Raw genomic sequence first — 56,141 nt, forward strand, 5'->3', positions numbered from 1 at the left:
GGCCCGCGCGCAGTGCGCCGACGGGCAGTTGGCCATGGCGGAGGCCCAGCCGTCCGGCGTGCGGCTGGTGTTCCGTACCCGGGCGACGACCGTCGAACTGGACGCGCTCCGCACCAAGAACGCCTACCAGGGCGCCCCGCCCCGCCCCGACGGGGTGTACGACCTGCTGGTGGACGGCCGCCTGGCGGCGCGGTCCAGCGTGACCGGCGGCAACGTCCGGACGATGGACATGACCACCGGGGCGGTGGAAACCGCGCCGGGCCCGGCCGGCACCGTACGGTTCTCCGGGCTGCCCGACCGCATGAAGGACGTCGAGATCTGGCTGCCGTACAACGAGATCACCGAGCTGATCGCCCTGCGCACGGACGCCGCCGTCGAGACCGTGCCGGAAGGGGGCCGCAGGGTGTGGCTGCACCACGGCAGTTCGCTCAGCCATGGGTCCGACGCCGAGAGCCCCAGCACGACCTGGCCCGCGCTGGCCGCCTCGCGCGGCGGCGTGGAGCTGATCAACCTGGGCCTGGGCGGCGGCGCGCTGCTCGATCCGTTCACCGCCCGCGCGATGCGGGACACTCCGGCGGATCTGATCAGCGTCAAGATCGGCATCAATCTGGTCAACGCCGATCTGATGCGGCTGCGCGCGTTCGGCCCGGCGGTGCACGGCTTCCTCGACACCCTCCGCGAGGGGCACCCCACCGCGCCGCTGCTGGTCGTCTCCGCCGTCTACTGCCCCATCCACGAGGACACCCCCGGCCCGTGCGCCCCGGACTTCTCCCGCCTCAGCGAGGGGAGGCTCCAGTTCCGGGCCACGGGCGACCCCGCGGAGCGCGCCGCCGGGAAGCTCACGCTCGCCGTCATACGGGACGAACTGGCCCGCATCGTGGGGCAGCGGGCGGCCGACGACCCTCATCTGCACTACCTCGACGGTCGCGACCTCTACGGCGAGGCCGACTTCGCCGAGCTGCCGCTGCCCGACCAGCTGCACCCGGACGCGGCCACCCACCGCCGCATCGGCGAACGCTTCGCCGACGCGGCGTTCGGCGACAAGGGACCGTTCAGGGAGTAGTGACGCCCGTCGGAGACGGTGATCCGGTCGCGGGCGCGCTCGGGCGTGCGGGCGGGGGCGGTACGGGTGCTGGAACCGCTGGGGCGCCGAGCGTCAGTCCACCGTCACGGCGAACAGGCCGCGGCTCTCGCCACCGTCCGACAGCCGCCAGGTGGCGGTGACATGTCCCCGCGCCTCGGGCGCCTGCCGGGCCGGGTCGAGGACGCGTGTCACGTCGAAGGTCAGCTGCCCCACGGCGAGGCGGGTGCCGTCCGGCCCGTTGGTGACGGACGCGGCGCCGACCGCGTCCGGGACGTCGGCCGCCCGGACCGTGACGGAGGGATCGGGGGTGTCGGACTCGCTCTGCATCTGCGGCTCGGCGCGGCCCTGGAGGAGGGCGGCCAACTGGGCGACGAGGACCGGGTCATGGGTGCCGTCGTACACCCACCGCTGCCCCAGCACCCCGTGCTCCGAGGTGCCGATGAGGGCCTGTTCGGCGCCGTCGAGCGGCGCGCCGCGGTAGCTGAGCGGCAGGTGGTACCAGACGGGCCGCTCCCCGGAGTCGTCCCGGACCACCATGAACTCGATCCCCACCTCGCCCTGCGGGTCGTCGAGCCGGAAGCCCCCGACCCTGGAAAGCTCCGGCGCGCGGCCCGCGCCGACGTACCACGGCTGGTCCGGAAGCCAGGGCGCCAGCAGCTCCAGCTTGGTGGGGCTCATGGTGGTCTTGTGGATGAAAGCCATGCCTCGTGAACTTCCGCCGTCGGCAGGGGGTTCCCCGAAGCGCCCTCAGCCGGGGTCCGGCATCTCGATACCCTGCGGCGGCGGACATGGCCACGGCGGCCCGCCAGAAGGCGCGGTGGAGCAGGGCCAGCAGCACGGCGAAGGCGAGGCAGAGGATCACCCCGGCCGAGAGGGGGACCGCCTCCACGCCCACGGCCAGATAGGCGACCCAGGTGGTGCCGCGGTCAGGACAGCCACTGGTCGTAGCCCAGCTTGACCACCAGCGAGACCACGACCACCACCAGCACCCCGCGCACGAAGCCGCTCCCCCGCTTCAGGGCCATGCGCGCGCCCACCATGCCGCCCGCCAGGTTGAAGCAGGCCAGGAGCGCGGCCAGGCGCCACAGCACGGTGCCCTGGGAGCCGAAGGTGAGCAGGGCGCCCAGGTTGGTGCAGACGTTGACGACCTTGGCGGTGGCCGAGGAGGTGACCAGGTCCATGCCCAGCGTCGCGGCCAGCGCGATGACCAGGAAGGTGCCGGTGCCCGGGCCGATCAGGCCGTCGTAGAAGCCAATGCCGAGGCCCGCGCCCAGCACCGCGGCGAGGACGCGGTGGCGGGAGAGCGGGCCGGTCAGGGCGGGGCCGGTGCCGAAGGCGGGGCGGAGCAGGACGAACGCGAGGACCGCCAGCAGGACGACCATGATGAGGGGGCGCAGCACGGCGCCGTCGATGCCGGAGGCGAGGGACGCACCGGCGAGGGAGCCGATGGCGGCCGCGATGCCGATGCGTACGGCGATCCGGACGTCCACCGGGGCCTTGCGGGCGTACGTGACTGCGGCGCCCGTCGTACCGCAGATGGCGATCGCCTTGTTGGTGCCGAGGATGTACGTGGGCGGGAAGCCCGGCAGCCCGACCAGCAGGGCGGGGAGCAGCAGCAGTCCGCCGCCGCCCACCACGGCGTCGATCCAGCCCGCCGCCCCGGCGGCCAGACAGAGCAGGAGCAACGTCATCAGCGGTATGTCAGGCATGACCAGGAGCCTATGGGGCGGGTTCGGCCGGGCCCGGAGGCGGGCGCGCCTACCGCATGTTCGGGCCGCTGTGAAGGCGTGATCCGTCACGGGTGAGAGTTTGGCAACTACCAGACGCAACTGATCAGTTGATGAGTAGTATCTGCCCGGTTCATGGCCGTGTCCCGGATGGAGGTGTCAAAGGTGCTGTCGGGGACGGTGGCCGTCATCGTGGCCTTGTCCATCACTGTGGTGCTGGTGTTGTTCCTGGGGCTGCTGTGGGTCTCCAGACTGCGCAGATCCCTCACCGGGGTCCGGGCGGCGGCGGAGCGGGAACGGGCCGTCGCCGATCAGGAGCGCGCCACCGCCGAGCGGGAGCGGGCGCGTGCCGCCGAGCGCGCCGAGGAGATCGCCCGGCTGGCGGTCGTACGGGCCGAGCTGGACGAGGCGGCCCGCCGGGAGCGGATGCTGCGCGACTCCGTGCAGGCGTCGTTCGAATCCGTCGCCCGGAACATGCACGCCATGTCGACCGTCCAGCAGCAGGTGCTCGACGGTCTGGAGCAGCATGTGGCGGACGCCCGGCTGATGGCCGAGGTGATGAAGGCCGACCACGCCGCCGCCCAGATGACCCGCAAGGCGCAGACCCTGCTGGTGATGTGCGGGATCTGGCCCGCGCGGCGGGAGACCCGGCCGGTGACGCTCTTCGACTGCGTGCGCGGCGCCCAGTCGCGGATCGTGGAGTTCGGGCGGGTGGAGGTGCACGGCGGGCAGACGCTGTACGCGGTGGCACCGGCCGTCGAGGGGCTGATGCACGCGGTGGCCGAGCTGCTGGAGAACGCGACGGTGTTCTCCCCGTCCCGCACGCAGGTGGCCGTCTCCGTCCGGGAGGTGGCGGCGGGCGCGGTCATCGAGATCGACGACGCGGGGCTCGGGATGCCGCCGGATGTCCTGGAACAGGCCACCGGGCAGCTCCGCGAGGGGCTGGATCTGGCCCAGTTGGGAGCGGTCCCACGACTGGGGCTCGCCTGTGTGGGGCGCTGGTCGCGGGAGCTGGGCTTCGGCGTCGAACTGTCGACCGCCTCGGCGTACGGCGGGACCCGGGTCGTGGTCTTCGTACCGCACCGGCTGCTGACCGAGCCGCTGGACAGCGCCCCGGAGGCGGACGCCGAGCCGGTGGTCATCGAGCCGGGGCCGGTGACCGCGGAGCCTGCCGGCGGGGACCCGGCCACGGCCGGGGGCACCCCCGCTCCGGCGGCCGGCGGCCTCCCGCAGCGCCGCAGCCGGCGGCGTACGACCCCGCGCACGGCCGCCCCGAGCAGCGCCGACGTACGTGTCGACGTAGGTGTCGACGTAGGTGTCGACGCCCCGCCCATGGAGGGTGACACCGCGGCGGACGCCGATCCGTGGACGCCCGAAGCCGCCCGGGCCTCCATCGCGAGCGTGGTGTCCGGCACCCGCCGCGGGCGGGCCGAGGCCATGGACGCGGACACCGGGGCCACGGACACCGAGGGCGGAGGCCATGGCCGGGTACGCGTTCCTCATCACGACCGGAACCGGGACCGGAACCCGGACCGGAACCCGGAAGAGCACGAGGACCGAGAAGAGGACCGAGAAGGAGGCCGCTGATGGCCGGAACCATATCCAGGCTGCCCGACGTTGGATGGATGCTGCGTCCTTTGACCCAGATTCCGGGGGTGCGGCACGCCGTCGTCGTCTCGGAGGACGGTCTGCGCATGGGGCACGGCTCCGCCGAGGGACTGACGGGAGAGGTCCCCGAACTGGGCGTAGCCGAGGCCGAATCGCTGGCCGCGGCCTGCGCGGCGCTGACGGTGACCAGCCAGTCCACGGTGTCGCTGCTGTTCGGCGAGGAGGCGGGGGTGAGACAGCTGATGATCGAGTCGGACGGCGGATTCGTGCTGTTCACCTCGGCCGGGCAGGGCGCCTCGCTGGGGGTGGCCACCGGCACGGAGGCGGATGTCGGCCTGGTGGCCCAGCAGATGCAGGTGCTGGTGGCGAGAATCGGCGCCCATCTGAACAGCCTGCCGCGGGAGCAGATCAGCACACCATGACCGAGCCCGGGGAGGAACGGACCACGGCCGCGGTGCGCCCATACGTGATCACGCGGGGGCGCGCGGGTTCCTCAACGGATGCTCTGCCGCTGGAGACGCTGGTGAAGACCTCCGAGAGCGCGCTGCCGCCGACTCTCCAGCCCGAGTACCGGCGGATCGTCCGCTGCTGTCAGGGGCTGCTGTCGGTGGCGGAGGTCGCCGCTCACCTCGGCCAGCCACCGGCCGTGGTGCAGGTGCTGCTCGCCGATCTCATCGACTGGGGGCACATCGTGGCGCGCCCGCCCATCCGGGTGGCCGAGCGCGCCGATATGGACTTGCTGAGGAAGGTGCTCGATGGGCTTGAAAGCAAGCTCTGAGATCTCGATGCCCGACACGGGCCGCACGGACGGCGCGAACGGCGTGGACGACGACATGGATGACACCCACGGCATGAACGGCACGGACACCACGGACGACCTGGACGACGCGCCGGTCATGTACGTGCAGCCCAGCGTGTCCGGCGCGGCGAAGATCCTGGTCGTCGGGCCGATGGGGGTCGGCAAGACCACGCTGATCGGCACGGTCTCGGAGATCAAGCCACTGTCCACCGAGGCGACCATGAGCCAGGCGGGGGCCCGGCTGGACATACCGGTGCGGCCGACGAAGTCCACCACCACCGTGGCGCTGGACTTCGGGCGGATCACGCTGGGCGGCGAGTTGGTCCTGTACCTCTTCGGCACCCCCGGCCAGCAGCGTTTCCTCCCCGCGTGGAAGGACCTGGCGCGGGGCGCCCTGGGCGCGCTCGCGCTGGTCGACACCCGCGATCTGGAGGCGTCCTTCGACGCCATCGGCCATCTGGAGGACCTGGACGTTCCGTTCTCGGTGGCCGTCAACTCTTTTCCGGACAGCGCGCTGCACAACGAGGACGATCTGCGGTCGGCGCTCGATCTGCTCCCGCACACCCCGCTGGTCATCTGTGACGCGCGCGAGCACCGGTCGTCCGTCAAGGCGCTGATCTCGCTGGTGAGCCATCTCATCGAGACCGTCACGGAGGCGACATGACGGCGGCGCGCGCGGCGGGTACCGCGGTGGGCCCGGCGACGCGGCGGGTGCCGCTGCACGGGACGGCGCTGGACGGGCCGCTGACCGAGCTGTACGAACGGATGCGCCGCGACCACGGCAACGTGGTGCCGGTCGAGATCGCGCCCGGGGTCGAGGCGTGGCTCGTCATCGGCCACCGTGAGCTGCTCCATCTCACCCGCGACGAGCAGTACTTCTCGCACGATCCGCGCCGCTGGACACCGCTGCGCGACGGCCGGGTACCGGCCGATTCGCCGCTGATGCCGCTGGTGGGCTGGCGGCCCGCGCTGCTGTTCGCGGACGGCACGCAGCACCGCCGGATGCGCTCGGCGGTGGCCGACGCACTGGGCCGGGTGAACGGGCACGAGCTGATCCGTACGGTGCGGGCGACCGCCGAGCGGCTGGTCGCCGGGTTCGCCGATCAGCACCGGGCCGATCTGGTGACGCAGTACGCGCGCGTCCTGCCGTTGCAGGTGGTCACCGAGCTGCTGGGGCTGGACGAGGAGAGCGGGCCGCGGCTGGTCGAGACGCTCACCACGATCGTCGCCCCCACCGTGGCCGCCACCGGCGCCAACAAGCGGATGGGCCGCATCCTGCTGGACCTGATCGCCTGGAAGAAGCAGCGGCCGGGCGCGGATCTGACGTCCTGGCTGCTGGAGCACCCGGTCGGGCTGAGCGACGAGGAGGTGCTGCACAACCTGGTGGTGATCATCGTCGCGGGAAACAACACCACCGTGAACTGGATCGCCTCCACCACGCAGATCCTGCTCACCGACCCCGCGTTCCGCTCCTCGCTGGCCCATGGCCACCTCACCGTGGACGACGCGCTCGATCTGGTGCTGTGGCGCCAGCCGCCGACCCAGAACTTCCCCGGCCGCTACGCCACCCGCGATCTGCGCCTCGGCGGCCAGGACATCCGCGCCGGGGACATGCTGATCCTCGGGCTGGCCGGGGCGAACGCCGACCCGGAGGTGCTTCCGGAGGACGGCCGGCCGGTGGTCGGCAACCGCTCGCACCTGGCGTTCGGCGCGGGCCCGCACACCTGCCCGGCGCAGGATCCGGCCCGGCTGATCACCCGTACCGCCGTGGACACGCTCCGCCACCGGCTGCCCGATCTGGAGATCGCGGTGCCGGAGGAGCAGCTTCCGTGGATCACCTCGCCCTGGTCCAAGGGGCTGGCCGGGCTGCCCGTGCGATTCTCCGCACCGCAGCTCGCCGCCGACGCCCCGGCCCCCTCCCCGGCACCTCACGCGCCCGACTCGCCTCCAGGAGACCGCAGATGACCGACGGCCGCTGCCCCGTAGCGCACGACGACCCCGTACCGCACGACGGCGTACGGCACGACGGCGTACGAAACGACGCCCCCGCGCCGCACCGGCTGGAACCCGACGACCAGCACGCGGTCAACGCCGGGTTACGGGCGCGCGGGGCCGCGGTACCGGTCCTGCTGCCCGGTGACGTACCGGCGTACGCCGTCACCCGGCACGAGGAGCTGAAGGGCTTCCTCACCCACCCCGACGTGGCCAAGAACGCCTGCCACTTCGCCGCCCTGCGCGACGGCGAGATCCCGGCCGGCTGGCCGATGCTGACGTTCGCCACCGTGCCGGGCATGACCACCGCCGACGGCGACGACCACAAGCGGCTGCGGTCCCTGGTGACCCGCGCGTTCACCCCGCGCCGGATGGAGGCGCTGCGCCCGGTCGTGCGCGACCTGACCGGCTCGCTGCTGGACCGGCTGGCCGAGGCCGCCGCCGCGGACCCGGACGGAGTGGCGGATCTGCGCCGCCACTTCGCACTGCCGCTGCCGATGAGCGTGATCTCCCGGCTGCTGGGCGTCGACGAGGCGTACCAGGACCGGCTGCACGAGCTGTCCAACGAGATCGTCTCCACCGCCACCGCCCCCGAGCGGGTCCCGCAGGCCAACCGCGAGATGGTGGCGATTCTCGGCCAGGTGGCCGCGTCCCGGCTGAAGGACCCGGGAGACGACCTGACCAGCGCGCTCATCGCGACGCGGGCGGAGGACGGGGACCGGCTCGGCGAGGAGGAGCTGATCGGCACCCTGATGCTGACGATCATCGCCGGGCACGAGACCACGCTCAACCTGATCACCAATGCCGTGCGGGCGCTGTGCAACCACCGCGACCAGCTGGAGCTGGTCCGCTCCGGGGCCGCCACCTGGGACGACGTGGTCGAGGAGACGCTGCGGTACGACAGCCCGGTGAGCTACTTCCCGTTCCGCTACCCCACCCGGGACCTCCCCGTAGGCGACTCGGTGATCCCCAAGGGCGCGCCCGTGCTCGTCTCGTACACCGCCGCCGGGCGCGACGAGCGCGAGTACGGGCCGGACGCGGACCGCTTCGTCGTGACCCGGGCGGCGCGCCATCTGTCCTTCGGCCACGGCGCGCACTTCTGCCTGGGCGCCCCGCTGGCCCGGATGGAGGCCGTGATCGCCCTCGAAGCGCTCTTCACCCGCTTCCCCGGCCTCGACCTCGCCGTCCCGGACGATCAGCTCGTGCCGCACCGGAGCTTCGTCGGCAACAGCCCGCAGAAGCTGCCGATCACCCTTCGGTAGGGCTCCTCCGGGGCTCACAGCCACCCGCGCGGCACGCTGAGGGCAGCGTTGCGTCCGGGAAACGATGGTGATGCGGTCGGGAAACAGCGCTCCCGCACGCTTCCTGGCATGACGATGAGCGCACCGAAGACCAAGACTGCCGGCCCCACGATCGTGCTCGTCGGGCACGGCATGGTCGGCCAGCGCTTCCTGGAGGCGCTGGCCGACCGGGGCGTGACGACACGCGCCCGGGTCGTGGTGCTGTGCGAGGAGCCCCGGCCCGCGTACGACCGGGTGCAGCTGACCTCGTACTTCTCCGGCCGGACCGCGGACGATCTGTCCATGGTCGAAGACGGCTTCATGGAGCGGCACGGCATCGAGCTGCACCTCGGCGACCCGGCCGAGACCATCGACCGGGCGGCGCGCACAATCACCGCGCGCTCCGGGCTCACCGTCACGTACGACACGCTCGTGCTGGCCACCGGCTCGTACCCGTTCGTACCGCCCGTGCCCGGCAAGGACAGCGAGGGCTGCTTCGTCTACCGCACGGTCGAGGACCTCCTCGCCATCGAGGAGTACGCCAAGGACCGGGCGACCGGCACCGTGGTCGGCGGCGGGCTGCTCGGGCTGGAGGCGGCGGGCGCCCTGAAGGGGCTCGGGCTGACCACGCACATCGTGGAGTTCAACGCGCGGCTGATGGCGCTCCAGGTGGACGAGGGCGGCGGCAGCGCGCTGCGCCGCACCGTCGAGGACATGGGGCTGATCGTGCACACCGGCGTCGGCGGCAAGGAGATCACCGCCGATTCCAACGGCGCGGTGACCGCCATGGCGCTCTCGGACGGCTCGTCCATCGACACCGACCTGGTGATCTTCTCGGCCGGGGTGCGCCCCCGTGACCAGCTGGCCCGGGACTGCGGCCTCACCGTCGGCGAGCGCGGCGGCATCGCGGTCGACGAGCAGTGTCGCACCAGCGACCCGGCGGTGTACGCGATCGGCGAATGCGCGCTGGCCGCCGACGGGAAGGTGTACGGGCTGGTCGCGCCCGGGTACGAGATGGCGCAGACCGTCGCCGACGGCCTCGCCGCGCTCGACCGCGAGGGCTTCACCGGCGCCGACACCTCCACCAAGCTCAAGCTGCTCGGCGTGGACGTGGCGTCCTTCGGCGACGCCCACGGCACCGCCGACGGCTGTCTCGACGTCGTCTACTCCGACTCCCGCGCGGGCGTCTACAAGAAGCTGGTGGTCGGCGCCGGGGGCGAACTGCTCGGCGGGGTGCTGGTCGGCGACGCCGACTCGTACGGCATGCTGCGGCCGCTGACCGGTTCGGTGCCGCCCGTCGCGCCCGAGCAGCTGGTGCTGCCCGCGGGGCTCGGCGCACCCGCCGCGCTCGGGCCGTCCGCGCTGCCCGACGAGGCGGTCATCTGCAGCTGCCACAACGTCACCAAGGGCTCGATCCGTTCGGCGGTCACCGAGCACGAGTGCGCCACCGTGCCCGAGGTGAAGAAGTGCACCAAGGCGGGCACCGGCTGCGGCAGCTGCGTCAAGACGCTCACCACGCTCGTCAACGACGAGCTGGAGGCGAGCGGGATCAGCGTCGACAAGGGGCTGTGCGGCTGCTTCGGATACACCCGCGCCGAGCTGTACGAGATCGTCCGCACCCTGCGCATCACCACGTACGCGCAGCTGCTGGAGGGCCACGGCCGCGAGGAGGCGCGCGGCGGCGACGGCTGCGAGGTGTGCAAACCGGCCGTCGGCTCGATCATCGCCTCGCTCGCCCCGACGCTGGGCGCCAGCGGCTATGTGCTGGACGGCGAACAGGCCGCCCTCCAGGACACCAACGACCACTTCCTGGCCAACCTCCAGCGCAACGGGTCGTACTCGATCGTGCCCCGGATCCCCGGCGGCGAGATCACCCCCGAGAAGCTGATCGTGATCGGCGAGGTCGCCCGCGACTTCGGCCTCTACACGAAGATCACCGGCGGTCAGCGGATCGACCTGTTCGGCGCCCGGGTGGACCAGCTCCCGGTGATCTGGGCCAAGCTGGTGGACGCCGGGTTCGAATCGGGGCACGCGTACGGCAAGGCGCTGCGCACCGTGAAGTCCTGCGTGGGCCAGACCTGGTGCCGCTACGGCGTCCAGGACTCGGTGCGCATGGCCATCGACCTGGAGCTGCGCTACCGCGGCCTGCGCTCCCCGCACAAGCTGAAGTCGGCCGTCTCCGGCTGCGCCCGCGAATGCGCGGAGGCGCGCGGCAAGGACTTCGGCATCATCGCCACGGTGGGCGGCTGGAACCTGTACGTCGGCGGCAACGGCGGCGCCGAGCCGCGCCACGCCGATCTGCTCGCCCAGGACCTGAACGACGAGGAGCTGGTCCGGCTCATCGACCGCTTCCTGATGTTCTACATCCGCACCGCCGACCGGCTGGAGCGCACCTCGGCCTGGCTGGAGCGGATCGAGGGCGGTCTCGACCACGTACGGGACGTGGTGGTCCACGACTCGCTGGGGCTGTGCGCCGAGCTGGAGGCGCTGATGGCCGACCACGTGGCGGGCTACCGCGACGAATGGGCCGAGACCATCAACGACCCCGAGCGGCTGCGGCGCTTCGTCTCCTTCGTCAACGCGCCCGAATCGCCCGACCCGACGGTCGCCTTCGTCCCCGAGCGCGACCAGGTCAAGCCGGACCTGACGCTGCTGTCCGGCCCCAACATCCCCGTCCGTACCGCACGCACTCTCGAAGGGACTTCGAGCCGATGACCATGGCGCCCGAGCGGATCGACCTCCGCGTAGAACTCCTCGTCGACCAGCGGTGGTTCGCGATCTGCGACCTCACCGACCTCATCCCGGGCCGCGGAGTGGCCGCCCTGCTGCCGGACGGCACGCAGGTGGCGGTCTTCCTGGACCGCGCGGGCTGCCCGTACGCGATCGACAACCGCGACCCGTTCACCGGGGCGTACGTCCTCTCCCGCGGGCTGCTGGGCTCGGCGGACGGACGGCCGTTCGTGGCCTCGCCGCTGCTCAAGCAGCGTTTCGACCTGGAGACCGGGCGGTGCCTGGACGATGAGACGGTCACCGTCCAGACCTACGCCACGCGTACCGGTGAGGCGGCCTCAGCGCAGGTCGCGTGAGACGACGATCCCGCACTGGACGGGATCGCTCGCGCAACCGGCCATCCCCGCGGCCAGCACGCCCTTCGTCCCGGGGACGCCGGTGATGCCGACCACCGTGGACATCTCGCTGTGCCCGGTGACGTCGGCGGGCAGCTCCTCGGTCGCCCACGCCGTACCCGTCCAGCGGGACAGCACGGTGTGGGGGCTGCCCGGCCGCCACCCGGCGATCCACGGCCGCCCGGCGCCGTCCGCGCCCGCGGCGTTCGCCTCCTCGACGGGGAGCGCGGGCAGCGACTGCCAGCGGCCGCCGGTCCAGCGGACGGCCATGGTCGCCGCGGGCGCGTCCTCGTTGGTCTTGCCGACCAGGTAGACCGAGTCGCGGCCGGTGGCCACGGCGTGTGCGGCCGTCCAGCCGGTCGGGGACTCGGCGGGGGTGGGCACCTCGCGGACCGTCCAGGCGCGGCCGTCCCAGTGGTAGAGCAGCGGCTTCGCCATCCGGCCGGTGACGGCGTCGGCGGTGAGCCAGACATCGTCCGGGCCGGTGCCGGTGATGTCCGTGGGACGCACCTCCCCGCCACCGGGTGCGGCGGGAAGGGACACCCGCTGCCACCCGGAGCCGGTCCAGCGCTCCAGATAGGAGACATCGGCGCCGGTCTCCGGATTCCAGTCGAAACCGGTCAGCCACGCGGACTTCGCACCGAAGGCGGCGAGGCCGGAGACGAAGCTCAGCGAGCCCTCGGGGGCGGCGGGGTGGCCGGACTCACGCCACTTCCTCCCGTCCCAGTGCTGCAGTACGACGGAGGTGTTGTCGCCGAGGGTGCCCGCCGCCCAGGCGTCGTCCGGCGCGGAAGCGGCGACCAGTTGCAGCCACGCGGGCCTGCCTCCAGTGGCGGCCGCGGGCACGTCCTTCCACGTGGTGCCGTTCCAGTGCCTGATCAGGGGCGTGTCCCCGGCGTCGCCGTCCGTCTTCCGGCCCACCGTCCAGATGTCCTCGGCGCCGGTCGAGGCCACGTCCCAGTACTCCCGCGAGGCGGTCTCGCTCATCGGGGTCCGCAGCTTCCACGGGGTGGCGGTGGCGGCGTTCGCCTGTGTGCTCACGGTGGCGAGTACGACCGCGCCCAGCGCGATCGTCGTGCGCAGCCAACTCCGGCGCGCTCCGCGGCGGTCCTGGCCGGTCATTCGGGCCTCCTCAGCTGCCGGTCGGTCCACTCGGCCGTGACGGTGGCGTTGTAGTTGACCACCGTGCCCGCCGTCAGCCCCGCCTCGGCGGCCTTCGCGTTCGGCTTGGTCAGCGTCTGACGGTCGGCCAGCAGCGCGCCGGTCGCCGGGTCGACGATCAGCTCCGAGCGCGCCGTCCCGTAGTCGGTCCCCTCGGTCGCGGGCAGGGCGAAACCGATCCCCTTACGGCCCGTCGGGTCGGTCACCTCGCCGAGCGAGGCGATGCCGGGCAGCCCCGCGATGACGCGGTACGCGGCGGCCCGGACGGCGGGCTTGACCGGCAGCCGGATCAGCCCGGCCGCCTGCTGCCACATCCACTCGGTGCGGCCCTTGATCTCGCTCCCCCGGTCCTCCTGGTACAGGCCGGCCAGCGTCGCCTTCAGCTTGTCGCTGTCCCCGGGGAGTTTCCGCAGGTCGTCGTAGGTGACATTGCGCGCGCCCAGCGAGGCGATCCGGTCGCCCTGGTTGGTCCGGGTCACCGTCGGCCGCTTCTTCTCGGACCCGGTGTCCATCCGCAGGCCCAGCTTGCCGCCCGCCTGTGCGGCGAGCGTCACGTCCTTCGGCCGCCCGGCGGCCCGCCAGCGCGCCGCGTCGCGGTCGGTGCGGGGTACGACGCGGGCGTCGAGCCCCGAGATCCACAGGCTCTCCGTACCGGGCCGTACGCCGATGGACTGCTGGTCGCTCCCGGAGGCGACGACCGCGAAGGCCGTTCCGGCGTGGTCGACGACGCCGGTCCAGGCCGAGCGCGTGGCCGTCTGCCAGTACGTGCCCTCCTGCGCGGCGCGATCCGCCCGGGCGGCCACGTTCAGCAGCGCGAGGCGGCCGTTCTCGGGGGTGTGCCGGGGGCCGTTCGTGGCGGGCCCCGCGGTGGCCCGGGCGCCGTCGGCACCCGGGGTGCCCTGGGGCAGGGCCGCCACCACCACCCCGGCCACGGCCGCCGCCGCCACGGCGGGCAGCGTCCAGCGCCAGCTGAACGGCCGCGCGGACCGGGTCGCTTGAGGCCCCTCCTGCGCACCGGCCAGGATGGTGGCCAGGTCGTGCCGGGCGCGTGCGGAACCGGCCAGCCGCTCCGGATCCAGCTCCGGGGGCCGCGCGTCCGCCAAGGTCTTCATGACGTCGGGTCGTTTACGTGCCATGTCAGTGCTCCTTCACTGCCACCTGCGGGCGGGGGTCACGAGAGAGCCCGACCGCGTCCACGGCCCGCTCCAGCCGCCGTCTGGCCCGGTGCAGCCGCACCGAGAACGTGGCGGTGGAACAGCCGAGGACCCGCGCCGCCTGTCTCGGGCCCAGCCCGTGCCAGGCGACCAGCGTCAGCAGCTCGCGGTCGGCCTCGGACAGCCCCGCCAGCGCCTGCAGCGCCGCCGCGCGTTCGGCCACGTCGGCGGCCACATCGCCGACCTGGGCGCCCGAGGTGACCAGGCGCTGTGCCTCCTCGGCGGCCAGGGCGTACTGCCTGCCGTCGCGGCGCCGCAGCTCACGGGTCAGATTGCGGGCCACGCCGAGCAGCCACGGCAGCGGCGGCGTGGGCACGTCCCGCATCCGGCGCCAGGCGACGGTGAAGGTCTCGCTGGTGATGTCCTCACCGACCTGTCGGCCGACCAGGCCGGAGGCGTAGGCCAGCACACGGGGATGGCACTCCTCGTACAGGTCCCGGAAGCGTTGGGCGTCGGTCACGCGCCGTCTCCTCATCTTGGCTCTCTCACCTGGGAATGGCGGGGAACCGCGACTTCTTACAGCGGAGGAGAGGGAATTTCCGGGGGACGTGGTGCCGAGGTGCCTGGACGGCGGGGCGGTCACGCCGTCCAGGCGGGCTTGCCTAGGACCCGGCGAGTCCGTCACGGAAGGCGTTGTAGGCGGGCTTGGGCTGGTAGTTGGTGTCGTACAGATTGGCCGCGCCCTGGCCCGGGAAGGTGCCCGGCACCCAGGAGTCCCGGTCGCCGAAGCCCCACACCGTGATGCCGCCGCAGCGGGCGACCGCCACACAGGTCCTGGCCACCGTCTTGTAGTCGGCTGCCTGCTGCTGGAGCTTGGTGGCGTCCGCGGGGGTGGTCATCCGGATGTCCAGCTCGCTGATCACGACGTCCACGCCGAGGTCGGCGAAGCGCTGCAGGTTGGCCTTCATCGTCGACGGGACCTGGCCCACGATGAGATGGCTCTGGAAGCCGACGCCGTCGATGGGCACGCCCTGCTGTTTCAGCGTCTTGACCAGGTTGTACAGGCCGTTGCTCTTCGCGTTCGTTCCCTCGGTGTTGTAGTCGTTGATGAAGAGCTTGGCGCTCGGGTCGGCGGCGCGCGCGGCCCGGAAGGCGTCGGCTATGTACGACTGGCCGAGCTGGCTGTAGAACTTGGACGCGCGGAGACTGCCGTCCTCGTTGAACGCCTCGTTGACCACGTCCCAGCGCTGGACCTTGCCCTTGTAGCGGGCGACCTGGGTGGTGACGTGGTTGGTCATGATGGTGCGCAGCTCGGTGTTGGAGAACGAGCCGTTGGCCAGCCAGCCCGGCATCTGGCTGTGCCAGACCAGGGTGTGGCCGTACACCTTCTGGCTGTTGGCCTGGGCGAACGAGACGAGGCGGTCGGCGGCGGCCCAGTTGAACTGGCCGCGGTTCGGCTCGACCGAGCCCCACTTCATGGCGTTCTCGGCGGTGACGCTGGAGAACTCGCTCTTGGCGATGTTCGCGTAGGTGCCGTCGCCGAGACGGCCGTCGTTGACGGCGGTGCCGACGAAACGGCCGGTGCGGGCGGCGACTTCGCGCAGCGTGGGGTTGGCGGCGACTTCGCGCAGCGTGGGGTTCGCGGCGGCGGTGTCCTTCGTCGTCTCCTCGGCGTGGCCGGGCGCCGCGAGGCCGAAGGTGAGCGCCGCGGCCGAGGCGGCCAGCGCGGCGCTGCGTAAGCTCAGGAACTGGAGCTTCATGGGAGTGTCCCTCTCTTCTCTTCACGTCTGATCCGGTTTTCCGGAAGACTTCTGCAAGGTTCCGAGGGTGCGACCGGAAAGTTAGAGGCGGGCGTGATGCCCGTCAACGGAGGAGGCGGAAATGGCTACGGAGAGCGCGAGCCCCGACGGCGGTACCAGGCCGAAGGTGACGATCACCGCCATCGCCCAGGAGGCCGGGGTGTCCGTCCCCACGGTCTCGCGGGTCGTCAACGGACGGTCGGACGTCTCCCCCGAGACCCGGGCCCGGGTCGAGGACCTGCTACGCCTCCATGGCTACCGCCGCCGCCAGACCGCCCCCGGCGACCGCGCCGCCCTCCTCGACCTGGTCTTCAACGACCTCGACAGCCCCTGGGCCGTGGAGATCATCCGCGGGGTGGAGGAGATCGCGCACCAGGACGGAGTCGGTACGGTCGTCTCCGCCATCCACGGGCGGGCGGGCTCGGCCCGGCAGTGGATGAAGAACCTGCGCGCCCGCGCCTCGGACGGGGTGATCCTGGTGACGTCCGTCCTGGAGCCGGTGGTCCACGCCGAGCTGCGGCGGCTGAACGTCCCCATCGTGGTCGTCGACCCGGCGGGTTCCCCCGCCCTCGACGCCCCGGCGGCGCCCACGGTCGGCGCCACCAACTGGGCGGGCGGCCTGGCCGCCACCGAACACCTGCTGAGCCTGGGGCACCGCCAGATCGGTTTCATCGCGGGCCCGCCCCGGCTGCTGTGCAGCCGGGCGCGGCTGGACGGACACCGGGCGGCGCTGGAGGCGGCGGGTGTTCCGTTCGATCAAGCTCTCGTCGCACAGGGGGACTTCTACCACGAATCCGGTTTCCACGGCTGCGAGCAGCTCATGGCCTCCCCCACCCCGCCGACCGCCGTCTTCGCCTCCAGCGACCAGATGGCCCTGGGCGCCATCGAGGCCCTGCGGAGGCGGGGGCTGCGGGTGCCGGAGGACGTGAGCGTGATCGGCTTCGACGACCTCCCCGAGGTCCGCTGGTCGGCCCCGCCCCTGACGACGGTGCGTCAGCCCCTGGCCGACATGGGCAAACTGGCGGCCCGCACGGTGCTGCGGCAGGCCCGCGGCGAGGAGATCGACTCGCCCCGCGTGGAGCTGGCGACCCAGCTGATGGTCCGCGCCAGCACCGCCCCACCGACCGGGGGCTGACTCCCCGCACCGGCCGCAGGGCGGCGCCCAGTCGGGTGGGCACAGTCGGGCGGGCACAGTCGGGCGGGCACATGGCGGCGGGCGCCGCCGGTGGCCTGTTGGCCTGCCGACGGCGCCCGCTGGTGGTGTCAGGCGCAGGGCTTGTAGTACTGCTTCCAGCCGTCGCTGGGCATGGCGGGCGGGTCGGACAGCGCCCCGGCTTCGCCGTACTTCTCGAACGCCTCGTAGTCGAAGTCCGCCAGGCCGCCGCCCGGCTTCGACAGGCGTACGTCCCGGTCCAGCTGGCCGTCGCCCCCGTTGTTGAGGATGGCGAGGTCCGGGTACGCGTCGTCGTTGTAGTGGGCGACGCGGAGCTGCTTGGCCTCGCCGTGCTCGCCGATGTCGGAGTGCTGGGCGTCGGCGGACCGCAGGTTCGTCCGGTCGAGCGGGCCGGGGCGGTATTCCGCGACGCGGGCCGTGTTGGGGTCGTCCCCGCTGGCGGGCTCGACGATGTTGACGACCATGTCCAGCGTGCCGTCGTTGTCGAAGTCGGCGACCGCGGCGGTCGCGACCTCACCCTTCTTCGCGCCGAGCAGGTCCTTGACGGCGGTCTTCTGCCCGAACGAGCCGTCCTTGGCGCCCCACTGGATCGTCATCGCAGTGCCGGTGTGCCCGGGGTTGGCGATCTTGTCCGGGTAGGTGTCGCCGTCGAGATCACCGATCAGGGTGGTCGCGTCGGTCAGGCACGCGGCCGAGGCGTTGGCGGCGCGGTCGGCCCGGGGGGTCGGCTCGGCCGCCCCGGCCTGGTAACCGGCGACGGTCAGGGTCAGGGCGACGGCCCCGAGCGGCACGGCTATCCAACGTGAGCGCTTCTTCGGCATGGATGACTCCTTTCATTCAGGTGACGGGAAACCACCCTGCTCGCTGCCGCTGTCGATCGGCTAACTCATGACTAACGAGCCGCTGGTGCGGGCGAGTTGGGGGAACAGCACCCCGCCCGGTGCCGGAAGTCTTGACACCGCATCAGGCCCCTCATACCGTCCACGCAACCGCTTCCGAGAATTATCGGGCAACTTCCGGAAGGCACGTGATGCGCATACCTCGGTCAAGGTCATCCCTCCGTGCGACGGGCATCGCGGCGGCAGCCGCGCTCGTGTTGGGGGGAACGCTCAGCGGCTGCGGAAGCAGCGGGCCCGGAGGGTCGGGCGACGGGGAGATCAGCGTCTGGGTCTACCAGGACCCCTCGACCAAGGTGCAGCGCCAGGTCGTCGAGCGGTTCAACAAGACCTCGAAGATCAAGGTCAAGCTCACCCAGGTGCCGGGCGACGGCTACTCGGACAAGCTGCGCACCTCCATGGGCACGCCCAACGCCCCCGACGTGTTCTTCAACTGGGGCGGCGGCAGCATCAGCGAGTTCGTCAAGAAGGACATGCTGCTCGACCTCGACCCCGCGATGCAGAAGGACCCGTCGCTGAAGAAGGGGTTCATCCCCTCGATCCTCGACGCGGGCGGCATCGACGGAAAGCACTACGGCATCCCGATGCGCGGCATGCAGCCGGTGATCCTCTTCTACAACAAGGACGTGTTCAAGCAGGCGGGCGCCCAGCCGCCCACGTCGTGGAACGACATCATCAAGCTCATCGGCACCTTCAAGGGCAAGGGCGTCACCCCGTTCGTCCTGGCCGGTACCGACCCGTGGACCGAGCTGATGTGGGTGGAGTACCTGGTGGACCGCTACGGCGGGGCCGGGGTGTTCAAGAAGATCCAGAGCGAGGGCAAGGACGCCTGGGGCGATCCGGCGGTGCTGAAGACGGCGGAGACCATCAAGGACCTGGTGGACCGCGGCGCGTTCGGCAAGAACTACAAGTCGGTCAACTACACGGCGGACGGCGCGTCCACGTACTTCGCCAAGGGCAAGGCCGCGATGCATCTGATGGGCAGCTGGGAGTACGCCAACCAGAAGACCAACCAGCCCGCGTTCGCCAAGTCGGGCCTCGGCTGGACCACCTTCCCGTCCGTCCCCGGCGGCACCGGCGACCCCAAGAACGTGGTCGGCAACCCCACCAACTACTGGTCGATCAGCGGAAAGCTGAAGGGCAAGAAGCAGCAGGCGGCGATCGACTTCGTGAAGTTCGCGGCCAAACAGGACTACGCCAAGGCGCTGATCGCCAACGGCGACGTTCCCACGACGTCCGACGCGTCCTCGCTGCTGAACGGCCACGAGAACCCCACGTACGCGAAGTTCCAGTACGACATGGTGCGGGACGCCCCGGACTTCACGCTCTCCTGGGATCAGGCGCTGCCCGCCAAGTACACCCCACCGCTGCACACCAACATCCAGAAGCTGTTCAACGGCCAGCTGAGCCCGACGGAGTTCGTCGACGCCCTGAAGGGCATGTGATGGCGAACGCCGCCACGAGACATACGAACGTGGGGCGGCCGAGCGCCGCCTGGGCCCTGCCCGGCGCCCTGTTCTTCGTGTTCTTCGCCGTCGCCCCCATGATCCTCGTCGGCGCGCTGGCCTTCACCGACTGGGACGGCATCGGCACCCCGCAGTGGACCGGGCTCAGCAACTGGACCCGGCTGTGGGACGACCCCGACACCCATCAGGCCATCCGGCTCAGCCTCGTCCTCACCGTACTGACCTGGCTGGTCCAGACCCCGCTGGCGCTGCTGCTCGGGGTCTGGGCGGCCGGGCGGCAGCGCAACCGGGCCGTGCTGTCGGCGATCTTCTTCCTGCCGCTGCTGGGGTCGTCCGTCGCGCTCGCGCTGGTCTGGAAGTCGCTGCTGGACCCGAACTTCGGCCTGATCGCCGACATCGGCCCGGCCCTCGGGTTCGAGGACGGCGACCTGCTGGGCAGCCCCACGGGCGCGTTCGGCGCGATCCTCTTCGTCACCGCATGGCAGTTCATCCCGCTGCACACGCTGATCTACCAGGGCGGGGCCCGGGCCGTCCCGCGCTCGCTCTACGACGCGGCGGCGATCGACGGCGCCGGGACCGTACGGCAGTTCTTCTCGATCACCCTGCCGCAGCTGCGGAACACCGTCGTCACCTCGTCGGTGATCATGGTGGTGGGCGCGCTGACCTTCTTCGACACCGTGCTGATCCTCACCAAGGGCGGCCCCGGCACCGACACCACGATCATGCCGTACCTGATGTACAAGAACGGCTTCCAGGCGTTCGACCTCGGCTACGCGAGCGCCGTCGCGACCATCCTGGTGGCCGTCGCCACCACCGTCTCCCTGCTGCTGGTGCGGCTCACCGGCTTCACCGCGATGCGCAGCACCCGGGAGGGCATGTGACCGACGTCCTGCACGGCCACCCCCGAGACGGCGTCCATACGCCGAAAAGGACCCCGGCGGCGTCCCGCCCCCGCCGACGCCGCCGGGGTCCGTCCCGCCGCAACTACCCGGCCGGGGTCGGCGCGCTCATCTGGCTGGCCGTCGTCGGGCTGCCGCTGTACGTGCTGGTCGCGGCCACCTTCCAGACCCGTAACGGCTACATCGACGACGGGCCGCTCGCCCTGCCCGACCATCCCACCTTCGCCAACTACCGCCGGGTGCTGGGCTCCGGCTTCCTGCACTACCTCCTCAACACCGCGCTGGTCACGGCCGTCTGCGCGGCGCTGGTGATCGTGCTGTCGGTGACCGTCGGCTACAGCATCGTCCGCACCCGCAGCCGCGTCTCCCGCCGGATCTTCCAGATCTTCCTGCTCGGGCTCGCGATCCCCTCCCAAGCGGTGATCATCCCGATCTATCTGGTCATCACCAAGCTGCATCTGTACGACACCCTCCTCGCCGTCATCCTGCCGACGGCCGCCTTCTCCCTCCCGGTCAGCGTGCTGATCCTGGTCGGCACGGTGCGCGACATCGACGAGGAGATGTACGAGTCGATGGCGCTGGACGGCGCGAGCCCGACCCGGGTGCTGCTCCAGCTGGTCGTACCGCTGTCCCGCTCCGGGATCTCCACCGTCGGGGTGATGTCCGCGCTGCACGCCTGGAACGGGTTCCTCTTCCCGCTGATCCTCACCCAGTCCAAGAGCAACCGGCTGCTGACGCTGGGCCTGTACGACTACGTCGGCGAGTTCCGGGTGGACACCCCGGCGCTGCTCACTGCGGTCGTGCTGTCCATCGTCCCGATCTTCCTCGTGTATCTGTTCGCGCGGCGCCAGCTGATCAACGGTCTGATGGGCATGGGCGGCAAATAACAGCCTCCGGTACGCCGCCCACCAGTACGCCGCTCACCACAAGGAGCTTCATGCCTCACCCCTGGCAGGACACCTCCCTCCCCGCCGAGGACCGCGCGGACGATCTGCTCGCCCTCATGACGCTGGAGGAGAAGCTCGCCCAGCTGTACAGCGTGTGGCCGGGTTCGGAGGCCGAGGAGGGCGAGGACGTCGCCCCGCTCCAGCACGAGGTGGCGGAGGACGTGGACCTCGACGGCCTCCTCCCGCACGGCCTCGGACAGCTGACCCGCCCCTTCGGCACCGCCCCCGTCGACCCCGCCGAGGGCGCCGCCGCGCTCGCCCGCACCCAGGCCCGTATCACCGCCGCGAACCGCTTCGGGATCCCGGCGCTCGTCCATGAGGAGTGCCTGACCGGCTTCACCGCCTGGCGCGCCACCGTCTTCCCCACCCCGCTCGCCTGGGGCGCCTCCTTCGACCCGGCGCTGGTGGAGTGGGCCGCCGGGCAGATCGGCGGCTCGATGCGGTCGGTCGGCATCCACCAGGGGCTCTCGCCCGTACTGGACGTGGTGCGGGACGCGCGCTGGGGGCGTACGGAGGAGTCGATCGGCGAGGACCCGTATCTGGTCGCGACCGTCGGCACCGCGTACGTCCGCGGCCTGGAGTCCGCCGGGCTCATCGCCACGCTCAAGCACTTCGCGGGCTACTCGGCCTCGCGGGGCGCCCGCAACCACGCGCCGGTCTCGATCGGCCCGCGGGAGCTGGCCGAGATGATCCTGCCGCCGTTCGAGATGGCGCTGCGGGACGGCGGTGCCCGCTCCGTGATGCACTCCTACAACGACCTCGACGGCGTCCCCTCCGCCGCCAACCCCTGGCTGCTGACCGAACTGCTGCGGGAGCGGTGGGGCTTCACCGGCACCGTCGTCGCCGACTACTTCGGCATCTCCTTCCTGGAGCTGGCCCACCGCGTCGCCGACTCCCCCGCGCGCGCCGCCGCCCTCGCCCTCGCGGCGGGCGTGGACGTCGAGCTTCCGGCCGCGCGCTGCTACAGCACCCCGCTGCGGGACGCCGTACGGGCCGGGGAGGTGCCGGAGCGGCTGGTCGACCGGGCGGTACGCCGGGTGCTCACCCAGAAATGCGAACTGGGGCTGCTGGACCCGGACTGGTCGCCGGAGCCGCCCGCGCTCGCGACCTCGCCAGTGGATCTCGATCCGCCCGCGATGCGGGCCGTCGCGCGGCAGCTGGCCGAGGAGTCCGTGGTGCTGCTCTCCAACGACGGGGATGTGCTGCCGCTGGCGCCCGACGCCCGTATCGCCGTCGTCGGACCGCTCGCCGACGACCCCGCCGCCATGCTCGGCTGCTACACCTTCCCCCGCCATGTCGGCATCGAACACCCCGATCTGCCCATGGGTGTCGAGGTGCCGACGCTGCTCGCCGCGCTGCGCGCCGAGCTGCCCGGCGCCCGGATCAGCCACGCCGAGGGGTGCGCCGCGCCCGGCCCGGCGCCCGCCTCCCCGGCCGGTCCCGGCTCGGCGGGCTCGGCGGCGCTCACCGCCGAGAGCCGGTTGGCGCAGGCGGCCCGGATGGCGGCGGACGCCGAGGTGTGCGTGGCGGTGCTCGGCGACCGCTCCGGGCTCTTCGGGCGCGGCACCTCGGGCGAGGGATGCGACGCCGCCGACCTCGAACTCCCCGGTGACCAGGGCGCGTTGCTGGACACCCTGCTGGCCACCGGGACGCCCGTGGTGCTGGTGCTCCTCACCGGCCGCCCCTACGCCCTCGGCCGCTGGTCGGGGCTGCTGGCCGCCGCGGTGCAGGCGTTCTTCCCCGGCGAGGAGGGCGGCCCGGCGGTGGCCGGGGTGCTGGGCGGGCGCGTCAGTCCGTCCGGGCGGCTGCCGGTGAGCGTGCCGTACGCGCCGGGCGGCCAGCCCTGGACGTATCTGCAGCCCCCGCTCGGCCGCCTCGGCGACGCCAGCACCGTCGACCCGACCCCGCTGTTCCCCTTCGGCCACGGGCTGACGTACACCTCGTTCGCCTGGGAGCGGCCGGAGGCCGACGCCGCCGAGGTGGCGACGGACGGCGAGACGACGGTACGGCTGACCGTGCGCAACACCGGCGACCGGGCCGGTACCGAGGTCGTGCAGCTGTATCTGCACGACCCGGTGGCCCGCACCGCCCGCCCGGTGGCGCGGCTGGTCGGCTACACCCGGGTGCCGCTCGGGCCGGGCGAGTCGGCCGAGGTGCACTTCACCTTCCACGCCGACCTCGCCTCATACCCGGTGGACCGGGACGGCGGCCGGATCGTGGAACCGGGCGCGCTGGAGCTGCGGTTGGCGTCCTCCAGCGCCGACGCCGACGTACGCCACACCGTCCCGCTGACGCTGACCGGGCCCGAGCGCCGGGTGGACCACCGGCGGCGGCTGGTGTGCGAGGCACGGGTGAAGTAGATGTGCGGCGGGGCGGGGCCGTCAGCGCGGGCCCTCCCCCGCCTCCACCCGCGCCCAGGCTTCCTCGAACAGCTCGGGCAGCGTGCGGGCGGGCAGCGGGAGCTTGTCCTCCACGCGTCCGCCGTAGCGCAGCCGCAGACCGAGGAGGTCCGCCTTCCACACCTCGATCGGCCGGTAGAACTTCTTCGGCGCGGGCGCCCAGTCGCCGGGCAGGAAGACCCCGCGCCCGGCCCGGGCCCGCTTGTCCTCGACCGCCAGCCCGCGGGCGACGAGCGCGGCGGCGGCCTCCTGGTGGCGGGCGGCCGTCCAGCCGTTCCAGAGGCGGACGCCGCGGTCGGTCGGCCGGGGCAGGACCAGGAGCTGCAGATAGAGGGCCGCCGGGTCCTGGTCGAGGCCCAGCGCCTCGGCCACCGATGCCACCACGCCGGGGGCCGAGGCCGCCGGATCCGCCTCGTACCGCCCGGCGGGCAGCGCCCCGGAGGCGATCCGGTCGACGATGCGGGCGCAGACCGGACCGCGCAGCCACTCCACGATCTCCAGCTCCCGGCGGCCGACCCCGGGCGCGGACGCCGCCGACAGCCGCTTGGAGCGCTCGTCGTCCCCATAGAGCGCCGGGCGGAAGTACAGATGGGTGTTGCCCCGGTAGCCACGCCGGTCGATGGTGCCCTCGGCGCCCACGGTGAGCCCGTCGTCCACCGTGGCGACGTCCAGCCGCTCCGGCCCGGCGTACGGGCAGCCGCCGAACACCTCGCGCAGCTCCGTGATCGGCTCGTCCCCGGTGTGGCGGAAATACCCGGCGTCCAGCAGCAGCCCCGGGTGGTTCAGCCGGTCCTTCATCAGCCGGACGAAGCCGGGCACCCCGTCCCGGACCGGATCACCTGCGGGCAGCTCGGCGTAGGCCCAGGGGAGGTTGTGGACGCCGCCGCTCAGCAGCTCCCCGAACCGTACGATCTGCCAGTGCTCGTCGGCCGCGGAGCATCCGTAGTCGGTCCTGCGGAGCCAGGTGTCGAGGCCGGCGGAGAGCGTGGGCTCCCCGGCGGGGTCGGTGAGCGTGGCGCAGAAGCGGGACGCGGACAGCGGGAACGTCCCCTGGTCGATGACCGCGCCCAGCGTGCGCTCCGACACCACCGTGCGCCGCCCGAACCGCGCCCGCCACTGCTCGGCGATCCGCTCGGCCACCGGCCGCATCCCGCCCGGCTCCCACAGGTCGGCCGGATCCTCCGGCAGGACGTCCGCCGCCACCTCCAGCCGCCCCGCCGTGCCGAGCCGCCACAACTCGCTGTTGCCGTCCTCGGCTTCGCCCATCTTCAGCCGCAGCGTCGTCCGCTCACCGGCGTCGAGGAACGGGACGTACGACAATTCGAGCATCCCGGCCAGCGCGAGCGACGCCGCCGCTCTGCTCAGCCCCGTACCGTCCCGCAGCAGGGCCACCGCCTCCCGGTCCCACGGCACGGGCCCCCGCTCCCGCACCAGCGCCACCAGCCGCCGCACCTGCTCCGCGCTGCCCCAGCCGCGCGGCACCTCGGCGACCTCCGCGATCTCCCCGAGGCTCGGCGGCTCCGCGTCCCCGGTGCGCAGATCGACGAACCGGCGCAGCCCCTCGCCGCCCCACCCCACGCAGACGGCCGCCCCGTGCTCGTCGCGCACCGCCGTCCGCTCGGTGGCCACCGTCCCGGTACGCAGCCGGGCCCCCGGGTCGGCGAACGGGCTGTCCGCCCACACCTCCAGCAGCGCCAGCTGCCGCTCCCGCCGCTCGTCCCGCGTGGACGCGGCGGCCGCCCGCAGCGCGACGGCCCCGATCCGCCCGATGAACCGCGTCCACGACCCCTCACCGGCATTCCCGGGCCCGTCCCCCGGCTCCGCCGGATCCCAGGTGCCCCGCAGATAGGCCCCGGTCCGCTCGATGGCGGCGAGCGCCCCGGGCTTCCACATGCCCATGCCGTCGACGAGCCCGGTCAGCGCGGGCACCACCTTGTAGTCGTCCAGAGCCGTCCGCGCGTCCGCCATCGGCCCTCCCCCGTTCGATCGCGTCATAGGGAGATCCTGCCTCATGGGTCCGACAGCGGCGTTCTGGTGTGCGAAGGGCGGCCGTGGCATGTTCGTCCCCAGCGCCACCCCACCACCGGGATCACCTCGAAGGAGCGCGTCGATGAAGGGCTGGACCGCGAGCGACATCCCCGACCAGACCGGCCGCACCGCCGTGGTGACCGGGGCCAACAGCGGCCTCGGCTACGCCACCGCCCGCGAACTGGCCCGGCGCGGCGCCCAGGTGGTGCTGGCCTGCCGGGACGCGGGGCGCGGCAAGGACGCCGAGGAGCGCATCCGGGCCGAGGCACCGGGCGCGGCGGTGCGGTTCGCGCCGCTGGACCTGGCCGATCTGTCCTCCGTACGGGCCTTCGCGGCCGAGTACCAGGGCGACCGGCTGGACCTCCTGATCAACAACGCGGGCGTGATGGCCCTCCCCTACCGCAGGACCGCCGACGGCTTCGAGATGCAGTTCGGCGTCAACCACCTCGGCCATTTCGCGCTCACCGGGCTGCTGCTGCCGAAGCTGCTGGCGGCCGGGCCGGGCGCCCGCGTGGTCACCGTCTCCAGCTTCATGCATCTGCTCGGCACGGTCGATCCGGCCGACCTCTCCATGCAGCGCAGATACCGGCGCTGGGCCGCCTACGCCCGCTCCAAGTCCGCCAACCTCCTCTTCACCCACGAACTGGCCCAGCGGCTGCGCACCGCGAACGCCCCGCTGGTGGCCGCCGCCGCCCACCCCGGCTACGCCGCGACCAACCTCATGTCCGTCGCCCCGAAAATGGAGGGCCACCGGGCGAAGGAACGCTTCATGGAGATCGGCAACCGCTACTTCGCCCAGCCCCCGGAGCGCGGCGCCCTCCCCGCCCTCTACGCGGCCACCGCCCCCGGCATCCAGCAGGACGACTACGTCGGCCCACCCCTCCAGGGCCTCCGCCCCGGCTCCCCCACCCACGCGGCCCGCGCCAAGTGGACCCGCAGCGACAAGGCGTCCCGCCAGCTGTGGGCGGCCTCGGAACAGCTCACGGGCGTGCGCTACGCGGCGCTCGGGAGCCGCGGCTGATCGGGTAATGTGGCGGTCACTCGTACGCGTCTAGGAGGTGAGACCCATCAACGCCAGTTCAGGCTGGGTGCTCTCGCCTCGGGGTTTCGCGGAATAGCTGACCGCCGGGAGCGCCCTCGGGGATTCCGAAAGGCTTCCAGGCTTCCATGTCGGCACCTTCACTTGTCACCTTTTCCACCGTCGTCACCAGACTCCGCGCCGCCGGGTGCGTGTTCGCCGAGGACGAGGCGCGGCTGATCCTCGCCACCGCCCGTGGCCCCGCCGAACTCGACGCCATGGTGGACCGGCGCGCCGCCGGGCTGCCGCTGGAGCATGTTCTGGGCTGGGCGGAGTTCCGGGGGCTGCGGATATCCGTGGACGCCGGGGTGTTCGTACCGCGGCGGCGTACGGAGTTCCTGGTCGAGCGGGCGGCCGCGCTGGCGCGCGCCGGGGCCGTGGTGGTCGATCTGTGCTGCGGGTCGGGCGCGCTGGGGGCCGCGCTGGTGGCGGCGCTGGGCGGCCGGGCCGAGTGGTACGCGGCCGACATCGACCCGGCCGCGGTGCGCTGCGCCCGTCGTAACGTCGAGCCCGCGGGCGGGGCGGTGTACGAGGGTGATCTCTACGAGCCGCTGCCCGCCGCGCTGCGCGGCCGGGTCGATGTGCTGCTGGCCAATGTGCCGTACGTGCCCACCGAGGAGGTCGGGCTGCTGCCGCCGGAGGCGCGGGTCCATGAGGCGCGGGTGGCGCTGGACGGTGGCGCGGACGGGCTCGACGTACTGCGCCGGGTGACCGCCGGGGCGCCGGGGTGGCTGGCGCCGGGCGGCAGTCTGCTGTTCGAGACGAGCGAACGGCAGGCGTCGCGCGCGCTCGACATCGTCGCCGGGGACGGGCTGGTCCCGCGGGTGGAGGTGTGCGAGGAGCGGGAGGCCACGGTGGTGATCGGGGCCCTCGGCCGCTGAGGAGCCGCTGCTCCGGTTGCTCAGACCTCCAGCTCGGCCTCTATCTTTCTGAGCTGGTGGCGGGCCATCGCCAGGTTCGCGCGTCCGGAGTCCAGTACGAGGTAGAGGAAGAGGCCGTTGCCTCCGCGGCTCTTGAGCAGCCGGATCAGGTGGTACTGGGTGCCCAGGGTGATGAGGATGTCCTCGATCTCGTCCTGGATGCCGAGGTGTTCCATGGTGCGCAGCTTGGCGCGGACGACATCGGTGTTGCCCGCGGCCGCCACGTTCAGGTCGAAGCTGGCGCCGCCTCCGGCGGTTCCCAGCGCCATCCCGCTGGTGTAGTCGACGAGCGCGGCTCCGGTGGCGCCCTCGATCGTCGAGAGCGCGTCCTTCAGTGCTGTTTCGGTGTTCGCCATGGCGGGTGTCGTTCCCTTCGGGTTGCGGTGTTGTGCGGTGCGAGGCGCGCGGCTTCTACGTCGGGGGCTCCCCCGTGGCCGGGCGCCGGGAGCGGGTGCGGGACCCTCCCGTGCGTCGGGAGGTGGGCCGTACGGGCAAGGGGGGCGGGTCGGTGGCGGCGGCCGGCCCGCCGCGGGGGCGGTCGGGCTGCTGAACGCCGCCCGCCACCAGTTCGCTGATGCGCCCGCTGGAGCGGCGTCCCTCCAGATGCAGTCGGCCGACGTTCACCTGTCCCTCGGCCAGCAGGGTCAGCACGGCGGACGGTCCGGCGGCGTAGGTGGCCAGATAGCCGTGGTCGCTGCGGATGAGGAGTTCACGGAAGCCGCCCTGCCCAGTGGCGTCGGTGAGCCGCAGGGCGATGCCCAGGGCGGCCGCGGTGAGGGCGGCCACTCCCTCCGGCTCGACGCCCCGGGTGTCCTGCGCCAGCACGAGGCCGTCGACGCTGGCCACGAGCGCGCCGGTCAGCTGCGGCATGCGGGACCGGAGCCGGTGGAGTTCGTCGAGGATTTCCGCCTCGGCCGACATGAGCTGTCTCCTTTCGGCACGCTGTCCGAGCGTGCGGATCACAGGCCCTCCAAGGCGTTCCTGAGCCGACGCAGGAGGCTGATGTCGGGGCCGGGGGACGTGTCCGGAGGCGGGGTGGCCGCGGCGCCGGGCCGCGGCGGCCGCCGGGCCGGACGGGTCGGCTGGGTCGGCTGGGTCGGACGGGTCGGCTGGGCCGTCGTCACGATGCCCGCGGCGGCGAGCCGGCGGACGTCGACGAGCGTGTGGAAGGCGGGGCGGCCCAGGAGGCGGGAGATATCGGCCGCGGTGCGTACCCCGTCGACGTGTTCGAGGACCTCGCGCTGCCGCCGCGGCACGTTCGCGTCGAGGGGGAGGCCGGTCCGTAGGAGCGGTTCGGTGTCCGCTCGCCCCTCCGGCCAGATCTCCTGCAGCAGCTTCCGTCGGCGCGATGTCTCTCGCTGCACCGCGCCGACCGGCACCGGGCGCACGGCTCCCATCCAGTGCGCGGCCCCGTACCGGAAGCGGGCCGGGCCACCGTCCGAGGCGAGGACGAAGAACGCCGCGTCGTACAGCGCCCCGAGGTGGCACAGTTCCAACGCCCCTTCGGGGAAGCGACCGCTGTCCACCAGGAACCGCCCCACCCGCTGTGCGGGCCCGGCTTCGTCAAGGGCTTGCCGCCACGCCTCGGGGGACAGGGCGCCGCCCGCGGTGAGCAGCAGCTCGAAATCGGGGGTGTCCGGGCTCTCCGCGTGGATCACGTGTCCGTCGGCGAGATGCAGCGTGCCCCGCTCCCGCATGAAGGAGCCGGTGGCCTTCTCGGCGGCGAGCCGGTGCAGCATGGGCGAGCCGGGCGGAGCGCTGTCGGCGGGGGTCGCGGGGCGCCGCCGGGGCAGGCTGGCAGATCGTGCCCGCAACGCGCTCACCCCAGCACCAGTTGCCGCGCCATCTCGCCCAGCCGGATGCGGGCCAGGGCGAGATTGCCCTCCGTACGGCCGAGCCACAGGTGAAGAAAGACACTGCTGTCGAAGGTGGTACGGACGAACTGGAGCACGTGGTAGCTGTCGCGGTTGCTGACGATCAGATCGTTGACGGGAATGTCCTCGTCCGACCAGTCGGAGCCGTCGGCGGGGGCGAAGGACGGGTATTCCGCCGCCATCCGCGCGAGTTCCGCCGTCTCGGCCGCCGTGGCCTCGTGGTCGCCGCTCGGCGACTCCCCGACCGTGCCCAGAGCCAGACCGCTGGTCCAGTCGACCACGGCGGCACCCCGGGCGCCGGGCAGTTTCATGGCCTCCAGCAGGCACTCGTCGATTCCGGGCACCGTGGCATCCCTCCCCGTGGGCGTCGAATGAATTATGGAGAACCTAGACTCCACATGTGGGGAAGTTGTGAAGGGATCGGTAAATTCCTGTGGAACCTGTGACCAATGAGTAGCCACTGTCAATGTTCTGAGATTCCGTCACCCATTGACGAATCGGCCCAAATCGCCCCGTCGGCGGCTTCTCGGTCCGTCAGGTGGCTCGGTGGTGGCCGATACGGCCGTCCAGTGCGCGGCGGGCGCCGTCCAGAGCGGCGGCGGTGGCCTGCCGGGCGGATGCGGCGTCGGGGTGGCCGAGCGCATCCGCGATCTCGTCCCACGTACGGCCCGAGGCGAGCAGCGCGTGGACCGCGGCGCCGAGCGCGTGGTCGGTGGCTCGGCGGGCCTCGCCGATCCGGCTCAGGGTGGCGAGCAGATCGGGTGCGGTGTGGGCGGCGTCGGTGTGGTGGCCGACGAGGGTGAGCGACTGGTCCGCGGTCACCCACCAGTCGGCGGGGGTGGGGTGTTCTGGGGTCACGGTCACCCGGCCATCGTAGCGTCGAGGACCGCTGAATGGGTCACATGGTCCGCACAGCGGACCAACGGTCATGCTTCGATGCGCTCCACGCGGTCGATGAGCAGCGCGTACGCCACCAGCCCCACGGCGACGACGATCCCGATGTAACCCAGCGCCCAGGCGAAGGAGCCGGTCCCGTCGACGATGAAGCCGATGACGAGCGGGGTGAGCACACCGCCCGCGTTGGCCATGAAGTTGAAGACGCCGCCGCCGGTGCCGGTGAGCCGCCGCGGGACGGAGTCCGCGAACAGCGCCCAGCTGTTCTGCATCAGCCCCTGGGCGAAGAACGCGATCGACATGAAGGTGATGACGAGCGGCGCGGAGTCGGTGAAGTTCGCGCAGACGATGATCGAGGCGAGTACGAAGCCGATCATCACCGGAAGCTTGCGGGCGACCGTGCGGGACCGGCCGTTGTTCAGCATCCGGTCCGACCAGGCGCCGCCCGCCAGCGTGCCGACCAGCGCCGCGAGGTAGGGCGCGGAGGCCCAGAACCCGGCCTTGATGATGCCCATCCCCTTCTCCTCCACCAGATAGCTGGGGAACCAGGTGAGGAAGAAGAAGAGGACGGAGGCGCTGGCGAACTGCCCTATGTACATGCCCCACAGCCGCTTGTTGGTGAAGAGCACCCGCAGATCGGCGCGCAGGGTGGAGAGTTCCGCCTCGGACGCCTTCTCCGCGGCGTCGGACGGCTCCCGCTCGTCGGGCTGCTGGATGTGGGCCAGTTCCTCGACGCTGACCTTCGGGCTCTGCTCGGGACGGTCGTACACCCGGCGGAACCAGACGACGGAGAAGAGCAGCCCGACCGCCCCGGTGACCAGGAACACCGAGCGCCAGCCGAAGTGCACGGTGAGCAGCGACAGAACGGGCGCGGCGACCGCGAGCCCGATGTACTCGCCGGAGGTGTACGTGGCGGTGGCCCGGCCGCGCTCGCTGCCCGGGAACCAGTTGACCACCAGCCGGTTGTTGGACGGGAACGCCGGTGCCTCGAAGGCGCCGAGCGCGACCCGGATCCCGACGAGCGAGCCGAAGCCGCGCGAGAGGGTTACGGCGGCGGTCGCGAGCGACCAGCCGATCAGCGCGTATCCGAACGCCAGCTTGGCTCCGGCCTTGTCGATGAGCCGCCCGGTGGGGATCTGGAGGAGCAGATAGGCCCAGCCGAAGGAGGACAGCAGGATGCCCTGCTGGGTGGCGGTGAGGTGGAGGTCGTCCTTGATGTGCGGGAGGGCGACCGAAAGGTTCGTCCGGTCCAGGTAGTTGATCGCAGTGATGATGAAGAGGGAGGTGAGCAGCCCGTAGCGGGCCCGGCTGACAGCCGGGCGGGCGGAGTCGGGGACGAGGGGCGGGGACACGGTGGCGGGCGTGCCGGTGGTGCTCATGGCGAGACTCCTTCGTCTCAGGGCGGTCTGAGGGCGGCCTCAGGGCGGGGAGGGGGACGCGGGGAGAGGGGGACGCGGGGGGAGGGGGAAGGCGGCTCAGTCGGTTGCGGTGAGCGAGATCCAGGTCTTGCCCGCCCGTTCCCGGGCCCCGGCGAACGCCTCCTGCGCACGCTCCAGCGGGAAGCCCGCGTCGATCGAGGCGCCGGGCCGTACCGCGCCCGAGGCGATGTCGGCCAGAGCGGCGGTGAAGTCGCCGGGGTGGTCGTAGATGAGCGAGCCGCGGAGGGTGAGCTGTGCGCGGACGACCTGATTGAGGGTGAGCGGCAGGGCGGAGGCACCCAGCCCGACCAGGACGAACGTGGCGCCCGGCGCCGTACGGTCCAGCGCGGCGCGCAGCGCGGGCTCGGCGCCGGACGACTCGAAGACGTACCCGAACCCGCCCTCGCCGTCGGCCGCCGCGCGGGCGCCCAGCTCCACGGCGCGCGCCAGGCGGAGCGGATGGGGCTCGACGACGGCCGGGCGTACGCCGATGGCCAGCAGCGCCTGGCAGAGCAGCAGCCCCTGGGCGCCCGCGCCGACGACGAGGGTCTTGTCGTCGGCGGTGACGCCCCCGCGGCGTACGGCGGTACGGGCCACCGTGTACGGCTCGGCGCAGGCCAGGTCGACATCGCGGGCGGACGCCGGGACCGGGTGGGCGAAGGCGGCGGGAACGGCGACGCGCTCGGCGAGGAGGCCGGGGGCGTTCATGCCGACGATGGTGCGCTTGGCGCAGGCGGAGGTGAGCCCGCGGGCGCATTCGGGGCACTGGAGACAGGCGTAGTTGGGCTCGATGACGACGCGCGTCCCGGGAGCGGGGGCCGCGGTGGCCCGGGCGCCGACGGCGACGATCCGGCCGAAGCCTTCGTGGCCGACCACCCAGGGGAGGTCGGGGACCTGCCGGGTGCCGTCGAAGACGGCCAGGTCGGAACCGCAGATCCCCATGCCGTCGAGCTGGACGAGGACATCGTGGGGGCCGCAAACGGGCTCCGGCCAGTCATCGGCGATCCGGAGGCGGCGGGGTGCGGTGAGAACGGCTGCTTTCACCGTGACTCCTGAGATTGGTCCGCTGGATGGACCCTGAGGTCCGAGTGACGGTGACGATAGGACGTATGCTGAGCATCGACAAGAGGTTGCGGACGAGTATCCGCGATATGAAGCGGGCCGCGACCCCCGGGTACCGCTCTGACGTGCCCGAACGCCCTTGCCAGCGCCGAAGCCGCTGGTCCGCGCAGCGGACCTGGGCCCATACTGGGGCCGTCGGTGGACCAGCCGACGGACCAGTGCGAGGAGTTGGCGGCATGGGCAAGGACGCGGAGTCCGGCAGTGGCAGCGGCGGCATGCGGACCGTCCAGCGGGCCATCGACCTCCTCGGCCTCTTCAGCGAGCACCGCCCCGCCCTGTCCATCCGCGAGATCGTCGAGGCCAGCGGACTGCCGAAGACGACCGTCCTGCGCATCCTGCAGACCCTGCGCCTCAACGGGCTGCTCTGGCTCGACGAACACGGCCGCTACACCGCCGGGCCCACCTTCCTGCGCTGGGTCCGCATGGCGGACCAGGGCTGGCGCCTGCCCGCCCCGGCCCGGCGGGCCCTGCGCGAGCTGGCCGCCGAGCACCGGGAGACGGTGCATCTGTACGTACGGCGCGATGTGCACCGCGTCTGCGTCGCCCAGGAGGAGGGGCCGCAGGCGCTGCGCCACATCGTGCAGGTCGGGGACGAGCTGCCACTGTGGGCGGGCGGGCCGTCCAAGGTCCTGCTCCTCGGCGCCGACGATGCCCTTCTGGACCGGATCGCCCAGCGCTCCCCGACCGGCCCGGCGCACGTCGAAACGCTGCGCCACTGGGCGGCGGAGACGGCCCGCCAGGGATACGCGGTGAGCCACGGCGAACACGAGGAGGGTCTGTCCTCGGTGGCCGTCCCCGTCCGCGGCCGGGGCGGCGAGGTGGTCGCGGCGCTCTCCTTCGGCGGCCCGTCGGTCCGCTTCACGCCGGAGCGGCTGCCGAGGTTCGTGGCCTCGCTGACCGCCGCGGCACGTACGGTGGCGGGCGGCCTGGGCGCGCTCCCCACGGAGGGGTGACCAGGGGTTTCACCCCGTAGAACCCATAGCGCCCGCAGCGCCCGGAGCCCGTAGAGCCCATAGAGCCCGCGGCGCCGACGGGTGCTACGACCGCAGCTCCTCCGCCGCGTCCGCCACCCGCCCGATCAGCCGCAGCAGCAGCTCCCGCTCGTCCTCCGCCAGCGGCGCCAGGAACACCCGGTTCATCCGCGCCGTCCGCGTCACCAGCTTCCGGTGCAGCCGCACGCCCTCATCCGTCAGCTTGAGGACGTTGCGCCGCCCGTCGCGCGGATCGCGGACCCGCTCCAGCAGCCCGCGCCGCCCGAGCCGGGCGACCACGTCGGCGATCGTGGAGCGGTCCAGGTGGACGTGTTCACTCAGGGTCCGCTGGTCGATGTCCGGCTTCTCGACCAGCGCGTTGAGCACCGCGAACTGCGGCGAGGTCGTCTCCTCGGAGACCATCGCGCCCCACAGCAGCGAGTGCGCCTGCTGGAGGCGGCGGGCCAGATGCCCGGGGTGAGTGTTGAGATCGACCGCACCCATGCCCTGACCTCCCCTGTCCGGAGCGTTTGGTTCGTGTACTGAACGATTCTGCCCTGTGGAAGCACCGGTGTCGAGCGGCGAACATTCGCCCTAGACTCCCCCCGGACTCCCTTGACGAGCACACCGAGCGATGGGAACGTTCGGGAACGGCAAGAAAATAGTCAGCACACTGAGCATTCCGAGACGGTCTGCGAACGTGTGCGATCACCGCGGAGTGACGATGGCCGACATCCGAAGCCTGCACGACGCCGTGGCGGACCTCCTCCACGACGGGGACACCGTCGCGATGGAGGGCTTCACCCACCTGATCCCGTACGCCGCCGCGCACGAGGTCATCCGCCAGGGCATCACCGACCTCACCCTCGTCCGCATGACCCCCGACGTCGTCTACGACCAGCTCATCGGCGCTGGACTCGTCCGCAAGCTGGTCTTCTCCTGGGGCGGAAACCCCGGCGTCGGCTCACTGCACCGCTTCCGCGACGCCGTGGAGAACGGCTGGCCCCGGCCCCTGGAGCTGGACGAGCACAGCCACGCGGGCATGGCCAACCGCTATGTGGCGGGGGCGTCCAAGCTGCCGTTCGCCGTGCTGCGCGGCTACCGCGGCAGCGACATCCCGACCCGTACGGACACCATCTCCACCGTCACCTGCCCCTTCACCGGCGAGGAGCTGGCCGCCGTCGCCGCCCTCAACCCGGACGTCACCGTGATCCACGCCCAGCGGGCCGACCGCGCGGGCAACGTCCAGCTGTGGGGCCTGACCGGGGTGCAGAAGGAAGCCGCGCTGGCCGCCGAGCGGGTGCTGGTGACGGTCGAGGAGATCGTCGATGAGCTGGAGCCGCGGCCGGGCGGGATCGTCCTGCCGACCTGGGTGATCGACGCGGTGTCGGTCGTCCCCGGCGGCGCGCACCCCTCGTACGCCACCGGGTACTCGGTCCGCGACAACGCCTTCTACCAGGCGTGGGACCCGATCGCCCGGGACCGCGAGACCTTCACACGGTGGATCGAGGAGAACGTGCGCACGGAAGAGGCTGTTGCCCGATGACCGACTTCACGCGCGACGAGCTGATGGAGGTCAACGCCGCCCGCGCCCTCGCCGGGGCCCGGACGTGCTTCGTCGGCATCGGCCTCCCCAGCACCGCCGCCAACCTCGCCCGCGCCACCGTCAACCCCGGCCTGGTCCTCATCTACGAGTCCGGCACCATCGGCTCCAAGCCGACCCGGCTCCCCCTGTCGATCGGCGACGGCGAACTCGCGGAGACCGCCGACTCCGTGGTCCCGGTGCCCGAGATGTTCAACTACTGGCTCCAGGGCGGCCGGATCGACGTCGGCTTCCTCGGCGCCGCCCAGGTCGACGCGTACGCCAACATCAACACCACCGTCGTGGACCGCGGTCCGGACAAACCCGAGGGGCGGCTGCCCGGCGCGGGCGGCGCCCCCGAGATCGCCTCCAACTGCGGCCGGGTGCTGATGGTGCTGCGCCACTCCACCCGCAACTTCGTGCGGCAACTCGACTTCGTGACCACCATGGGCCACGGCAGCGGCCCCGGCGACCGTACGAAGCTCGGCATGCCCGGCGCGGGCCCGGTCGCCGTCATCACCGACCTCGGCATCCTGCGCCCCGACCCGGCCACCGCCGAGCTGGTGCTGACCGAGCTGCACCCGGGCGTCACCGTGGAGCGGGTGCGGGAGGCCACCGGCTGGGAGCTGACGGTCGCCGGCACCGTGGGCACCACCGAGCCGCCGACCCCCGACGAACTGGCGGCGCTGCGCGCGCTCAAGGCCGCCGGGAAGGACGCATGATGACCGCCTTGCGTGACGTCTACATCGTGGACGCCGTCCGCACGCCCGTCGGCAAGTACGGCGGCGGGCTCGCGGGCGTGCGCCCCGACGACCTCGCCGCCCATGTCGTCCGCGGCCTCCTCGCCCGTACGCCCGGCCTCGACCCGGCCCGTATCGACGACGTCTACCTCGGCAACGCCAACGGCGCGGGCGAGGACAACCGCGACGTCGCCCGCATGGCCGTGCTGCTCGCCGGGCTCCCGGTCACCGTGCCCGGCGCGACCGTCAACCGGCTGTGCGCCTCCGGGCTTGAGGCCGTGCTGCAGGCGGCCCGCGCCATCGCCGTCGGCGACGCGCATATCGCGCTCGCGGGCGGCGTGGAGTCCATGTCGCGCGCCCCCTGGGTGCTGCAGAAGCCCGAACGCGCCTTCCCCGCCGGGCATCAGCAGCTGTACTCCACCACCCTCGGCTGGCGCATGACCAACCCCGACATGCCGCCCGAGTGGACCGTCGGCCTCGGCGAGGGCGCCGAGCTGATCGCCGACAAGCACGGCATCGGCCGCGAGGCACAGGACGCGTTCGCGCTCGCCAGCCACGAGAAGGCGGCGCGGGCGTGGAAGGACGGCGCGTACGACGCCGAGGTGCTGCCGTACCCGGACACCGACCTCCTCCGCGACGAAACCATCCGCGACACGACGTCGATGGAGTCGCTGGCCAAGCTGAAGCCCGCCTTCCGGCCCACGGACACGGGCACCGTCACCGCGGGCAACTCCTCCCCGCTCAACGACGGCGCCGCTGCCCTGCTGCTCGTGGACGAGGAGGGACTGAAGGCCACCGGGCGCGAGCCCCTGGCCCGGATCGGCGCCTCCGCCGTCACCGGCATCGAACCGCAGTACTTCGGCCTCGGCCCCGTCGAGGCCGTACGCCGCGCCCTCGCCAAGGCGGGCCGCTCGTTCGCCGACCTGACCACCCTGGAGCTGAACGAGGCGTTCGCCGCCCAGGCGCTCGGCTGTCTCGCCGAATGGCCCGGCCTCGACCCCGCCCTGGTCAACCCGCGCGGCGGCGCCATCGCCATCGGCCACCCCCTCGGCGCCTCCGGCGCCCGCCTCGCCGGAGCCGTCGCCCACCAGCTCGCCGCGGCGGGCTCGGGCACGGGCGTGGCATCCCTGTGCATCGGCGTCGGGCAGGGCCTCGCCCTCGTCCTCGAACGGTAACGCGCACTTGAGCGGTAACTCGTCCTCGAAAGGTAAGGCGCACGCTCCCATGGCACTCACCCAAGCCGACATCGACCGCGAACTCGCCGACAGCCGCGCCGCGTACGACAAGGCGCGGGCCGACGGCGCCCCCGCCGCCGACCACCCCGCGCGCGACTTCGCCCCGTACCGCAGCAGCCTGCTGCGCCACCCCCAGCAGCCGCTGGTCGCGGTGCAGGGCGACCCCGAGACCGTCGAACTGCACACGCCCGTCTTCGGCCACACCGACATCACCGATGTCGACAACGACCTCACCATCCAGCACCAGGGCGAACCGCTCGGCGAGCGCATCACCGTCTCCGGCCGCCTGCTGGACAGCCACGGACGGCCGGTGCGCGGCCAGCTCATCGAGCTGTGGCAGGCCAACGCGGCCGGGCGATACGCCCACCTCCGCGACCAGCATCCGGCGCCGCTGGACCCCAACTTCACCGGCGTCGGACGCACCCTGACCGGCGACGACGGCTCGTACCGCTTCACCACCATCAAGCCCGGCGCCTATCCGTGGCGCAACCACGAGAACGCGTGGCGCCCCGCGCACCTCCACTTCTCCCTCTTCGGTTCGGCGTTCACCCAGCGCCTCATCACCCAGATGTACTTCCCCGGCGACCCGCTCTTCGTCTACGACCCGATCCTGCAGTCCGTGACGGACGAATCGGCGCGGCAGCGGCTCGTGGCGGCCTACGACCACGCGCTGTCCCAGCCCGAATGGTCGCTCGGCTACCGCTGGGACATCGTGCTGGACGGGCCGTCAGCCACCTGGATCGAGGAAGGCCGCTGATGACCCAGCTCTCCCCCACCCCGTCCCACACCGTCGGCCCCTTCTACGGCTACGCGCTCCCCTTCCCCGGCGGCGGCGACCTCGCCCCCGTGGGCCACCCGGACGCCATCACCGTGCACGGCCGGGTCTACGACGGCACGGGGGCGCCCGTGCCCGACGCCCTGATCGAGCTGTGGCAGGCGGGCCCGGACGGCTCGCTGTCCGGCGCGCCGGGATCGATGCGCCGCGACCCGGTGACCGGCGGCTTCGCCGGGCGCAACGGCGTCGACTTCACCGGCTTCGGGCGCATCGCCACCGACGCCGACGGCCACTGGGCGGCCCGTACGCTCCGCCCCGGCGCTCCGGCCGTCCCGTACATCAGCGTGTGCGTCCACGCCCGGGGGCTGCTGCACCACCTCTACACCCGCCTGTACCTCCCCGAGGACGTCCGGCGGGGCGCCGCCGACCCACTCCTCGCCGCGCTGGATCCGGCCCGCCGGGAGACCCTGGTGGCGACGGCGGATCCCCAGCCGGGGACGTACCGCTTCGACATCCGCCTACAGGGTGAGGGAGAGACGGTTTTCCTTGAGTTCAGGTAGTGACGACGCGGGGCTGCTGGCCCCCGTGCGGGCCGGGTCGGCGGTCGAGGCCGCCACCGGCGATACGGCCTTCCTGCAGGCCATGCTCGACGCCGAAGCCGCCCTCGCCCGGGCGCTGGCCCCCACCGAGGCGGCGGCAGCGGTGACGGGCGCGGCGCGCGCCGGGCTGTACGACGTACGCGACCTCGCCGCCCGGGCCCGCTCCGGCGGCAACCCCGTCATCCCGCTGGTCGCCGACCTCACCGCTGCGGTGGCCCTTCACGACCGCGACGCCGCCGCGTACGTCCACCGGGGCGCCACCAGCCAGGACATCGTGGACACCGCCACCATGCTGGTCGCGGCCCGCGCCCTGCCGCTGATCGTCGCCGACCTCGACCGCACGGCGGCGGAGTTGGCGCGGCTCGCCGCCGCCCACCGCGCCACCGCCATGCCGGGCCGCACCCTCACCCAGCACGCCGTCCCCACCACCTTCGGGCTGAAGGCGGCGGGGTGGCGGTCGCTGGCGTTGGATGCCCGCGACCGGCTCGCCGCGCTGCGGCCCGTGGCCCAACTGGGCGGTGCGGCGGGCACGTTGGCCGCCTTCGACGACGGCATCCCGCTGCTGGCCCGCTTCGCGGCGGAGACCGGGCTCGCCGAACCCGACCTGCCGTGGCACACCCTGCGCACCCCCATCGCCGACCTCGGCTGCGCGCTCGCCTTCGCCACCGGCGCGCTCGGGAAGCTGGCGGCCGACGTGCTGGTGCTCTCCCGTACGGAGATCGGCGAGGTGGCGGAGGGGACGGGCGGCGGCTCGTCCGCGATGCCGCACAAGTCCAACCCCGTACGTGCCACCCTCATCGCCTCCGCCGCCCGCCAGGCCCCCGGCCTCGCCGCCACCCTGCTCGGCTCGCTCGCCGCCGAGGACGAACGGCCCGGCGGGGCCTGGCACGCGGAGTGGCAGCCGCTGCGGGACCTGCTGCGGCTCGCGGGTGGCGCCGCCCGTGACGCCGCGGAACTCGCCTGCGGCCTGCGGGTCTTCCCCGACCGCATGGCCACGAACCTGGAGCTGACGGACGGCCTGATCGTCAGCGAACGCCTCATCGCCGCGCTTGCCCCGGCGGTGGGGCGCGCCCGTGCGAAGGAGCTTTTGGCGGAGGCGGCGCGGGAGGGTACGCCCCTGTCCGGGGCCCTGTCGGACGCCCTCCCCCTTGACCGCCTGCGCGAACTGTTGACCCCCGCCACCTACCTGGGCGAAGCCCCGGCCCTGGTGGACCGCGCGCTGGGCCGCGATGCGTGAGCCCGCGCCGGGGTCCTGTCCCCCACCCCGCCCCTACCCGACCCGAGGCTCCGCCCCCTGCGCCCCCGCTCCTCAAACGCCGGAGGGGCTAGATGTGCTACATCACCGCCCGGAGGGGCTGGGGGTTGCCGCACGCGGTCCAGAGGAGCTGGGGGGGGCCGCACGCGGCCCGGATGGTGCGGTCCCGCTCCCCGAACGCCGGATGTACACACCCGGTTGTGGGCAATCGTTCCGCGGAGGGGGCACCTCCCAGCGGTAGCTGGGGGAGGAACGGGTGGGCACAACCCGGCCACCGGGCCGCACCCGAGCGGCGAACCCCGGGGTCCGGGGGCAGCGCCCCTGGTTTCGGGAAGGGGCGGGTAGGGGACAGACACCGGCCGCAACCGCCCACCGGCCCGCACACAGCAACAAGACCCCGGGGACCGCAACGCCCGCCCTGCCAGGCGCGGCGCCCCCGGTTTCGGGACACACCGGCCGCAACCACCCACCCGGCCCGCACACAGTAACAAGACCCCGGAGCGCCCCCCCGTGACCCACACCACCCTCGACGGCCCCGACACCGGACCGCCCCTCATCCTCGGCCCCTCCATCGGGACATCCCTCGCCGTCTGGGAGCCGCAGCTCCCCGCTCTCGCCCGCACGCACCGCACCCTGCGGTGGGATCTGCCGGGCCACGGCGGCTCATCGGCGGCGCTGCTGCCCGGCGACGGCAGCGCCGGCATCGCCGACCTCGCCGCGCTCGTGCTGCGAAGCGCCGACGCCCACGGCTGGGAGAGGTTCGCGTACGCGGGGATCTCCATCGGCGGGGCCGTGGGGCTGCATCTCGCCGCGCACCACCCCGACCGCATCACCTCCCTCGCCGTCATCTGCTCCTCGGCGCACTTCGCCGAGCCCTCCGTCTGGCGGGAGCGGGCGAAGCTCGTCCGCGCGCGGGGGACGGAGGCGATGGTGGCGAGCAGGCCGGGGCTCTGGTTCTCGGGGGCGTTCGCCGACACCCCCCGAGGCCGCGCGCTGCTGCAGGACCTGCGCGAGACCGACCGCGCGGGGTACGCCGCGTGCTGCGACGTACTGGCCGACTACGACCTGCGGGCCGAGCTGTCGTCCATCACCGCCCCCACCCTGGTCGTGGCGGGCCGCGACGACCCGGCCACCCCTCCCCCGCACGCCCGCGAGATCGCGGACGCGGTACCGGGCGCGAGCCTGGTGGAGGTCGCCCACGCGGCACACCTCGCGGGGGTGGAGTGCCCGGAGGCGGTCACCTCCGCGCTGGTCACCCACTTCGCGAACACGACCACCACGGCGGCCACGGACGACGCCACCCGGCACGCCGCCGGAATGGCCGTACGCCGCGCCGTACTCGGCGACGCGCACGTGGACCGCGCGGTGGCCCGTACGACGCCGTTCACCGCCCGCTTCCAGGACTTCATCACCCGCTACGCGTGGGGCGAGATCTGGACCGGGGACGGTCTGGACCGCCGGATGCGCAGCGCGATCACCCTCACCGCGCTCATCGCGCACGGCCATGACGCCGAGCTGGCGATGCATGTCCGGTCCGCGCTCACCAATGGCCTGACCCGCGACGAGATCGGCGAGGTGCTGCTGCAGAGCGCGATCTACTGCGGCGTCCCGGCGGCCAACTCCGCGTTCGCGACGGCCCAGCGCGTCTTCGACGACATCGACAGCGAGATCGACAGCGAAGGTTGATATACGACCGCAACCCATCTGTCGTGATCCCGCGCCATCGTTGACCGTTGTTCATACGCGAACACAGCGACAAGGCAGACAAGGCGAGACGACGCATCGAGGGGGCGCGGCCATGTCCATCAGCCGTAGGAGACTGCTCGGCACCGGCGGCGGGCTCGTCCTGGCCGGGACGGCGGGCACGGGCTGCGGGGCCAACACCGGGCGGGGCGGGGACGACAGAAACGGCAAGCCGGTGCTGTCGCAGTGGTACCACCAGTACGGCGAGCCGGGCACCGAGCAGGCCGTGAAGCGGTACGCGGACGACTTCGACGGCGCACGGGTCGAGGTCCAGTGGCGGCCGGGCAACTACGACCAGCAGACGGCCGCCGCGCTGCTCACCAAGTCCGGACCGGACGTCTTCGAGGTCAACGGGCCGACGCTGGACCAGATCCAGGGCGGCCAGGTGGTCGACCTGACGGACCTCCTCAAGGAGGCGAAGGACGACATCAACCCGGCCGTGCTGGCGCCCAAGACGTACCGGGGCAAGGTCTGGGCCATCCCGCAGGTGGTCGACATGCAGCTGCTCTACTACCGCAGGAGCATGCTGGAGGACGCCGGGGTCGAGCCGCCCCGGACGCTGGACGCGCTGGTCGACGCGGCGAAGAAGCTGACCACTGGAGACGTCAAGGGGCTGTTCCTGGGCAACGACGGCGGCCCGGGCGTCCTCGGCGGCACCCCGCTGAACGCCGCCGGTCTGGAGCTGATCACCGAGGACGGGAAGGTCGGCTTCGACGACCCGGCCGCCGCCCGCGCGCTCGGCAAGGTGCGCCAGCTGTACGCGGAGAAGTCGCTGCTGCTGGGGGCGCCCTCGGACTGGTCGGACCCGGCCGCGCTCACGCAGGGGCTGACGGCCATGCAGTGGTCGGGGCTGTGGGCGCTGCCGCAGGTGAAGAAGGCGCTGGGGGACGACTTCGGGGTGCTGCCGTTCCCCCGGGAGGGCGCGCACGGGCGGCCCGCGGTGCCGGTGGGTGCGTACGGGGCTGCGGTCAGCGCGCGCAGCGGGCACAAGGAGCTGGCGAAGGCGTACGTGAAGTGGCTGTGGGTGGAGAAGACGGAGTATCAGGAGGACTTCGCGCTCACCTACGGCTTCCACATCCCGGCCCGGATCTCGCTCGCGCAGAAGGCCGCCAAGCTGCGGCAGGGCCCGGCGGGCGAGGCGGTGCGGTTCGCCACCGAGAACGGCCACGCCGAGCCGCTGCTGTGGACGCCCGCGAGCAAGGTCGCGTACCAGGACGCGCTGAGCCGCGTCATCAAGGGCGGCGCGAACCCGGAGAGCGAGCTGCGGAAGGTGGTCCGTAAGACGGCCGCGGAGCTGCGCCGCGTGCAGAAGAAGAGCTGATGCCGCGGAAGGTGTGGGGGCGGCAGAACCGGACGCTCTGGTTCTGGGTGTTCGTCGGCCCCTTCGTCCTCGGGCTGACCCTCTTCACGTACGTCCCCCTCGTCTGGAGCGCCTACCTCAGCTTCTTCGACGCCCACAACACGGTCGCGCCGACCCGCTTCGTCGGGCTGGACAACTACACGGCGATGCTGGGCGACGAGGCGTTCACCGGCAGCCTGGTGACGTTCCTGGTCTTCACAGCCTTCATCGTCCCGGCCACCTACGCGCTCTCGCTCTCCCTCGCGCTGATGGTGAACCGGCTGCCGCGGGCGCAGGCGTTCTTCCGGTCGGTGTTCTTCCTGCCGGTGGCCTGCAGTTATGTGGTGGCGGCGCTGATCTGGAAGATGTCGATCTTCAACGGGGTGCGGTTCGGGCTGGCCAACACCGTCCTCGGCTGGTTCGGCGCCGATCAGATCGCATGGCTGTCGACCACCGATCCGCCCTGGTACTGGCTGGTGATCGTCACCGTACGGCTGTGGCTTCAGGCGGGCTTCTACATGGTGCTGTTCCTGGCCGGGCTGCAGCGCGTCCCGCCGCGGCTGTACGAGGCGGCCGCCGTGGACGGGGCCCGGCCGGGGTGGCAGGTGTTCCGGCACATCACCTTTCCGCAGCTGCGGGCGACGTCGGTCGCGGTGGTGCTGCTGCTGGTGATCAACGCGTTCCAGGCGTTCGACGAGTTCTACAACCTGCTGGCCGACTCGCGCGGCTATCCGCCGTACGCCCGCCCGCCGCTGGTCTACCTCTACTACACGGCCCTCGGGCAGGGGCAGAACCTGGGCCTGGGCAGCGCGGGCGCGGTGATCCTGGCGCTGCTCATCGCGGTGGTGACGGTGATCCAGGCGCGCTGGTTCGGCCTCGGCCGGAAGGAGGACTGACCCTGTGCCCGACTCCCCGGACACCCATGACGCCCTGGTTCGCGTGGGGCGCGCGGTGCGGCTGGTGCTGCTGATCGCCCTCGCGCTGCTGTTCCTGATCCCGTTCTACCTCCTCGTACGCAACGGCCTGTCCAGCGAGGCGGACATCACCTCGCCCGAGTGGACGCTGCTCCCCGGCGAGCTGCACTGGTCGAACGTCCGCGAGCTGTTCGAGGACCCCAACGTGCCGATGGCGCACGCGCTGCTCAACTCCTCGCTGATCGCCGTCCTCACCACCCTGGGCACCGTGCTGCTCGCCTCGCTGGCCGGGTACGGGCTGGCCCGCATCCCGTACGCGCACGCCGACGCCGTCTTCTACTGGATCCTGGGCGCCCTCATGGTCCCGGCCGCGGTCACCTTCGTACCGAGCTTCGTGCTGGTCAGCTCGCTCGGCTGGATCTCCACGCTGCGCGGTCTGGTGGTGCCGACGCTGTTCAGCGCGGTCGCGGCGTTCATCTTCCGCCAGTACTTCCTGGGCTTCCCGAGGGAGCTGGAGGACGCGGCGCGGGTGGACGGGCTCGGCTACTGGCGTACGTACTGGCAGGTCGTGGTGCCGAACGCGCGGCCGGTCTTCGCGGCGGTCGGCACGATCGTCTTCATCGGCGCCTGGAACGCGTTCCTGTGGCCGCTGGTCATCGGCCAGGACCGGCAGGCGTGGACGGTCCAGGTCGCGCTGTCGACGTTCACCACGGCCCAGAGCGTCAATCTGCACGAGCTGTTCGTGGCGGCCGCGGTGTCGATCGTGCCGCTGCTGGTGGTCTTCCTCTTCCTCCAGCGCTACATCGTCGCGGGGGTGGAGCGCACCGGCATCGACGACTGAGCCGGAGGTCAGCCGAAGGGCCGCGGGCCGTAGCGCCGCAGCCAGACCTCGGTCTGGGACAGATGGGCGGTCGCGGCCGCGGCGGCGGCCGCCGGGTCCCGCGCGGCCATCGCGTTGATGAGCGCCTCGTGCCCGAGGTCGCTGGCCAGCCGGATGGTGTCGGCCTCGGGGACGCCGTAGATGCTGTAGTGGCTGCCGCGGGCGCGCAGGACGTCGATGAGCGCGGCCAGCGCCTCGTTGCCGCCGGCCGTGCACAGCGTCGCGTGGAACTCCCGGTCCAGGGCGTGCCGTTCGGCCTCGTCGTCGGAGTCCGCCAGCCGTTTCTGCAGCTCGCGCAGGCGGGCCACGACCTGCTCGTCGGCGCGGGCGGCGGCGAGCGCGGCGGCCTGTGCCTCCAGGGGGCGGCGTACGTCGAAAAGCTCCAGTAGCCCGTCCAGCGGGAGGACGTCGACGGTCGCGGCGAACCCGGCCAGCATCTGCCCGGGGCGCAGCGCGGAGACGAAGGTGCCCGCGCCATGGCGGGACTCCAGCATGCCGAGGGCGGCGAGCGAGCGCACGGCCTCGCGGAGCGAGCCGCGGGAGACGCCGAGCCGGGCGCACAGCTCGGGCTCGGCGGGGAGCTGCGAGCCGGGGGCCAGCTCGCCACGGGCGATCATGCCTCGTAGTCCGCCGGCCGCCGCATCGGTTGCCGCCATCGGCCTCACCCTTCCCAAAGTCATCTGATGACTCGAAGTCATCGCGCGATGCCGTTACCGCCATTTTACGCACGCGGCCTGTTCTTATCGGCTTCTCGCCTCTACGGTTCCTCACAGCGCAAACGAAGTCATCGGACAACTCCTGTCCGAAGACCCGCCCTGAAGGAGCTTATGTCCGAGCTGTCGCACTGGGCCCTGGACCCCTCGGTCCGCCACCTCAACCACGGCTCGTTCGGCGCCGTCCCGCACGTCGCCCTCACCCGGCAGCAGGCGCTGCGCGACGAGATGGAGACCAATCCGGACGACTGGTTCCGCGGGCTGCCGGAGCGGGTGGGGCAGGCGCGGGCCGCCCTGGCGCGGTGGCTGCGGGTTCCGGCGGACGCCACCGCGCTGGTGCCGAACGCGAGCGCCGGGGTGAGCACCGTACTGAACAGCCTCGCCCTGCCCCGCGACAGCGAGGTGCTGGTCACCGATCACGCGTACGGCGCCGTCGCGATGGGCGTGGCCCGGGCCGCCGCCCGGTCCGGGGCCCGGACGCGTACGCTCCACATCCCGCTCGCCGCGACCGCCGAGGAGATCGCGGCCGTCTTCGCCGACGCGCTCACCCCGGCCACCTCGCTGGTCGTGGTCGACCAGATCACCTCGGCCACCGCCCGGCTCTTCCCCGTCGCCGAGATCACCCGGCTCGCCCACGCCGCCGGGGCGAAGGTCCTGGTGGACGGCGCACACGCGCCCGGGATGCTGGCCGATCCGGTCGGCGACTCGGCGGACGCCGACTTCTGGGTGGGCAATCTGCACAAGTGGTGCTGCGCCCCGCGCGGTACGGCGGTACTGGTCGCGCGCGGTCCGGACGCCCAGGACCTGTGGCCGCTCACCGACTCGTGGGGCGCGCCGTATCCGTTCCCGCGCCGCTTCGACGAGCAGGGCACCGTGGACCTCACGGCCTGGCTCGCGGCGCCGCGCGCGCTGGAGTTCATCGAGGAGACGTACGGCTGGGACACGGCCCGGGCCGGGATGACGAAGCTCGCCGAGGTGGCGCAGGGGCTCCTCGTGGACGCCCTGGGCGCGGATCCGGCCGAGGTCGCGGGCGCCCCGGCGCCCGCGATGCGGCTGGTCCCGCTGCCCACCGGACTCGCCGCCGACCACGAGGCGTCCCATGTCCTCCAGCGCCACATCTCGGCCGTGACCGGCTGCGAGACCGCCATCACCTCATGGGACGGCCGCGGCTTCCTGCGGCTGTCCGCCCACCTCTACAACACCGTCGCCGACTACCAGCACCTGGCCGAACGCCTCCCGGACTGTCTCACCGCCCAGCCGACGGCCTGACGACCCGGGCGGGCTGGAAAGCGAGCACCGCCATGCGTACCAAATCCATCGAGGCGACCATCGAGGACGCCGCCGGTCCCGACACCCGGCTGGCCCGCGCCCTGGGGCCGCTGCAACTCACCCTCATGGGCATCGGCGTCACCATCGGCGCGGGCATCTTCGTGCTGACCGGCACCGCCGCCGCGAACTACGCCGGGCCCAGCATCGCGCTCTCGTACACCATCGGCGCGGTCGCCACGGCGCTGGTGGCGCTGTGCTACATGGAGTTCGCCAGCACCGTCCCGGTCGCGGGCAGCGCCTACACGTTCGCGTACGTCTCGCTGGGCGAGCTGGTGGCCTGGCTCATCGGCTGGGACCTCATCCTCGACATGACGATGGGCGCGGGCGCGGTGGCCAGCGGCTGGTCGCAGTACGTCGCCGACTTCCTGGCCACCTTCGGGATCCACCTCCCCGCGTCGGTCTCCGGTCCGGACGCGACGGTCAACGTGCCCGCCGTGCTGGTCATCCTGGTGCTCACCGCCGTACTCGCCTCCGGCGTGCGCACCACGTCCCGCATCAACACGGCGATGACGATGGTGAAGCTGGCGGCCATCGTCGTCTTCCTCGCCATCGGCACGGCCCACATCGACCCCGCCAACTGGTCGCCGTTCATCCCCGAGGCCAAACCGGTGGGCGGCGACGGCGACATGTGGCAGCAGCCGCTGCTGGGCTGGGCCGGGCTCGGGGCGAACGCCACGTTCGGCACGGCCGGGATCCTGACCGGCGGCGCGATCGTCTTCGGCGCGTACTCCGGCTTCGACATCATGGCCAGCAACGCCGAGGAGGCCAAGCGGCCCCAGCGCACCCTGCCGATCGCGCTGATGTCCACCGTGGCCGTGTGCGCCGTGCTGTACGTGGCGGTGGCGCTGACCGTGACCGGCATGCAGCACTACAGCGGGCTGGACAACGCCGCGCCCATCACCGGCGCCCTGAAGGCGGCGGGGGCCGACTGGGCGGTGCGGATCGTGGGCATCGGCGCGATCTGCGGGCTGACCACGGTGGTGATGATCATGCTGCTGGGGCAGAGCCGGGTGTTCCTCGCGATGAGCCGCGACCGGCTGCTGCCCGCCTGGTTCTCCCACGTCCACCCGGTCACCCGCAGCCCGCGGCGGATCACCTGGACCCTGGGGCTGCTGGTGGCGTTCATGACCGCGGTGCTGCCCATCGGCGACCTCGCCGAACTGGGCAACATCGGCATGCTGACCTCCTTCATCGTCGTGTGCGTCGGTGTCGTCCATCTCCGCCGCGCCCGGCCCGACCTGCGGCGCGGCTTCCGCACCCCGTGGGTGCCGGTCGTCCCGGCCGTCGCGGTGCTGCTGTGCCTGCTGCTGGTGGGCAACCTGCCGCTCATCACCTGGGCGCGGTTCCTCGGCTGGATGGCCGCCGGGCTGCTGATCTACTTCTGCTGGGGCCGTCGGCACAGCAAGGTGGCGACCGGCGAACTGGCCACCGGGGAGGAGCCGTCGCGGGTCGCCTCATCCGCGCCGTGACGGACCCCGGACCCCCGCGGCCGTGCGGGTGGCCACCTGCGGGAACCCCGTGGACCGGTCGCCGAGCGTCGCCCGGCCGGAGGGGGCACCGCCGCGCAGCAGGGCGGCGCCCAGCGGGGTGAGGGTGTGCAGGACGGCGCCGCCCTGGCGCAGCGTGTGGACGAGCCCCGCGTCGCGCAGCACGCTGGCGTGCTGGCTGGCCGAGGCGAGCGATACGCCGACACGGCGGGCGAGTTCGCTCGTCGTACAGCCGCCGCCGACCTCCAGCAGCACCGCCGAGCGGGTGTGGCCGACGAGCTTGCCGAGCACCTGCGTCTGGCCCGGCGCGGCGGGCGCGGGCGTCGTACCGGCGGGGAGGGGTCTGCTCCGCGGCTGGGGCGGGACGCCGCTGCGGGCGTGTTCGACGGGGTAGACCAGGACCGGGGTCAGCTCCGGGTTGAGGTACGTCACCGGGGTTTTCCGGCAGAAGAAGGACGGCAGGAGCAGCAGCCCCCGGCCGCGCAGCTCCAGGTCCCGGTCGACGGGGTAGTCCACCTCCAGCACGGGCGCCCGCCACCGCATGGTCGGCGGCAGCGAGGCCAGCAGCCCGTCCGCGCCCCCGTCCAGCAGCGCCCGGCCGCGGGCCACCCGGTCGGCCTCGATGCGGGCCTGTATGTGCGGCCAGTACGGCGCGACGGCGGCCTCGTGGTAGGAGCGCAGCACGCCCACCAGCCGGTCCAGCGGCCGCCGTTCGCCCTGCGCCAGCCCGCGTATCCAGCCCGGCAGGGCCCGGGCCGACGGCAGCCGGTCGATTTCGGAGTGCAGCCGCTCGGCGGGCGTCGCGTGCAGCGCGTCCATGGCGGCGTCGCACCCGATTACGCCTTCGGCGGGCGTCAGGAAGTCGGGGAAATAGCCCCGCGAGGGAATGAGCGGGGCCAGCAGCCGCCCTTCGCCGTTGAGTCGGTTGCGCGCCTCCGAGCGCCATTCCCCGTATACGGTCTCGGCGCGGTTCTCGCGCAGCCGGTGGAAACTTAAAACGGTCTCCCAGAGTGCATCCGGGCGGATTGCCATCCGCAGCCGGGCCAGATCGAGTTCACTGAAATGAACACGTAGCACCAGACCCTCACAAGTGACACGGTGACCGCCCCCCGACCACCGTTGAGTATGCACGCTGGCACGGTCAGTGACCACGCCCTTTTGGCCAGATGTGAAAGGGGGAGCGCTACGACCCGTCCAAGAGGAAAGCTGTTCTCCGGGAAAACCGGACGCGCCGGGGAAACGCCACCGGCGTCCGTCCGTAATTCAACAGGCGGTGCTCTGGACCGTATTGCTCGTTCCCGTGGGGGGTGACGAGTGTGCGACGGCGACAGGGCACTTGTTGCCGCCCGATCCGATGCCGGGCGGCAACGGCTCCCGTGGGGGGAGTGAGAGGGGGCGGCACCTCCGCACAAGGTGCCGCCCCCTTTGAGATCCGGAGCCGTGGCCGGAGGTGAGGGTGAGGTTCCCGGCCGCCGGCTCCGGTGGTTCTAGCGGCCGTTGGCCGCCGCGCGGCCCGACTCCAGGCGGGCCACGGGGATACGGAACGGGGAGCAGGAGACGTAGTCCAGGCCCACCTCGTGGAAGAAGTGGACGGACTCCGGGTCGCCGCCGTGCTCACCGCAGACGCCGAGCTTGAGGTCGGGGCGGGTGGCCCGGCCGGCCTGGGCGGCAGCGCGGACCAGGGAGCCGACGCCGTCCTTGTCGATCGTCTCGAAGGGGCTGACGCCGAAGATGCCCTTCTCCAGGTACGCGGTGAAGAAGCTGCCCTCGACGTCGTCGCGGGAGAAGCCCCACACGGTCTGGGTGAGGTCGTTGGTGCCGAAGGAGAAGAAGTCGGCGGACTCGGCGATCTGAGCGGCGGTCAGCGCGGCCCGGGGCAGCTCGATCATGGTGCCGAGGGAGAGCTTGAGGTCCACGCCGTGGGCGCGCTCGACCTCGGCGATCACCTGCTCGGCCTCCTCGCGGACGATCTCCAGCTCCTGGACGGTGCCGACGAGCGGAATCATGATCTCGGCGCGCGGGTCGCCCTTGGAGTTCCGGCGGGCGGCGGCGGCCTCGGCGATGGCCCGGACCTGCATGGCGAACAGGCCGGGGATGACGAGGCCGAGGCGTACGCCCCGCAGGCCCAGCATCGGGTTCTGCTCGTGCAGCCGGTGGACGGCCTGGAGCAGCCGCAGGTCGTTCTCGTTGTGGTCCTTGCGGGACTCGGCGAGCGCGACGCGCACCGACAGCTCGGTGATGTCGGGCAGGAACTCGTGCAGCGGCGGATCGAGCAGCCGGACGGTGACGGGCAGCCCGTCCATCGCCTCGAACAGCTCCACGAAGTCCTTCTTCTGGAGCGGCAGCAGCTCGCCGAGGGCGGCGTCGCGCTCCTCCTCGCCGTGGGCGAGGATCAGCCGCTCGACCATCTCGCGGCGCTCACCGAGGAACATGTGCTCGGTGCGGCACAGCCCGATGCCCTGGGCGCCGAACCGGCGGGCGCGGGCGGCGTCCTCGGCGTTGTCCGCGTTGGCCCGCACCCGCAGGCGGCGGACCCGGTCCGCGTACGCCATGATCCGGTGGACGGCGCCGATCAGTTCGTCGGCGTCGTCGGCGCCCGCGTGCATCCGGCCCTCGAAGTACTCGACCACCGGGGACGGGACGACCGGGACCTCGCCCAGGTAGACCTTGCCGGAGGAGCCGTCGATCGAGACGACGTCGCCCTCCTCGATGACCAGGTCGTCCTTGCCGTCGGCGCTCGGCACGATCATGCGGCGGCGCTTGGTGTCGACCTCCAGGTCCTCGGCGCCGCACACACAGGTCTTGCCCATGCCGCGGGCGACGACGGCGGCGTGCGAGGTCTTGCCGCCGCGGGAGGTGAGGATGCCCTCGGCGGCGATCATGCCGTCCAGGTCGTCGGGGTTGGTCTCGCGGCGGATGAGGATGACCTTCTCACCGGAGCGGGACCACTTGACGGCGGTGTACGAGTCGAAGACCGCCTTGCCGACGGCGGCGCCCGGGGAGGCGGCGATGCCGCGCCCGATCTTCCGTACGGCGTCGCTCGCCGCGGCCTCGTCGTCGAAGCGCGGGAACATCAGCTGCGCGAGCTGCGCGCCGTTGACCCGGCGCAGCGCCTCGGCCTCGTCGATCAGGCCCTGGTCGACCAGCTGGGTGGCGATCCGGAAGGCGGCACCGGCGGTGCGCTTGCCGACCCGGGTCTGCAGCATCCACAGCTTGCCGCTCTCGATGGTGAACTCGATGTCGCACAGGTCTTTGTAGTGCGTTTCGAGCGTTTCCATGATCTGCATCAGCTCGTCGTACGAGCGCTTGTCGATCTGCTCCAGGTCGGCGAGCGGAACGGTGTTGCGGATGCCCGCGACGACGTCCTCGCCCTGGGCGTTCTGGAGGTAGTCGCCGTAGACGCCTTGGTGGCCGCTGGCCGGGTCGCGGGTGAAGGCGACGCCGGTGCCGGAGTCGGGGCCGAGGTTGCCGAAGACCATGGAGCAGATGTTGACCGCGGTGCCCAGGTCGTGCGGGATGCGCTCCTGGCGGCGGTAGAGCTTGGCGCGGTCGCCGTTCCAGGAGTCGAACACGGCGCGGACGGCGAGGTCCATCTGCTCGCGCGGCTCCTGCGGGAAGCTGCGGCCGGTCTCCTGGGAGACGATCGACTTGAACTCGGCGACCAGTTTCTTGAGGTCGGCGGCGTCGAGGTCGATGTCGACGGTGACGCCCTTGGCCTGCTTGGCCGCGTCGATGGCCTCCTCGAAGAGGTCGCCGTCCACACCCAGCACGGTCTTGCCGAACATCTGGATCAGGCGGCGGTAGGAGTCCCAGGCGAACCGGTCGTCGCCCGCCTGCGTGGCGAGCCCGGCGACGGACTCGTCGGAGAGGCCGATGTTGAGGACGGTGTCCATCATCCCGGGCATCGAGAACTTCGCGCCGGAGCGTACGGATACCAGGAGCGGGTCGTCGGCCTGGCCGAGCTTCTTGCCCATCTTCCCTTCGAGGGCTTCGAGGTGCGCACTCACCTCGTCGCGGAGGGCCACGGGCTCGGAACCGCTGTCGAGGTAGACCTTGCACGCCTCGGTGGTAATGGTGAACCCCGGTGGCACGGGGAGACCGAGATTGGTCATCTCGGCGAGGTTCGCTCCCTTCCCGCCGAGCAGGTCCTTGAGATCCTTGTTGCCCTCGGTGAAGTCGTAAACGAACTTCTGCTGATCTTGTGTTTCCGGCACGGGACTCGATCTCCTCGGCTCGGCTGCCCTGACGGCGGGGAGCGTACCCAGATCGAAGGCTCCTGAGTATGTCCACTCCACCGTCATCGGGCCGTAACCACCCGCCTGCCACGTGTTCGAAAGTGCGCCGCCGATAAGGATGGTGCGAGCCACTCCTTCAAGAGTCGAACACATGCACACGCCACGCATATGGGGAAACGGGGATTCACTACTGTGTGTCATTACTGGTTCGAGGTCTCGAACATCGAGAGCGTGGCACTGAGTGCCATACATTGAGGAGGTGAGCACAGCGGACGACCGCCGAACCACCTCTTCGTCACCGCTCATCTGAGCGAAGGCTTGATCAGAGTGGCGAGAATCACCCCCCTCCAGGGTGCCTCGTCTCACTCCATGGACACAACGAGAGGCTAGTCGCTCAGATGAGCGATTCGCAGGTGAGCGGCCGTCACGGGGCCGGTATCGTGCCCCCACACGCCACGATCACGCCACGCCGAGGAGGCCCAGTGACCAGCGCCCGGCGCGCGCTCGCGCAGGTGGTGCCCGGCGCGCGGCACGTCCTCGACGAGAACTGGACCGGCTCCTCCACGGTCCCCTCCCGCGGCCTCTATCCGCACCAGTGGAGCTGGGATTCGGCGTTCATCGCGATCGGATCGCGTCATCTTTCGGTACGCCGCGCCCAGCGGGAACTGGAAACCCTGCTCAGGGCCCAGTGGGACGACGGCCGGATCCCCCACATCGTCTACAACCCCGCGGTGCCGCCGGGCGCCTACTTCCCGGGCCCGGACTTCTGGCGACCGGCCGCGGCGCACACCGGCGCCGCGCCCGCCGCCCCGCCCGGCATCGCGACGTCCGGGATCGTCCAGCCGCCGGTGCACGCGCTCGCCTGCCTGCTGGTGCACCGCGCCGACCCGCGCGCCTCGGCACGGTCCGGCTTCCTGGCCCGTACGTACCCCCGGCTCGCCGCCTGGCACCGCTATCTGACCGACCGGCGCGATCTGGGCGGGGGCGGGCTGGTGTCGGTGGTCCACCCCTGGGAACCGGGCATGGACAACAGCCCCTGCTGGGACGCCCCGCTGGCCCGCGTCGAGCCCGTCCCGCCGGAGACGTTCCGCCGCGCCGACCTCGACCACGGCGCGGCCACCGACCGCCCGACGGACCTGGACTACGGGCGGTACGTACGGCTCGCGGCGGACTACCGGGACGGGGGCTACCGGGACCGCCCCGGCGCGCTCGCCTTCGTGGTCGAGGACCCGGGCGTCAACGCCCTGCTCATCGCCTCCGAACACGCCCTGGCCGAGATCGCGCAGAGCCTCGGCGCGGACCCCCGCCCGCACCGCGCCCGGGCCGCCCGGCTGACCGCCGCCCTTCTCGACCGGCTGTGGGACCCGGCCGCCGGGCTGTTCCTGTGCCGCGATGTGCGCGGCGGCGGCCTGATCCCCGAACGGAGCGCGGCGGGCCTGCTGCCCCTGCTCGTCCCGGACCTGCCCCGGACCACGGCCGACGCGCTGCTCCGTACGGCCGCGGGCGAGCACTTCGGGCTGGGCACCTCGGTGCGCCTGGTCCCCAGCTACGACCTGCGCGGCCCCGCCTTCGACCCGTCCCGCTACTGGCGCGGCCCCGCCTGGTTCAACGTCAACTGGCTCCTGGAGCGCGGCCTGCGGCTGCACGGCGCCGTACCCGAGGCGGACGCGCTGCGGTCCGCCGCCCTGGAGGCGGCCACCGCCTCCGGGTTCGCCGAGTACGTCGACCCGTACACGGAGGAGGCGCGCGGCACCCTGGGCTTCAGCTGGACGGCGGCCCTGACGCTGGACCTGGCGGTGGCGGCGGCCGGGTGAGGCCGCTCAGCCGCCTGACCGCTCAGCCGCCCGAGGTAGCCAGCTCCGCGTCCGCGGTGACGCCCGCGCAGTCGTACGGGTCCGCCAGCCAGCCGTCCGGGAGGACCACCCGGTTGCGGCCCGAGGTGCGGCCGCGGGGGCCGTCGGCGCCGGGCGGCCACTCCTGGTCCAGGTCGAGACCGGCCAGCAGGTCGTCCAGCTCGGCCAGGGACGAGGTGATCGCGAGCCGCTTGCGCATCTCGGAGCCGACCGAGAAGCCCTTGGTGTACCAGGCGACGTGCTTACGGAAGTCGATCACGCCGCGCTCCTCGTCCTCCAGCCACTCGGCGAGCAGCTCGGCGTGGCGGCGCATCACGGCGGCGACCTCCTTCAGCGTGGGCCGGGCGGGACCGCCCCCGCCGCCCGGCTCGAACGCCGCCACCAGGTCGCCGAAGAGCCACGGCCGCCCCAGGCAGCCGCGCCCGACGACCACGCCGTCGCACCCGGTCCGGGCCATCATCCGCGTCGCGTCCTCGGCGGACCAGATGTCGCCGTTGCCCAGCACCGGGATCTCCGGGACGGTCTCCTTCAGCCGCGCGATGGCGTCCCAGTCCGCCGTGCCGCCGTAGTGCTGGGCCGCCGTGCGGCCGTGCAGCGCGATCGCGGTCACGCCCTCCTCGACCGCGATCCGGCCCGCGTCGAGGTAGGTAATGTGGTCGTCGTCGATGCCCTTGCGCATCTTCATGGTCACCGGCAGCGAACCGGCGCCCGTGACGGCCTCGCGCAGGATCGCGCGCAGCAGATTCCGCTTGTACGGGAGCGCCGAGCCGCCGCCCTTACGGGTCACCTTGGGCACCGGGCAGCCGAAGTTGAGGTCGATGTGGTCGGCCAGGTCCTCGTCCACGATCATCCGTACAGCCTTGCCGACGGTCACCGGGTCGACCCCATACAGCTGGATGGAGCGCGGCTTCTCGGTACCGTCGAAGTGGATCAGCCGCATGGTCTTGGCGTCCCGCTCGACCAGCGCCCGGGTGGTGATCATCTCGCTGACGAACAGCCCCTTGCCGCCGCTGAACTCCCGGCACAGGGTGCGGAACGGCGCGTTGGTGATCCCGGCCATCGGCGCGAGCACCACCGGTGGCTGGACCGTATGCGGGCCGATCTGCAGCTGTGTCTGGGTCATGGGGTGAGCTTCCTCGCGGTGCGGGTAGGACGTCTGTATGGGTGGCCGTACCGGGCCGTCGTACGAGTCGTGGTTCGCGTCGTCGTACGGACCGGACCTCTCATTGTCCCGCACCCGCGCAGGGGATCGGCCGGGCGGTTCATACCGTCGTCCCCCCGACATCGTTGTAGCGTTCAACCATGCCTGAGCTCAGCCCTCGGCGGCGCATGCTCGTGCTGGCGATCTGCTGCATGAGCCTGCTGATCGTCAGCCTCGACAACACCGTACTGAACGTCGCCCTGCCCTCGATGCGCACCGATCTGCACGCCTCCGTCTCCGGAATGCAGTGGACGATCGACGCGTACACGCTCGTCCTCGCCGCGCTGCTGATGCTCGCCGGGTCGACGGCCGACCGGCTGGGGCGCAAGCGCGTCTTCCAGACCGGGCTGGTGATCTTCACCCTCGGCTCGGCGCTGTGCAGCGTCGCGCCCAGCCTGGAAGCGCTGGTGGGCTTCCGCATGGTGCAGGCCGTCGGCGGTTCGATG

Annotated in this window: 51 protein-coding genes (2 of these 51 running past the window's edge); 31 read left to right on the forward strand and 20 right to left on the reverse strand. The window is 72.3% G+C overall.

Annotated elements, in window-relative coordinates:
• A protein-coding gene (locus ACZ59A_RS04220) for a GDSL-type esterase/lipase family protein (RefSeq protein ID WP_470953258.1) crosses the window boundary here: on the forward strand, positions 1-1,063 show its 3' portion. Its footprint begins 95 nt before the window's first position; 1,063 of the gene's 1,158 nt are visible here — the last part of the coding sequence; its start codon lies off the left edge, out of view; it ends in the stop codon at positions 1,061-1,063.
• A 93-nt stretch (positions 1,064-1,156) separates the two neighbouring features.
• On the opposite strand, the gene ACZ59A_RS04225 is transcribed toward ACZ59A_RS04220, so the two are convergent.
• Both ACZ59A_RS04225 and ACZ59A_RS04230 read right to left on the reverse strand, forming a co-directional pair.
• The gene (locus ACZ59A_RS04225; RefSeq protein WP_470953260.1) at positions 1,157-1,786 is read right to left on the reverse strand and encodes a maltokinase N-terminal cap-like domain-containing protein; all 630 of its coding nucleotides are present in this window, start codon (positions 1,784-1,786) and stop codon (positions 1,157-1,159) included.
• Positions 1,787-2,010: 224 nt separating this feature from the next.
• Positions 2,011-2,793: a sulfite exporter TauE/SafE family protein gene (locus ACZ59A_RS04230; protein WP_470953262.1), complete on the reverse strand. Its 783-nt coding sequence runs from the start codon at positions 2,791-2,793 to the stop codon at positions 2,011-2,013.
• 168 nt (positions 2,794-2,961) lie between these two features.
• On the opposite strand from ACZ59A_RS04230, the gene ACZ59A_RS04235 reads away from it, so the two are divergent.
• The 8 genes from ACZ59A_RS04235 (at position 2,962) to nirD (ending at position 11,576) form a co-directional block, all read left to right on the forward strand.
• Positions 2,962-4,398 (forward strand): ATP-binding protein, encoded by a 1,437-nt coding sequence (locus ACZ59A_RS04235; protein ID WP_470953264.1) that lies wholly within the window; start codon positions 2,962-2,964, stop codon positions 4,396-4,398.
• Complete coding sequence (locus ACZ59A_RS04240) at positions 4,398-4,841, forward strand: roadblock/LC7 domain-containing protein (RefSeq protein WP_468054768.1); 444 nt, start codon at positions 4,398-4,400, stop codon at positions 4,839-4,841. Before ACZ59A_RS04235 ends, ACZ59A_RS04240 begins: the two co-directional genes overlap by 1 nt.
• Positions 4,838-5,197 (forward strand): DUF742 domain-containing protein, encoded by a 360-nt coding sequence (locus tag ACZ59A_RS04245; protein WP_468054770.1) that lies wholly within the window; start codon positions 4,838-4,840, stop codon positions 5,195-5,197. Before ACZ59A_RS04240 ends, ACZ59A_RS04245 begins: the two co-directional genes overlap by 4 nt.
• 136 nt (positions 5,198-5,333) lie before the next feature.
• On the forward strand, positions 5,334-5,882 hold the full coding sequence (locus ACZ59A_RS04250; protein ID WP_470954638.1) for a GTP-binding protein: 549 nt from the start codon (positions 5,334-5,336) through the stop codon (positions 5,880-5,882).
• Positions 5,879-7,183 carry a cytochrome P450 gene (locus ACZ59A_RS04255; RefSeq protein WP_470953267.1) on the forward strand — a complete coding sequence of 435 codons (1,305 nt, stop codon included), beginning with the start codon at positions 5,879-5,881 and terminating at the stop codon, positions 7,181-7,183. The genes ACZ59A_RS04250 and ACZ59A_RS04255 overlap by 4 nt, the downstream gene beginning before the upstream one ends.
• The gene (locus tag ACZ59A_RS04260) at positions 7,180-8,472 is read left to right on the forward strand and encodes a cytochrome P450 family protein (protein WP_470953270.1); all 1,293 of its coding nucleotides are present in this window, start codon (positions 7,180-7,182) and stop codon (positions 8,470-8,472) included. Before ACZ59A_RS04255 ends, ACZ59A_RS04260 begins: the two co-directional genes overlap by 4 nt.
• A gap of 108 nt (positions 8,473-8,580) precedes the next feature.
• On the forward strand, positions 8,581-11,205 hold the full coding sequence (gene nirB, locus ACZ59A_RS04265; protein WP_470953272.1) for a nitrite reductase large subunit NirB: 2,625 nt from the start codon (positions 8,581-8,583) through the stop codon (positions 11,203-11,205).
• Positions 11,202-11,576, forward strand: a complete 375-nt coding sequence (gene nirD / locus ACZ59A_RS04270) for a nitrite reductase small subunit NirD (RefSeq protein WP_470953275.1) — start codon at positions 11,202-11,204, stop codon at positions 11,574-11,576. The genes nirB and nirD overlap by 4 nt, the downstream gene beginning before the upstream one ends.
• Here the strand turns inward: nirD and ACZ59A_RS04275 are convergent.
• From ACZ59A_RS04275 to ACZ59A_RS04290, 4 genes are all read right to left on the reverse strand, one after another.
• Complete coding sequence (locus ACZ59A_RS04275) at positions 11,559-12,737, reverse strand: hypothetical protein (protein ID WP_470953278.1); 1,179 nt, start codon at positions 12,735-12,737, stop codon at positions 11,559-11,561. The two genes, nirD and ACZ59A_RS04275, sit on opposite strands and share 18 nt — an antisense overlap.
• The gene (locus tag ACZ59A_RS04280) at positions 12,734-13,912 is read right to left on the reverse strand and encodes a CU044_5270 family protein (protein ID WP_470953281.1); all 1,179 of its coding nucleotides are present in this window, start codon (positions 13,910-13,912) and stop codon (positions 12,734-12,736) included. Before ACZ59A_RS04280 ends, ACZ59A_RS04275 begins: the two co-directional genes overlap by 4 nt.
• Position 13,913: 1 nt before the next feature.
• Complete coding sequence (locus tag ACZ59A_RS04285; RefSeq protein ID WP_470953284.1) at positions 13,914-14,450, reverse strand: RNA polymerase sigma factor; 537 nt, start codon at positions 14,448-14,450, stop codon at positions 13,914-13,916.
• A gap of 142 nt (positions 14,451-14,592) precedes the next feature.
• Positions 14,593-15,690 (reverse strand): glycoside hydrolase family 10 protein, encoded by a 1,098-nt coding sequence (locus ACZ59A_RS04290; protein ID WP_470953287.1) that lies wholly within the window; start codon positions 15,688-15,690, stop codon positions 14,593-14,595.
• Positions 15,691-15,811: 121 nt separating this feature from the next.
• Here ACZ59A_RS04290 and ACZ59A_RS04295 point away from each other — a divergent pair, with 121 nt between their 5' ends.
• A complete protein-coding gene (locus ACZ59A_RS04295; protein ID WP_470953289.1) occupies positions 15,812-16,864 on the forward strand; it encodes a LacI family DNA-binding transcriptional regulator in 1,053 nt (350 codons plus the stop codon).
• A 128-nt stretch (positions 16,865-16,992) separates the two neighbouring features.
• Here the strand turns inward: ACZ59A_RS04295 and ACZ59A_RS04300 are convergent, their stop codons facing one another.
• Positions 16,993-17,724, reverse strand: coding sequence for an FG-GAP repeat domain-containing protein (locus ACZ59A_RS04300; protein ID WP_470953291.1), 732 nt, complete (start codon positions 17,722-17,724; stop codon positions 16,993-16,995).
• Positions 17,725-17,933: 209 nt separating this feature from the next.
• On the opposite strand from ACZ59A_RS04300, the gene ACZ59A_RS04305 reads away from it, so the two are divergent.
• Genes ACZ59A_RS04305 through ACZ59A_RS04320 form a run of 4 tightly spaced genes read left to right on the forward strand, consistent with a single transcriptional unit; the run spans position 17,934 to position 23,471 of the window.
• Positions 17,934-19,244, forward strand: a complete 1,311-nt coding sequence (locus tag ACZ59A_RS04305) for an ABC transporter substrate-binding protein (RefSeq protein WP_470953294.1) — start codon at positions 17,934-17,936, stop codon at positions 19,242-19,244.
• Positions 19,244-20,146: a carbohydrate ABC transporter permease gene (locus tag ACZ59A_RS04310; RefSeq protein WP_470953297.1), complete on the forward strand. Its 903-nt coding sequence runs from the start codon at positions 19,244-19,246 to the stop codon at positions 20,144-20,146. The genes ACZ59A_RS04305 and ACZ59A_RS04310 overlap by 1 nt, the downstream gene beginning before the upstream one ends.
• The gene (locus ACZ59A_RS04315; protein ID WP_470953300.1) at positions 20,143-21,051 is read left to right on the forward strand and encodes a carbohydrate ABC transporter permease; all 909 of its coding nucleotides are present in this window, start codon (positions 20,143-20,145) and stop codon (positions 21,049-21,051) included. The genes ACZ59A_RS04310 and ACZ59A_RS04315 overlap by 4 nt, the downstream gene beginning before the upstream one ends.
• A gap of 50 nt (positions 21,052-21,101) precedes the next feature.
• The gene (locus ACZ59A_RS04320) at positions 21,102-23,471 is read left to right on the forward strand and encodes a beta-xylosidase/alpha-l-arabinosidase (RefSeq protein ID WP_470953303.1); all 2,370 of its coding nucleotides are present in this window, start codon (positions 21,102-21,104) and stop codon (positions 23,469-23,471) included.
• 21 nt (positions 23,472-23,492) lie between these two features.
• Here ACZ59A_RS04320 and ACZ59A_RS04325 read toward each other — a convergent pair whose 3' ends face one another.
• The gene (locus ACZ59A_RS04325) at positions 23,493-25,478 is read right to left on the reverse strand and encodes a hypothetical protein (protein WP_470953305.1); all 1,986 of its coding nucleotides are present in this window, start codon (positions 25,476-25,478) and stop codon (positions 23,493-23,495) included.
• Between the two features lie 142 nt (positions 25,479-25,620).
• Between ACZ59A_RS04325 and ACZ59A_RS04330 the strand changes: the two genes are divergently transcribed.
• Positions 25,621-26,559: an oxidoreductase gene (locus ACZ59A_RS04330; protein WP_470953308.1), complete on the forward strand. Its 939-nt coding sequence runs from the start codon at positions 25,621-25,623 to the stop codon at positions 26,557-26,559.
• Positions 26,560-26,705: 146 nt separating this feature from the next.
• Entirely contained in the window at positions 26,706-27,497 is a 792-nt protein-coding gene (locus ACZ59A_RS04335; protein WP_470953311.1) for a putative protein N(5)-glutamine methyltransferase, read from the forward strand.
• Positions 27,498-27,517: 20 nt separating this feature from the next.
• On the opposite strand, the gene ACZ59A_RS04340 is transcribed toward ACZ59A_RS04335, so the two are convergent.
• The 7 genes from ACZ59A_RS04340 to ACZ59A_RS04370 form a co-directional block, all read right to left on the reverse strand.
• On the reverse strand, positions 27,518-27,892 hold the full coding sequence (locus tag ACZ59A_RS04340) for a roadblock/LC7 domain-containing protein (RefSeq protein WP_470953313.1): 375 nt from the start codon (positions 27,890-27,892) through the stop codon (positions 27,518-27,520).
• A gap of 55 nt (positions 27,893-27,947) precedes the next feature.
• On the reverse strand, positions 27,948-28,457 hold the full coding sequence (locus ACZ59A_RS04345) for a roadblock/LC7 domain-containing protein (protein ID WP_470953316.1): 510 nt from the start codon (positions 28,455-28,457) through the stop codon (positions 27,948-27,950).
• A 38-nt stretch (positions 28,458-28,495) separates the two neighbouring features.
• On the reverse strand, positions 28,496-29,275 hold the full coding sequence (locus ACZ59A_RS04350) for a transcriptional regulator (RefSeq protein WP_470954641.1): 780 nt from the start codon (positions 29,273-29,275) through the stop codon (positions 28,496-28,498).
• An 80-nt stretch (positions 29,276-29,355) separates the two neighbouring features.
• A complete protein-coding gene (locus tag ACZ59A_RS04355; protein ID WP_470953319.1) occupies positions 29,356-29,754 on the reverse strand; it encodes a hypothetical protein in 399 nt (132 codons plus the stop codon).
• Between the two features lie 190 nt (positions 29,755-29,944).
• Positions 29,945-30,274: a hypothetical protein gene (locus ACZ59A_RS04360; RefSeq protein WP_470953321.1), complete on the reverse strand. Its 330-nt coding sequence runs from the start codon at positions 30,272-30,274 to the stop codon at positions 29,945-29,947.
• Positions 30,275-30,336: 62 nt separating this feature from the next.
• Positions 30,337-31,683, reverse strand: coding sequence for an MFS transporter (locus tag ACZ59A_RS04365; protein WP_470953324.1), 1,347 nt, complete (start codon positions 31,681-31,683; stop codon positions 30,337-30,339).
• Between the two features lie 96 nt (positions 31,684-31,779).
• Positions 31,780-32,766, reverse strand: coding sequence for a zinc-dependent alcohol dehydrogenase (locus ACZ59A_RS04370; RefSeq protein ID WP_470953327.1), 987 nt, complete (start codon positions 32,764-32,766; stop codon positions 31,780-31,782).
• A gap of 254 nt (positions 32,767-33,020) precedes the next feature.
• Here ACZ59A_RS04370 and ACZ59A_RS04375 point away from each other — a divergent pair, with 254 nt between their 5' ends.
• Complete coding sequence (locus tag ACZ59A_RS04375; RefSeq protein WP_470953330.1) at positions 33,021-33,797, forward strand: IclR family transcriptional regulator; 777 nt, start codon at positions 33,021-33,023, stop codon at positions 33,795-33,797.
• A gap of 84 nt (positions 33,798-33,881) precedes the next feature.
• On the opposite strand, the gene ACZ59A_RS04380 is transcribed toward ACZ59A_RS04375, so the two are convergent.
• Positions 33,882-34,319, reverse strand: a complete 438-nt coding sequence (locus ACZ59A_RS04380) for a MarR family winged helix-turn-helix transcriptional regulator (RefSeq protein ID WP_470953333.1) — start codon at positions 34,317-34,319, stop codon at positions 33,882-33,884.
• 220 nt (positions 34,320-34,539) lie between these two features.
• Here ACZ59A_RS04380 and ACZ59A_RS04385 point away from each other — a divergent pair, with 220 nt between their 5' ends.
• From ACZ59A_RS04385 to ACZ59A_RS04430, 10 genes are all read left to right on the forward strand, one after another.
• Positions 34,540-35,361, forward strand: a complete 822-nt coding sequence (locus ACZ59A_RS04385; RefSeq protein WP_470953336.1) for a CoA transferase subunit A — start codon at positions 34,540-34,542, stop codon at positions 35,359-35,361.
• Positions 35,358-36,119 carry a CoA-transferase subunit beta gene (locus tag ACZ59A_RS04390; protein ID WP_468054961.1) on the forward strand — a complete coding sequence of 254 codons (762 nt, stop codon included), beginning with the start codon at positions 35,358-35,360 and terminating at the stop codon, positions 36,117-36,119. Before ACZ59A_RS04385 ends, ACZ59A_RS04390 begins: the two co-directional genes overlap by 4 nt.
• Positions 36,116-37,312 (forward strand): thiolase family protein, encoded by a 1,197-nt coding sequence (locus ACZ59A_RS04395; RefSeq protein WP_470953339.1) that lies wholly within the window; start codon positions 36,116-36,118, stop codon positions 37,310-37,312. The genes ACZ59A_RS04390 and ACZ59A_RS04395 overlap by 4 nt, the downstream gene beginning before the upstream one ends.
• Positions 37,313-37,361: 49 nt before the next feature.
• Complete coding sequence (pcaH, locus tag ACZ59A_RS04400) at positions 37,362-38,129, forward strand: protocatechuate 3,4-dioxygenase subunit beta (protein WP_470953342.1); 768 nt, start codon at positions 37,362-37,364, stop codon at positions 38,127-38,129.
• Positions 38,129-38,707, forward strand: a complete 579-nt coding sequence (gene pcaG, locus ACZ59A_RS04405; RefSeq protein WP_470953345.1) for a protocatechuate 3,4-dioxygenase subunit alpha — start codon at positions 38,129-38,131, stop codon at positions 38,705-38,707. Before pcaH ends, pcaG begins: the two co-directional genes overlap by 1 nt.
• Positions 38,694-39,983 (forward strand): 3-carboxy-cis,cis-muconate cycloisomerase, encoded by a 1,290-nt coding sequence (pcaB, locus tag ACZ59A_RS04410; protein WP_470953348.1) that lies wholly within the window; start codon positions 38,694-38,696, stop codon positions 39,981-39,983. The genes pcaG and pcaB overlap by 14 nt, the downstream gene beginning before the upstream one ends.
• A 528-nt stretch (positions 39,984-40,511) precedes the next feature.
• Complete coding sequence (gene pcaDC / locus ACZ59A_RS04415; RefSeq protein ID WP_470953351.1) at positions 40,512-41,687, forward strand: bifunctional 3-oxoadipate enol-lactonase/4-carboxymuconolactone decarboxylase PcaDC; 1,176 nt, start codon at positions 40,512-40,514, stop codon at positions 41,685-41,687.
• A gap of 112 nt (positions 41,688-41,799) precedes the next feature.
• The gene (locus ACZ59A_RS04420) at positions 41,800-43,065 is read left to right on the forward strand and encodes an ABC transporter substrate-binding protein (protein ID WP_470953354.1); all 1,266 of its coding nucleotides are present in this window, start codon (positions 41,800-41,802) and stop codon (positions 43,063-43,065) included.
• Positions 43,065-43,979 carry a carbohydrate ABC transporter permease gene (locus ACZ59A_RS04425; protein WP_470953356.1) on the forward strand — a complete coding sequence of 305 codons (915 nt, stop codon included), beginning with the start codon at positions 43,065-43,067 and terminating at the stop codon, positions 43,977-43,979. Before ACZ59A_RS04420 ends, ACZ59A_RS04425 begins: the two co-directional genes overlap by 1 nt.
• A 4-nt stretch (positions 43,980-43,983) precedes the next feature.
• The gene (locus ACZ59A_RS04430) at positions 43,984-44,838 is read left to right on the forward strand and encodes a carbohydrate ABC transporter permease (protein WP_470953358.1); all 855 of its coding nucleotides are present in this window, start codon (positions 43,984-43,986) and stop codon (positions 44,836-44,838) included.
• A gap of 8 nt (positions 44,839-44,846) precedes the next feature.
• On the opposite strand, the gene ACZ59A_RS04435 is transcribed toward ACZ59A_RS04430, so the two are convergent.
• The gene (locus ACZ59A_RS04435; protein ID WP_470953361.1) at positions 44,847-45,533 is read right to left on the reverse strand and encodes a FadR/GntR family transcriptional regulator; all 687 of its coding nucleotides are present in this window, start codon (positions 45,531-45,533) and stop codon (positions 44,847-44,849) included.
• Positions 45,534-45,704: 171 nt separating this feature from the next.
• Here ACZ59A_RS04435 and ACZ59A_RS04440 point away from each other — a divergent pair, with 171 nt between their 5' ends.
• Together ACZ59A_RS04440 and ACZ59A_RS04445 are read left to right on the forward strand one after the other, a co-directional pair.
• A complete protein-coding gene (locus ACZ59A_RS04440; protein WP_470953364.1) occupies positions 45,705-46,859 on the forward strand; it encodes an aminotransferase class V-fold PLP-dependent enzyme in 1,155 nt (384 codons plus the stop codon).
• A gap of 32 nt (positions 46,860-46,891) precedes the next feature.
• The gene (locus tag ACZ59A_RS04445) at positions 46,892-48,388 is read left to right on the forward strand and encodes an APC family permease (protein WP_470953366.1); all 1,497 of its coding nucleotides are present in this window, start codon (positions 46,892-46,894) and stop codon (positions 48,386-48,388) included.
• Here ACZ59A_RS04445 and ACZ59A_RS04450 read toward each other — a convergent pair.
• Positions 48,374-49,483: an ArsR/SmtB family transcription factor gene (locus ACZ59A_RS04450; RefSeq protein ID WP_470953369.1), complete on the reverse strand. Its 1,110-nt coding sequence runs from the start codon at positions 49,481-49,483 to the stop codon at positions 48,374-48,376. The genes ACZ59A_RS04445 and ACZ59A_RS04450 overlap by 15 nt on opposite strands.
• A gap of 410 nt (positions 49,484-49,893) precedes the next feature.
• Complete coding sequence (gene ppdK / locus ACZ59A_RS04455; RefSeq protein WP_470953372.1) at positions 49,894-52,620, reverse strand: pyruvate, phosphate dikinase; 2,727 nt, start codon at positions 52,618-52,620, stop codon at positions 49,894-49,896.
• A gap of 503 nt (positions 52,621-53,123) precedes the next feature.
• Between ppdK and ACZ59A_RS04460 the strand changes: the two genes are divergently transcribed.
• Positions 53,124-54,455, forward strand: coding sequence for an MGH1-like glycoside hydrolase domain-containing protein (locus ACZ59A_RS04460; protein ID WP_470953374.1), 1,332 nt, complete (start codon positions 53,124-53,126; stop codon positions 54,453-54,455).
• Between the two features lie 22 nt (positions 54,456-54,477).
• Here ACZ59A_RS04460 and dusB read toward each other — a convergent pair whose 3' ends face one another.
• Entirely contained in the window at positions 54,478-55,617 is a 1,140-nt protein-coding gene (gene dusB, locus ACZ59A_RS04465) for a tRNA dihydrouridine synthase DusB (RefSeq protein ID WP_468055007.1), read from the reverse strand.
• A gap of 179 nt (positions 55,618-55,796) precedes the next feature.
• Between dusB and ACZ59A_RS04470 the strand changes: the two genes are divergently transcribed.
• Positions 55,797-56,141 carry the 5' end (the start) of an MFS transporter gene (locus tag ACZ59A_RS04470; protein ID WP_470953377.1) on the forward strand. Its footprint extends 1,155 nt past the window's final position, so the window shows 345 of its 1,500 coding nt (coding positions 1-345); the start codon lies at positions 55,797-55,799; the stop codon falls past the right edge of the window.

Source organism: Streptomyces sp. NPDC040405, from assembly GCF_055595765.1.

What these genes read in the sequence shown, in the direction of transcription:
- ACZ59A_RS04225 (WP_470953260.1), bottom strand. Translation starts at nt 1,786, where the DNA reads ATGGCTTTCATCCACAAGACCACCATGAGCCCCACCAAGCTGGAGCTG.
- ACZ59A_RS04230 (WP_470953262.1), bottom strand. Translation starts at nt 2,793, where the DNA reads ATGCCTGACATACCGCTGATGACGTTGCTCCTGCTCTGTCTGGCCGCC.
- ACZ59A_RS04235 (WP_470953264.1), top strand. Translation starts at nt 2,962, where the DNA reads ATGGAGGTGTCAAAGGTGCTGTCGGGGACGGTGGCCGTCATCGTGGCC.
- ACZ59A_RS04240 (WP_468054768.1), top strand. Translation starts at nt 4,398, where the DNA reads ATGGCCGGAACCATATCCAGGCTGCCCGACGTTGGATGGATGCTGCGT.
- ACZ59A_RS04245 (WP_468054770.1), top strand. Translation starts at nt 4,838, where the DNA reads ATGACCGAGCCCGGGGAGGAACGGACCACGGCCGCGGTGCGCCCATAC.
- ACZ59A_RS04255 (WP_470953267.1), top strand. Translation starts at nt 5,879, where the DNA reads ATGACGGCGGCGCGCGCGGCGGGTACCGCGGTGGGCCCGGCGACGCGG.
- ACZ59A_RS04260 (WP_470953270.1), top strand. Translation starts at nt 7,180, where the DNA reads ATGACCGACGGCCGCTGCCCCGTAGCGCACGACGACCCCGTACCGCAC.
- nirB (WP_470953272.1), top strand. Translation starts at nt 8,581, where the DNA reads ATGACGATGAGCGCACCGAAGACCAAGACTGCCGGCCCCACGATCGTG.
- nirD (WP_470953275.1), top strand. Translation starts at nt 11,202, where the DNA reads ATGACCATGGCGCCCGAGCGGATCGACCTCCGCGTAGAACTCCTCGTC.
- ACZ59A_RS04275 (WP_470953278.1), bottom strand. Translation starts at nt 12,737, where the DNA reads ATGACCGGCCAGGACCGCCGCGGAGCGCGCCGGAGTTGGCTGCGCACG.
- ACZ59A_RS04280 (WP_470953281.1), bottom strand. Translation starts at nt 13,912, where the DNA reads ATGGCACGTAAACGACCCGACGTCATGAAGACCTTGGCGGACGCGCGG.
- ACZ59A_RS04290 (WP_470953287.1), bottom strand. Translation starts at nt 15,690, where the DNA reads ATGAAGCTCCAGTTCCTGAGCTTACGCAGCGCCGCGCTGGCCGCCTCG.
- ACZ59A_RS04295 (WP_470953289.1), top strand. Translation starts at nt 15,812, where the DNA reads ATGGCTACGGAGAGCGCGAGCCCCGACGGCGGTACCAGGCCGAAGGTG.
- ACZ59A_RS04300 (WP_470953291.1), bottom strand. Translation starts at nt 17,724, where the DNA reads ATGCCGAAGAAGCGCTCACGTTGGATAGCCGTGCCGCTCGGGGCCGTC.
- ACZ59A_RS04305 (WP_470953294.1), top strand. Translation starts at nt 17,934, where the DNA reads ATGCGCATACCTCGGTCAAGGTCATCCCTCCGTGCGACGGGCATCGCG.
- ACZ59A_RS04310 (WP_470953297.1), top strand. Translation starts at nt 19,244, where the DNA reads ATGGCGAACGCCGCCACGAGACATACGAACGTGGGGCGGCCGAGCGCC.
- ACZ59A_RS04320 (WP_470953303.1), top strand. Translation starts at nt 21,102, where the DNA reads ATGCCTCACCCCTGGCAGGACACCTCCCTCCCCGCCGAGGACCGCGCG.
- ACZ59A_RS04325 (WP_470953305.1), bottom strand. Translation starts at nt 25,478, where the DNA reads ATGGCGGACGCGCGGACGGCTCTGGACGACTACAAGGTGGTGCCCGCG.
- ACZ59A_RS04330 (WP_470953308.1), top strand. Translation starts at nt 25,621, where the DNA reads ATGAAGGGCTGGACCGCGAGCGACATCCCCGACCAGACCGGCCGCACC.
- ACZ59A_RS04335 (WP_470953311.1), top strand. Translation starts at nt 26,706, where the DNA reads ATGTCGGCACCTTCACTTGTCACCTTTTCCACCGTCGTCACCAGACTC.
- ACZ59A_RS04340 (WP_470953313.1), bottom strand. Translation starts at nt 27,892, where the DNA reads ATGGCGAACACCGAAACAGCACTGAAGGACGCGCTCTCGACGATCGAG.
- ACZ59A_RS04345 (WP_470953316.1), bottom strand. Translation starts at nt 28,457, where the DNA reads ATGTCGGCCGAGGCGGAAATCCTCGACGAACTCCACCGGCTCCGGTCC.
- ACZ59A_RS04350 (WP_470954641.1), bottom strand. Translation starts at nt 29,275, where the DNA reads ATGCTGCACCGGCTCGCCGCCGAGAAGGCCACCGGCTCCTTCATGCGG.
- ACZ59A_RS04365 (WP_470953324.1), bottom strand. Translation starts at nt 31,683, where the DNA reads ATGAGCACCACCGGCACGCCCGCCACCGTGTCCCCGCCCCTCGTCCCC.
- ACZ59A_RS04375 (WP_470953330.1), top strand. Translation starts at nt 33,021, where the DNA reads ATGGGCAAGGACGCGGAGTCCGGCAGTGGCAGCGGCGGCATGCGGACC.
- ACZ59A_RS04380 (WP_470953333.1), bottom strand. Translation starts at nt 34,319, where the DNA reads ATGGGTGCGGTCGATCTCAACACTCACCCCGGGCATCTGGCCCGCCGC.
- ACZ59A_RS04385 (WP_470953336.1), top strand. Translation starts at nt 34,540, where the DNA reads ATGGCCGACATCCGAAGCCTGCACGACGCCGTGGCGGACCTCCTCCAC.
- ACZ59A_RS04390 (WP_468054961.1), top strand. Translation starts at nt 35,358, where the DNA reads ATGACCGACTTCACGCGCGACGAGCTGATGGAGGTCAACGCCGCCCGC.
- ACZ59A_RS04395 (WP_470953339.1), top strand. Translation starts at nt 36,116, where the DNA reads ATGATGACCGCCTTGCGTGACGTCTACATCGTGGACGCCGTCCGCACG.
- pcaH (WP_470953342.1), top strand. Translation starts at nt 37,362, where the DNA reads ATGGCACTCACCCAAGCCGACATCGACCGCGAACTCGCCGACAGCCGC.
- pcaG (WP_470953345.1), top strand. Translation starts at nt 38,129, where the DNA reads ATGACCCAGCTCTCCCCCACCCCGTCCCACACCGTCGGCCCCTTCTAC.
- ACZ59A_RS04420 (WP_470953354.1), top strand. Translation starts at nt 41,800, where the DNA reads ATGTCCATCAGCCGTAGGAGACTGCTCGGCACCGGCGGCGGGCTCGTC.
- ACZ59A_RS04425 (WP_470953356.1), top strand. Translation starts at nt 43,065, where the DNA reads ATGCCGCGGAAGGTGTGGGGGCGGCAGAACCGGACGCTCTGGTTCTGG.
- ACZ59A_RS04435 (WP_470953361.1), bottom strand. Translation starts at nt 45,533, where the DNA reads ATGGCGGCAACCGATGCGGCGGCCGGCGGACTACGAGGCATGATCGCC.
- ACZ59A_RS04440 (WP_470953364.1), top strand. Translation starts at nt 45,705, where the DNA reads ATGTCCGAGCTGTCGCACTGGGCCCTGGACCCCTCGGTCCGCCACCTC.
- ACZ59A_RS04445 (WP_470953366.1), top strand. Translation starts at nt 46,892, where the DNA reads ATGCGTACCAAATCCATCGAGGCGACCATCGAGGACGCCGCCGGTCCC.
- dusB (WP_468055007.1), bottom strand. Translation starts at nt 55,617, where the DNA reads ATGACCCAGACACAGCTGCAGATCGGCCCGCATACGGTCCAGCCACCG.